This is a genomic window from Cupriavidus sp. MP-37, assembly GCF_020618415.1.
Classification (GTDB): Bacteria; Pseudomonadota; Gammaproteobacteria; order Burkholderiales; family Burkholderiaceae; genus Cupriavidus.
In genome coordinates this window covers 2,383,049-2,439,539 of record NZ_CP085345.1, presented here as the reverse complement: position 1 = coordinate 2,439,539, position 56,491 = coordinate 2,383,049, and the positions used below count along the sequence as shown (strand labels likewise).

General features: G+C 69.4%; 52 protein-coding genes (2 of these 52 cut by a window edge). 28 read left to right on the top strand and 24 right to left on the bottom strand.

The features are described 5' to 3' along the window. From LIN44_RS27300 to LIN44_RS27285, 4 genes are all read right to left on the bottom strand, one after another. Positions 1-27 carry the beginning of an efflux RND transporter permease subunit gene (locus tag LIN44_RS27300; protein ID WP_227315345.1) on the bottom strand. Its footprint begins 3,090 nt before the window's first position, so only the first 27 of its 3,117 coding nucleotides appear in the window; it begins with the start codon at positions 25-27; its stop codon lies off the left edge, out of view. Positions 28-33: 6 nt separating this feature from the next. Further along, entirely contained in the window at positions 34-1,194 is a 1,161-nt protein-coding gene (locus LIN44_RS27295) for an efflux RND transporter periplasmic adaptor subunit (protein WP_227315344.1), read from the bottom strand. A 2-nt stretch (positions 1,195-1,196) separates the two neighbouring features. Continuing rightward, a complete protein-coding gene (locus LIN44_RS27290) occupies positions 1,197-2,645 on the bottom strand; it encodes a TolC family protein (RefSeq protein WP_227315343.1) in 1,449 nt (482 codons plus the stop codon). A gap of 219 nt (positions 2,646-2,864) precedes the next feature. After that, positions 2,865-3,275 carry a cobalt-zinc-cadmium resistance protein gene (locus LIN44_RS27285; protein ID WP_227316442.1) on the bottom strand — a complete coding sequence of 137 codons (411 nt, stop codon included), beginning with the start codon at positions 3,273-3,275 and terminating at the stop codon, positions 2,865-2,867. 308 nt (positions 3,276-3,583) lie between these two features. On the opposite strand from LIN44_RS27285, the gene LIN44_RS27280 reads away from it, so the two are divergent. After that, entirely contained in the window at positions 3,584-3,814 is a 231-nt protein-coding gene (locus LIN44_RS27280; RefSeq protein ID WP_227315342.1) for an antitoxin of toxin-antitoxin stability system, read from the top strand. Then, positions 3,807-4,166: a type II toxin-antitoxin system PemK/MazF family toxin gene (locus LIN44_RS27275; RefSeq protein WP_227315341.1), complete on the top strand. Its 360-nt coding sequence runs from the start codon at positions 3,807-3,809 to the stop codon at positions 4,164-4,166. Before LIN44_RS27280 ends, LIN44_RS27275 begins: the two co-directional genes overlap by 8 nt. A gap of 71 nt (positions 4,167-4,237) precedes the next feature. Here LIN44_RS27275 and LIN44_RS27270 read toward each other — a convergent pair whose 3' ends face one another. The 3 genes from LIN44_RS27270 to LIN44_RS27260 form a co-directional block, all read right to left on the bottom strand. Then, positions 4,238-5,869, bottom strand: coding sequence for a rhodanese-related sulfurtransferase (locus LIN44_RS27270; protein ID WP_227315340.1), 1,632 nt, complete (start codon positions 5,867-5,869; stop codon positions 4,238-4,240). Beyond that, complete coding sequence (locus LIN44_RS27265) at positions 5,866-6,483, bottom strand: cysteine dioxygenase (RefSeq protein ID WP_227315339.1); 618 nt, start codon at positions 6,481-6,483, stop codon at positions 5,866-5,868. The genes LIN44_RS27270 and LIN44_RS27265 overlap by 4 nt, the downstream gene beginning before the upstream one ends. Before the next feature lie 146 nt (positions 6,484-6,629). After that, positions 6,630-7,841 carry an acyl-CoA dehydrogenase family protein gene (locus tag LIN44_RS27260; RefSeq protein ID WP_227315338.1) on the bottom strand — a complete coding sequence of 404 codons (1,212 nt, stop codon included), beginning with the start codon at positions 7,839-7,841 and terminating at the stop codon, positions 6,630-6,632. 191 nt (positions 7,842-8,032) lie between these two features. Here LIN44_RS27260 and LIN44_RS27255 point away from each other — a divergent pair, with 191 nt between their 5' ends. From LIN44_RS27255 to LIN44_RS27220, 8 genes are all read left to right on the top strand, one after another. Then, complete coding sequence (locus tag LIN44_RS27255) at positions 8,033-9,130, top strand: LLM class flavin-dependent oxidoreductase (RefSeq protein ID WP_227315337.1); 1,098 nt, start codon at positions 8,033-8,035, stop codon at positions 9,128-9,130. 40 nt (positions 9,131-9,170) lie between these two features. After that, a complete protein-coding gene (locus tag LIN44_RS27250) occupies positions 9,171-10,187 on the top strand; it encodes an ABC transporter substrate-binding protein (RefSeq protein ID WP_227315336.1) in 1,017 nt (338 codons plus the stop codon). Positions 10,188-10,191: 4 nt separating this feature from the next. Beyond that, on the top strand, positions 10,192-11,250 hold the full coding sequence (locus LIN44_RS27245; protein ID WP_227315335.1) for an ABC transporter permease: 1,059 nt from the start codon (positions 10,192-10,194) through the stop codon (positions 11,248-11,250). Next, on the top strand, positions 11,244-12,065 hold the full coding sequence (locus LIN44_RS27240) for an ABC transporter ATP-binding protein (RefSeq protein ID WP_227315334.1): 822 nt from the start codon (positions 11,244-11,246) through the stop codon (positions 12,063-12,065). The genes LIN44_RS27245 and LIN44_RS27240 overlap by 7 nt, the downstream gene beginning before the upstream one ends. Before the next feature lie 40 nt (positions 12,066-12,105). Continuing rightward, positions 12,106-13,275 (top strand): cytochrome c, encoded by a 1,170-nt coding sequence (locus tag LIN44_RS27235; protein WP_227316441.1) that lies wholly within the window; start codon positions 12,106-12,108, stop codon positions 13,273-13,275. A 399-nt stretch (positions 13,276-13,674) separates the two neighbouring features. Next, positions 13,675-15,441 carry a sulfoacetaldehyde acetyltransferase gene (gene xsc / locus LIN44_RS27230; protein WP_227316440.1) on the top strand — a complete coding sequence of 589 codons (1,767 nt, stop codon included), beginning with the start codon at positions 13,675-13,677 and terminating at the stop codon, positions 15,439-15,441. A 227-nt stretch (positions 15,442-15,668) separates the two neighbouring features. After that, entirely contained in the window at positions 15,669-16,703 is a 1,035-nt protein-coding gene (gene pta, locus LIN44_RS27225; RefSeq protein WP_227315333.1) for a phosphate acetyltransferase, read from the top strand. Further along, the gene (locus LIN44_RS27220; protein ID WP_227315332.1) at positions 16,700-17,470 is read left to right on the top strand and encodes a sulfite exporter TauE/SafE family protein; all 771 of its coding nucleotides are present in this window, start codon (positions 16,700-16,702) and stop codon (positions 17,468-17,470) included. Before pta ends, LIN44_RS27220 begins: the two co-directional genes overlap by 4 nt. A 34-nt stretch (positions 17,471-17,504) precedes the next feature. On the opposite strand, the gene LIN44_RS27215 is transcribed toward LIN44_RS27220, so the two are convergent. The 12 genes from LIN44_RS27215 to LIN44_RS27160 all read right to left on the bottom strand — a co-directional run bounded on the left by LIN44_RS27215 (position 17,505) and on the right by LIN44_RS27160 (position 29,591). Beyond that, complete coding sequence (locus LIN44_RS27215; RefSeq protein ID WP_227315331.1) at positions 17,505-18,404, bottom strand: nucleotidyl transferase AbiEii/AbiGii toxin family protein; 900 nt, start codon at positions 18,402-18,404, stop codon at positions 17,505-17,507. Then, on the bottom strand, positions 18,388-19,302 hold the full coding sequence (locus LIN44_RS27210; protein WP_227315330.1) for a type IV toxin-antitoxin system AbiEi family antitoxin: 915 nt from the start codon (positions 19,300-19,302) through the stop codon (positions 18,388-18,390). Before LIN44_RS27210 ends, LIN44_RS27215 begins: the two co-directional genes overlap by 17 nt. 410 nt (positions 19,303-19,712) lie before the next feature. Continuing rightward, the gene (locus LIN44_RS27205) at positions 19,713-21,017 is read right to left on the bottom strand and encodes an MFS transporter (RefSeq protein WP_227315329.1); all 1,305 of its coding nucleotides are present in this window, start codon (positions 21,015-21,017) and stop codon (positions 19,713-19,715) included. A gap of 63 nt (positions 21,018-21,080) precedes the next feature. Continuing rightward, positions 21,081-22,553 carry an amidase gene (locus LIN44_RS27200; protein ID WP_227315328.1) on the bottom strand — a complete coding sequence of 491 codons (1,473 nt, stop codon included), beginning with the start codon at positions 22,551-22,553 and terminating at the stop codon, positions 21,081-21,083. Positions 22,554-22,808: 255 nt separating this feature from the next. Then, positions 22,809-22,985: a hypothetical protein gene (locus tag LIN44_RS27195; RefSeq protein ID WP_227315327.1), complete on the bottom strand. Its 177-nt coding sequence runs from the start codon at positions 22,983-22,985 to the stop codon at positions 22,809-22,811. 165 nt (positions 22,986-23,150) lie between these two features. Then, positions 23,151-23,861 carry a GntR family transcriptional regulator gene (locus tag LIN44_RS27190; protein WP_227315326.1) on the bottom strand — a complete coding sequence of 237 codons (711 nt, stop codon included), beginning with the start codon at positions 23,859-23,861 and terminating at the stop codon, positions 23,151-23,153. 71 nt (positions 23,862-23,932) lie between these two features. Continuing rightward, positions 23,933-24,934 (bottom strand): 2Fe-2S iron-sulfur cluster-binding protein, encoded by a 1,002-nt coding sequence (locus tag LIN44_RS27185; protein ID WP_227315325.1) that lies wholly within the window; start codon positions 24,932-24,934, stop codon positions 23,933-23,935. Positions 24,935-24,955: 21 nt separating this feature from the next. Continuing rightward, positions 24,956-25,435, bottom strand: a complete 480-nt coding sequence (locus LIN44_RS27180) for a heme-binding protein (protein WP_227315324.1) — start codon at positions 25,433-25,435, stop codon at positions 24,956-24,958. Between the two features lie 27 nt (positions 25,436-25,462). Further along, complete coding sequence (locus LIN44_RS27175) at positions 25,463-26,908, bottom strand: aldehyde dehydrogenase family protein (RefSeq protein ID WP_227315323.1); 1,446 nt, start codon at positions 26,906-26,908, stop codon at positions 25,463-25,465. A 25-nt stretch (positions 26,909-26,933) separates the two neighbouring features. After that, the gene (locus LIN44_RS27170; RefSeq protein WP_227315322.1) at positions 26,934-27,665 is read right to left on the bottom strand and encodes a TenA family transcriptional regulator; all 732 of its coding nucleotides are present in this window, start codon (positions 27,663-27,665) and stop codon (positions 26,934-26,936) included. 177 nt (positions 27,666-27,842) lie between these two features. Continuing rightward, positions 27,843-28,775, bottom strand: a complete 933-nt coding sequence (locus tag LIN44_RS27165; RefSeq protein WP_227315321.1) for an ornithine cyclodeaminase family protein — start codon at positions 28,773-28,775, stop codon at positions 27,843-27,845. A gap of 60 nt (positions 28,776-28,835) precedes the next feature. After that, on the bottom strand, positions 28,836-29,591 hold the full coding sequence (locus LIN44_RS27160) for a sulfite exporter TauE/SafE family protein (protein ID WP_227315320.1): 756 nt from the start codon (positions 29,589-29,591) through the stop codon (positions 28,836-28,838). 270 nt (positions 29,592-29,861) lie between these two features. Between LIN44_RS27160 and LIN44_RS27155 the strand changes: the two genes are divergently transcribed. From LIN44_RS27155 to LIN44_RS27140, 4 genes are all read left to right on the top strand, one after another. Then, on the top strand, positions 29,862-31,400 hold the full coding sequence (locus LIN44_RS27155; RefSeq protein WP_227315319.1) for a hypothetical protein: 1,539 nt from the start codon (positions 29,862-29,864) through the stop codon (positions 31,398-31,400). Between the two features lie 61 nt (positions 31,401-31,461). Next, positions 31,462-31,797, top strand: a complete 336-nt coding sequence (locus LIN44_RS27150; RefSeq protein WP_227315318.1) for a 2Fe-2S iron-sulfur cluster-binding protein — start codon at positions 31,462-31,464, stop codon at positions 31,795-31,797. Between the two features lies 1 nt (position 31,798). After that, complete coding sequence (locus LIN44_RS27145; protein ID WP_227315317.1) at positions 31,799-32,116, top strand: ferredoxin; 318 nt, start codon at positions 31,799-31,801, stop codon at positions 32,114-32,116. A gap of 32 nt (positions 32,117-32,148) precedes the next feature. Further along, on the top strand, positions 32,149-32,478 hold the full coding sequence (locus LIN44_RS27140) for a 2Fe-2S iron-sulfur cluster-binding protein (protein ID WP_227315316.1): 330 nt from the start codon (positions 32,149-32,151) through the stop codon (positions 32,476-32,478). 41 nt (positions 32,479-32,519) lie between these two features. Here LIN44_RS27140 and LIN44_RS27135 read toward each other — a convergent pair whose 3' ends face one another. From LIN44_RS27135 to LIN44_RS27125, 3 genes are all read right to left on the bottom strand, one after another. Further along, on the bottom strand, positions 32,520-34,241 hold the full coding sequence (locus tag LIN44_RS27135; RefSeq protein ID WP_227315315.1) for a cobalt chelatase: 1,722 nt from the start codon (positions 34,239-34,241) through the stop codon (positions 32,520-32,522). Then, positions 34,238-35,194, bottom strand: coding sequence for an AAA family ATPase (locus tag LIN44_RS27130; RefSeq protein ID WP_227316439.1), 957 nt, complete (start codon positions 35,192-35,194; stop codon positions 34,238-34,240). The genes LIN44_RS27135 and LIN44_RS27130 overlap by 4 nt, the downstream gene beginning before the upstream one ends. Before the next feature lie 109 nt (positions 35,195-35,303). Continuing rightward, complete coding sequence (locus tag LIN44_RS27125; protein WP_370641706.1) at positions 35,304-36,152, bottom strand: IclR family transcriptional regulator; 849 nt, start codon at positions 36,150-36,152, stop codon at positions 35,304-35,306. A gap of 335 nt (positions 36,153-36,487) precedes the next feature. Between LIN44_RS27125 and LIN44_RS27120 the strand changes: the two genes are divergently transcribed. From LIN44_RS27120 to pdeM, 8 genes are all read left to right on the top strand, one after another. Further along, positions 36,488-37,924: an amino acid permease gene (locus tag LIN44_RS27120; RefSeq protein ID WP_227315313.1), complete on the top strand. Its 1,437-nt coding sequence runs from the start codon at positions 36,488-36,490 to the stop codon at positions 37,922-37,924. 118 nt (positions 37,925-38,042) lie between these two features. Beyond that, the gene (locus LIN44_RS27115; protein ID WP_227315312.1) at positions 38,043-39,605 is read left to right on the top strand and encodes a PLP-dependent aminotransferase family protein; all 1,563 of its coding nucleotides are present in this window, start codon (positions 38,043-38,045) and stop codon (positions 39,603-39,605) included. Between the two features lie 140 nt (positions 39,606-39,745). Next, positions 39,746-40,147 carry a nuclear transport factor 2 family protein gene (locus LIN44_RS27110; protein WP_018008487.1) on the top strand — a complete coding sequence of 134 codons (402 nt, stop codon included), beginning with the start codon at positions 39,746-39,748 and terminating at the stop codon, positions 40,145-40,147. Between the two features lie 16 nt (positions 40,148-40,163). Continuing rightward, a complete protein-coding gene (locus LIN44_RS27105) occupies positions 40,164-41,609 on the top strand; it encodes an FAD-binding oxidoreductase (protein ID WP_227315311.1) in 1,446 nt (481 codons plus the stop codon). A 247-nt stretch (positions 41,610-41,856) separates the two neighbouring features. Then, positions 41,857-42,963: a ligase-associated DNA damage response exonuclease gene (locus LIN44_RS27100; protein WP_227315310.1), complete on the top strand. Its 1,107-nt coding sequence runs from the start codon at positions 41,857-41,859 to the stop codon at positions 42,961-42,963. Then, the gene (locus LIN44_RS27095) at positions 42,960-44,633 is read left to right on the top strand and encodes an ATP-dependent DNA ligase (protein WP_227315309.1); all 1,674 of its coding nucleotides are present in this window, start codon (positions 42,960-42,962) and stop codon (positions 44,631-44,633) included. The genes LIN44_RS27100 and LIN44_RS27095 overlap by 4 nt, the downstream gene beginning before the upstream one ends. Further along, on the top strand, positions 44,630-47,344 hold the full coding sequence (locus tag LIN44_RS27090; protein WP_227315308.1) for a ligase-associated DNA damage response DEXH box helicase: 2,715 nt from the start codon (positions 44,630-44,632) through the stop codon (positions 47,342-47,344). Before LIN44_RS27095 ends, LIN44_RS27090 begins: the two co-directional genes overlap by 4 nt. After that, positions 47,341-48,048 carry a ligase-associated DNA damage response endonuclease PdeM gene (gene pdeM / locus LIN44_RS27085; RefSeq protein WP_227315307.1) on the top strand — a complete coding sequence of 236 codons (708 nt, stop codon included), beginning with the start codon at positions 47,341-47,343 and terminating at the stop codon, positions 48,046-48,048. Before LIN44_RS27090 ends, pdeM begins: the two co-directional genes overlap by 4 nt. Here pdeM and LIN44_RS27080 read toward each other — a convergent pair. Then, positions 48,033-48,806: an SDR family NAD(P)-dependent oxidoreductase gene (locus LIN44_RS27080; RefSeq protein WP_227315306.1), complete on the bottom strand. Its 774-nt coding sequence runs from the start codon at positions 48,804-48,806 to the stop codon at positions 48,033-48,035. The genes pdeM and LIN44_RS27080 overlap by 16 nt on opposite strands. Positions 48,807-49,301: 495 nt before the next feature. After that, the gene (locus LIN44_RS27075; protein ID WP_227315305.1) at positions 49,302-50,165 is read right to left on the bottom strand and encodes a helix-turn-helix transcriptional regulator; all 864 of its coding nucleotides are present in this window, start codon (positions 50,163-50,165) and stop codon (positions 49,302-49,304) included. A gap of 580 nt (positions 50,166-50,745) precedes the next feature. Between LIN44_RS27075 and LIN44_RS27070 the strand changes: the two genes are divergently transcribed. The 6 genes from LIN44_RS27070 to LIN44_RS27045 form a co-directional block, all read left to right on the top strand. Further along, a complete protein-coding gene (locus LIN44_RS27070) occupies positions 50,746-51,213 on the top strand; it encodes a (2Fe-2S)-binding protein (RefSeq protein WP_370641705.1) in 468 nt (155 codons plus the stop codon). Then, positions 51,210-52,187, top strand: coding sequence for a xanthine dehydrogenase family protein subunit M (locus LIN44_RS27065; RefSeq protein WP_227315303.1), 978 nt, complete (start codon positions 51,210-51,212; stop codon positions 52,185-52,187). Before LIN44_RS27070 ends, LIN44_RS27065 begins: the two co-directional genes overlap by 4 nt. After that, on the top strand, positions 52,184-54,295 hold the full coding sequence (locus LIN44_RS27060) for a xanthine dehydrogenase family protein molybdopterin-binding subunit (protein ID WP_227315302.1): 2,112 nt from the start codon (positions 52,184-52,186) through the stop codon (positions 54,293-54,295). The genes LIN44_RS27065 and LIN44_RS27060 overlap by 4 nt, the downstream gene beginning before the upstream one ends. Positions 54,296-54,363: 68 nt before the next feature. Beyond that, positions 54,364-55,293 carry a LysR family transcriptional regulator gene (locus tag LIN44_RS27055; RefSeq protein ID WP_227315301.1) on the top strand — a complete coding sequence of 310 codons (930 nt, stop codon included), beginning with the start codon at positions 54,364-54,366 and terminating at the stop codon, positions 55,291-55,293. A 230-nt stretch (positions 55,294-55,523) separates the two neighbouring features. Then, the gene (locus LIN44_RS27050) at positions 55,524-55,877 is read left to right on the top strand and encodes a Zn-ribbon domain-containing OB-fold protein (protein ID WP_227315300.1); all 354 of its coding nucleotides are present in this window, start codon (positions 55,524-55,526) and stop codon (positions 55,875-55,877) included. 30 nt (positions 55,878-55,907) lie between these two features. Further along, positions 55,908-56,491: the 5' portion of a thiolase family protein gene (locus LIN44_RS27045; protein ID WP_227315299.1), read on the top strand. Its footprint extends 562 nt past the window's final position; only the first 584 of its 1,146 coding nucleotides appear in the window; the start codon lies at positions 55,908-55,910; its stop codon lies beyond the right edge, outside the window.

Sequence of the window (56,491 nt, the reverse complement as noted above, 5' to 3'; positions counted from 1 at the left end):
GGCGGCTTCGACTAAGGATTTCATCATGGCCGGTTACCCTTGTTCGAGGCGCTTGCGCTCGTTGTCCAGGTGGAAGGCGCCCTCGACCACGATGCGGTCGCCGGCCTTCACGCCGTTCTGGACCACGCGCATGCCATCGCTCTCGGCGCCCAGCTTGACGCGGGTCAGGCGGTACTTGTTGCCGGGCATCTCGACATAGACCAGCTCGTCATTGCCGTCGCGCACCACTGCCGCCGCCGGCACCACCAGCTGGTCGACCGGCTTGCCGGCAATCAGCATGCTCGCCAGCATGGCGGGCTTGAGCCGGCCCTCGCGGTTTTCCAGCTCGGTGCGGACCAGCACCGTGCGCGATTGCGGGTTGACCGTGCGGCCCACGTAGATCAGCTTGCCGGTAATGATCTGGCGCCCGGCGCCGTTGGCGAGCGACGGTACCTCGATCTCCACGCTCTGGCCTTCGGCCACCTGCGCGGCCTGCTGCTCGGGAACTTCCGCCACCACCCATACGCGCGACAGGTCGGCCACGGTGTAGAGCGCGTCGGCGGGCTGCACCACCTGGCCCTGCGCCACGTTGCGCTCGACCACGGTGCCGCTGATGCTGGAATACACCGGCGAGTGCGAATTGATGCTGCCGCTCTTGGCCAGCTGCGCGATCGAGCTCGCCGACATGCCCAGCACGCGCAACTGGTCGCGGTAGGCGCGCATCTCGGCCGAAGCGATCGCCAGTTCGCTCTCGCGGCGCTGCAGTTCGCCGCGGCCGATCACGTCGGCGGCAAACAGCTGCCGTGCGCGCTCGGCGTTGCGGCCTTGCAGCTCGGTCTGGGCCTCGCTCTTCAGGAACGCCATCTGCGCCGCGCCCAGCTCGCTGCTGTGCAGGCGCGCCAGCACCTGGCCGGCCTTCACTTCCTGGCCCAGCGTGGCGTAGAGGTCGGTCACGCGGCCGGTCACGCTGGCGCCGATGCGCGACACGCGCTGTTCGTCGAAATCGATGCGGCCGGCCACGCGCAGCATCTCGCTGAACGGGGACGTGGCCACGGGCGCCACCTTCAGGGCCTTCTGCAGGTTGCCCTCGGGCTGGATCACGCCGGGCGGCAGCTTGGGCGCCTCGGCGACCGGCTCAGGTTTGTCGGAGCAGGCCGCCAGGCTGAACGTCAGGACGGCGGCGGCCGTCAGCGAAAGCAGGAAATTGGGACGCATGGTTATTTCTGTTCGATGTTGGACGTCGGCTGCAGGCCCGGCGCGGCAGTGGCGCCCGGGGCGGTCGACATAAGCTTTTCGATCTGGATCGCGGCCAGCTGCAGGTCATACTGCGCGGCGATCAGCTCATTGCGCGCGCCACGCAGCACGCGCTGGGCATCGAGGTAGTCCAGGATGCCGCGCTCGCCGAAGCGGTAGGCGGCCTCGGCCACACCCAGCGCCGACTCGGCCTCGCGCACGATGCCGGACTCCAGCGCGGTCACCTGGGCCTGGTTGATCTCGTACTGGCGGTAGGCCGCTTCCAGTTCCTGCGTCAGCTCGAACTCGCGCATCTCCAGCGCGCTGCGCGCCTGCGTGGCCTGCGCCGTGGCTTCGCCCACCGGGCCGCTGCGGCGGTCCCACAGCGGGATGGTCAGGATCAGGCCGATCTGCGAGACGTTGTTGTCAGGCTGGCGGTCGGTGCTGGCGCGCAGCGCCACTTCCGGCCAGCGCAACGACTTCTGGTAATCGACGCCCAGCTGCGCGCGCTCCAGCTCCATGCGGCGCTGGATCAGCTCGGCGTTGCCGGCGGTCATGGTGTCGCGCAGCACCGGCAGCGGCGGCACGTCGGGCGACTGGCCCAGCGTGCCCGCCAGCGAAAACTGGCCCGGCATGGCGCCGCCCACCTGCTGGCGCAGCGCCGCCTTGGCCTGGTTCACGCGCAGCTCGGCGGTCTGCTGGCTCTTCTGCGAGGCCAGCAATTCGGTCTCGGCCTTGATCAGCTCGTAGCGCGGGGCCTCGCCCACTTCCACGCGCAGGCGTGCGCGCGAGTGGATCTGCCGCATCATCGCCAGGTCTTCCTCGGCCGCGTGCAGTTCGCTCTCGCGGCGCAGCACGTCGTAGTAGGCGGTCTTCACGCGCGCGGCCAGGTCGGCGCGGAAGCCCTGCCGCACCGCCTGCGACGATTCCAGCCCGCGCGTCGCCATGGCCTCGCGCAGGCTGCGCTGGTGCGGGTAATCGAACTTCTGCACCACTGCATAGCTGGGCGCATTGCCGCTGGCCACGCCCGGCTGCTTGCCGGACATGCGGCCGTACATCACCTCGACCTGCGGGTTCGGATAGGCGCGGGCACTGCTGATGGCGGCGCTGGCCGCATCGACATTGGCCTCGGCCGCGGCCACGCCCTTGTTGGTGGACTGGGCCAGTTCGAGCAGCTGGGGCAGCGAGTAGGCGGGTCCGGCGGCGGCGGCGCCGGCGGCAGCGGTCTTCGGTACGGCGGCGGCCGCCAGGATGGCGGCGCCCGGCAGCGGCGCGGCAGCCGGCTTGGACAGCGGTGCGCGGGCCGCGGGCGCGGCACCGGCCAGGTCTGTCGCCTTCGCGGAGGTTCCGCCTTGGGCGCCGGCCTGGGCCGGGGCCGCGGCAAGCGCCATCAGCGAAAGCGACGCGATCAGGGTCAGCTTGGTTGTTGTCATGAGTCGGGAAAGCAAGCGATACGTCTGCCTCTCGCCACGCTGCCGCCCGCCCCGGGGTGCAGCCGTCACGGGGACGCGATCACGGCAGGACGCACAACGGCGGCGGCATGCCCGGCGCGGTCAGGCGGCAGGCAGGCTGGCGAGTTCAGGCAAAGGGGCGCGGCCCGCGGCTGGACGGCTGCATGCGGCAGCGCGCGCAGTGCGGGCGCAGGAAAGCGGTCAGGCGAGGACTATCGGCGGCCGGAAAAAAGCCGAAGGCGGCGGATCGGCGCGGCCTGGCGGGTGCTGGGCCACGTCGCCGCTAGGCAGCAGGAACTTCACTGGCGGCAAGGCAAAAAGCGCGCTGGATTCTTCGATCTCGTCGAGCAGGTCGAGCGGATCGAGCAGGTCGGCCGACCAGATATTGCAGTACCCGGGGGGCGGGTCGTCGCAGATATCGTCGTCGTGCAGGCCATCGTCGCCGGGCACCACGATGCGGCCCAGATCGTCGACGGGCTGTGCCGACGCCAGGTCGACCAGGTCCACTGCCGCCTGCTGCGGCCCCTGCAACGCCGCGCGCGCGTCCGCCGCTGCTCCAAAGGAGAGCAGCGACAGGCACATGGCAGTCAGCAGCAGGAGCAACAGTCGCATTGGGTCGGGGGCGTTGACGGCAGCGCCGGAGGCCAGGGTGTTCTTGGTCACCGGGATGCTGCAGGACAGCATTGTAACTGAACGATTACGATTGACAGGGAATCGTTACGTTCGTTCCCTTGCTGTAGAGAGATCGCGCGCCTTTCAGGTCTTTCAGACTTCTCCCCTCCCCCGCATTGGGCGCCTTCCGTAGGCTTCATTTACGCCTTCGGCCCGCGCATGAAAACCCGTCGTCTACGACTTTGTAATACGAAAACGAGTGACAAATGAGCGCTATACTTGCGTATTACCCGTTGTCGGAGCCACACATGCAAGGCACGACCCTGTCATTCCGCGCAGGCGAAGAACTGGCCGAGCAGACCCGCGCGCTGGCGCTGGCGGCAGGCCAGAAGACCTCGGACTACATCCGCGACGCCGTCCGCGAGAAAAACGAGCGCGAGCTGGCCAACCGCATCGCCATGCTGTCGCGCAAGCTCTCGACGAAGCACCTGGCTGCCAACGAAGAGATGGACGGCGCCGCCGGAGACGGCCTTGATTGAACTGAAGCGGGGACAGGTCTGGGAGGTCGATCTCAACCCCCAGACCCACCGGGAAGAGCCGGCCAAGCGCAACCGGCCGGCGCTGGTGCTGCAGACCGACCTGCTCAATGATGCGGGGCACCCGACCACCATCGTCGTGCCCGGGACATCACAGGTCGAAATCGAGGATTGCTTCCCACTGCGCGTAGCGCTGGGCAAGCTGCCGGGCCTGGCCTATGAAACGGACCTGCTGATCGACCAGGTACGCGCGGTCTCGAATCGTCGCTTCATGGGCGGCCGCCCCGTGGCGGCGTTGTCAGCCAATCACCTGCGCAAGGTGGAAGCGGCCATGCGCCTGCTGCTGCGGCTCTAGGCCTTGCAGCGATGCAGGGCGTCCGGCGTCGCTGCATGATATGCAGCGTCACTGCATATCATGCAGCCGCCCTACACCACCCTGAACCCATGCGTCCCGTCGCGCTCCAGCTGCGCGATCAGGCCGAATTCCCAATCCAGGTAGCCCTGCATCGCCTCGCGCGGGTTGTCGGTGCCTTCATAGGGGCGGCGATAGCGGTCGGTGCGGTCCGAGGCCAGGCGCGTCTCGCCGTGCTCCAGCGGCAGGCCGGCGTCGATCCAGGCCTGGGTGCCGCCGTCCAGCACGAACACTTCCGCATCGGTCAGGCGCCGCAGGTCGGCGGCGGCAAAGCGCGCCAGCAGGCTGGTGCCGCAGGTGAGCACGTAGCGCCGCGGCCGCGGGATGCGGGTCAGCGCGTCGGCGAGCTGGGCGCGAATGACAAAGTACGCGCCCGGGATATGGCGCCTGACGTAGTTGGCGCTGGTGGTGAAGTCGAGCACGGCGGTGCTGCCGTCGCTGGCCTCCAGCCACGCGGCCAGCTGCGCCGCGCCAACGCCGGCTGCGGGCGCCGGCGTCGGCACCGGCGCGGCGACCGGGCCGGTCTCGCTGCGTGCGGACGCGGCCACCGGTTCCACCACCCAGACCTCCCAGCCCATCTGCGCCAGCCAGGATCCCGTCATGCCGGCCCGCACGTCATCGTCGTCCGCCAGCACGATGCGCGCGCCGCGCACCGGCGCGCTGTGGTCGGTTTCCTGCACCAGCTGCCCGCCCGGTGCGTTGACGAAACCCGGCAGGTGGCCGTCGGCGAATTCCTCGGGCGTGCGCACATCGAAGCGGTACACGGTGCGGCCGGGGGACTGCAGCGTGTCGAGCTGCGCCAGCGCAATGCGCCGCACGCCGGCGCGGTCGGCGATCTCGCGCGCGCCGCGGCGGGCGCTGTCGCGGTTGGCGTCGCTGACCACGGCCGGAGCGCGGCGGCTGGCGCCGTGGTCCAGTTGCTGGCCGGCCAGGGTCCAGCCGATGGTGCCGTTACGCAGCGCCGCCACCGGGTTCGGGATCCCCGCGTTCACCAGCGACTGCGTGCCGATGATGCTGCGCGTGCGGCCCGCGCAATTGACGATCACCCGCGTGCGCGGATCGGGGGCGAGCTCGCGCACGCGCAGCACCAGCTCGGCGCCCGGCACGCTGGTGGCGGTGGGAATGCTCATGGTCTGGTACTCGTCGAAGCGGCGCGCGTCGACGATCACCACATCGGCCCGGCTGTCGATCAAGGCCTGCACTTCCTCGGCCGCCAGCGACGGCGTATGGCGCGCGGCTTCCACCACTTCGCCGAACGACTTGCTCGGCACGTTGACGTCGCGGAACACCTCGCCACCGCCATCGATCCACGCGCGCAGCCCGCCTTCGAGCCGATGCACGCGGGTGTAGCCCAGGCCTTGCAGCACCGCCGCCGCGCGCGGCGCCAGGTCAGCGCCGGCATGCTCGCCGTAGACCACGATCAGCGTATCGCGGCGCGGGATGCGTGCCCACGCGTCCAGTTCCAGCCGGGACAGCGGGAAATTGGCCGCCCACAGCGGATGCTCCTGGGCGAAGGGATCTTCCTCGCGCACGTCGATCAGCGCGATCTCGTCGCGGTTGCGCAAGGCGTTGCGCACGGCTTCGGGAGAAACCGTGGGAAAGGCCGGCGTGGTTGGCGCGGCCGGCGTAGCGGAAACGTTGGTCATGACTGTGCAAGTTCGCGGGAACGGTCCCACGGGTTGGGCAGGGTCTGGTTGGAATAGCCGGAGACAAAGGGCTTGCGGGTGCCGTCCTCGGCGTAGACCGAGCGGCGCACCGCGCCGATATTGCCGCCGTAGACATGGATGCTGACCGAGACGCGGTCGTCGTAGGCGTTGTTGACGCGATGGATATCGCCGACGGCCGGCGACACGGCTTCGACTTGGCCGGGCAGCAGGCGCACGCTCGGGCCGCTGGCAACCGGTCGTCCGGCGCTGTCGAGTACAAACGGCTGCGCATCTTCCGCGCCGCGCAGCATGCCGATCAGGCCCCATACGGTGTGGTCGTGGATCGGCGTGCGCTGGCCCGGCCCCCAGACGAAGCTGACGATGGAAAAACGCTCGGCGGAATCGCAATGCAGCAGGTGCTGCTGGTAGTACTCGGGGTGAGGCCGGGCACAGGCTTCGGGCAGCCAGTCGTCGCGCGCGACCAGCGTTGCCAGCAAGGCTGCGCCTTCGCGCAGGATGCGGGGTTCGTCGGGATGCTGCTCGAGCAGCGCGGCCACGCCGGTGATGAAATCGCGCAGCGGCGCCAGCGCGTGGGGATTGAGGGAACTGCCCATGGGAACGCTCCGGAGTGTCTCGATGTGGTTGCCGGCTGCCGGGCCGGCCGTGCGGCCCTCTGCGGGGCGCTGGTCCCGCAAACATAGCACGGCAGGCGCGGCAGCGCTTACACGCCCCGCTTGCAGGCCGCGCTTACAGGCCCCGCTTAAAGGCGCAACTGCGCGCGCCCCGCGGCGAGCAGGATCGAATCGTTCTGCGGCGTATGGATGCGGCTGCACAGCACGTCGCGATAGTGGCGCTCGAGCGGGTGGTTGCGGCTCAGGCCGTGGTTGCCCGACAGCTGCAGCGCCAGCTCCGCCGCGCGGATGGCGTTGCCGGTCACGGTGAACTTCAGCAGGCCGCTGTCGGTGCTTGCCGGCGGAGCGCCCGCATCGGTGCGCGCCGCGGCGTCGTCGAGCAACACCTGGTTGACGCGCAGCAGCGCGGCGATTTCGCCGACGGCCTCCTGCACGCGCGGCAGCGTGGCCAGCGGCGCGCCCAGGCTGCCGGGCGCGCGCTCGCGCACGAAGTCGTCGAGCCAGGCCGACGCGGCGCGCGCCACCGCGTCATAGAGGCTGCCCAGCAACACCACCATCCAGGCCTGCTGGTCGGCGTTGGCATCGAGGTCCGCCTGGCTGGCGCCGGCCGGCGCCCACGCCGACGGCGCACGGATATCGACGGCGTGGTCCGGCGGAATCCAGACATTGTCGAGCACGGTCTCGTGGCTGCCCGAGGCGCGCAGGCCAAGGTGGTTCCAGTTCTCGACGATGCGCACGCCGGCGATGCCCGCCGCGGGCCCGGGTACCAGGAACATGCCCACGCGCGGCTGCGCTTCATCGGTGCGCGCCCACACCGCAAGCCAGCGCAAGGCCGGGATGCCGGTGCTGTACAGCTTGCGGCCGCTGACGCGCCAGCCGTCGGCCACGCGCGTCGCCACCGTGGCCGGCAGGCCGCCGCGCGCGGGCGAGCCCAGCTGCGGCTCCACGCGCAGCGAATTGATCAGCGCGCCCTCCTGTACCGCACTGGCAAAGACCTGTTCGCGCAGCGCCGCCGGCCAGTGCGAGTCGGCGCGGCTGATGGCGCGGTGCTGCAGGTAGGTCATGGTCAGCACCAGCGCGGTCGCGGCGTCGCCGCCGGCCAGCGCGGCCACGATGCGGCGCGCCTGCGCCAGCCCCGCACCGCCGCCGCCGTGCGCGCGCGGCACCACCTGCGCGATCAGGCCATGGGCGTGCAGCTGCGCAAAGTTGTCGTGCGGGAAGCTGGCCGCGGCATCGTGCGCGCCGGCATCGGCGGCAAAGCGCGCGGACAGCGTCGCCAGCACCTCGCCAAGGCGTGCATCGCTGCCGGGCAGCCGGCGCAGGGCAGACGTCAGGGACATGGAACAGGACTCCGGAAAAGATTAGCGCGCGGTGCGCATCGAATGCCGCCTAGCGTAGCGCCGCCGCTGCCCGGCGAAAACGATGCTTATTGAATATGGAGCGTCGTTTTTATTCGTTAGCGAAGCCGCGCCGCTGTCGTACTTTCTGCCTCAGCCCAATGCAACCCGACACCGACTTCAGGAGCACGCACATGAGCGTCGATTTCATCGGCATGATCCAGAGCCAGAAGCAGTCCGAGATCCATCCCCCGTCAGGGCCGGTGATCGATCGCGACTACGTGCGCGCGTTCGCCCAGGCGCACGAACAGGCCGGCTTCGACCGCATCCTGGTTCCGCACCACTCCGCCGGTCCGTCGGCGACGCTGACCATTGCCTATGCCGCCAGCGTGACCGAGCGCATTCATTTCATGCTGGCGCACCGCCCCGGCTTTACCGCGCCGACGCTGGCCGCGCGCCAGATCGCCACGCTCGACCAGTTCAGCGGCGGCCGCCTGGGCGTGCATTTCATCTCCGGCGGCTCCGACAGCGAGCAGCAGCGCGACGGCGACTTCCTCGACCACGACCAGCGCTATGCGCGCACCGACGAATACCTGCACATCCTGCGCCGCATCTGGACCGAGGCCACGCCGTTCGACCACGCAGGCGAGTTCTACCGCTTTACCCAGGGCTTTTCCGAGGTCAAGCCCGCGCAGCAGCCGCATGTGCCGATCTATTTCGGCGGCGCGTCGGCGGCCGCGCTGGCGGTTGCCGGCAAGCATGCCGACGTCTACGCGCTATGGGGCGAGTCGCTCGACCAGGTGCGCGAGCTGACCGCCCGCGTGCGCGCCGAAGCCGCGCGGCACGGCCGCACGGTGCGCTTCTCGGTATCGTTCCGCCCGATCCTGGCCGACACCGAAGACAAGGCCTGGGCCCGCGCCGACCGCATCCTCGAACGCACGCGCGCGTTGCGCGTGCAGGCCGGCTACAGCCGCGGCGGCCCACAGCAGAGCGAAGGGGCGCGCCGGCTGCTGGCGGCGGCCGAACAGGGCGACCGTGTCGACCAGCGACTGTGGACCGCGATCGCGCGCGAGACCGGCGGACGCTCCAACTCCACCGCGCTGGTCGGCACGCCCGAGCAGGTCGCGCAGGCACTGCTGGCCTACTACGAGCTGGGCGTCACCACCTTCCTGATCCGCGGCTTCGACCCGCTGGAAGACGCCATCGACTACGGCCGCGAGCTGATCCCGCGCGTGCGCGCACTGGTGGCGCAGCACGACGCCACGGCAGCCACGCAGCGCCAGGCCGCCTGAGCGCAAGCACCCCATCACCCCACGAAGACGGGAATCCCACATGAGCCAGAACCATAGCAACCCTGCCGACCCGCGCCGACGCCGCGCGCTCAGGCTTGCCGGCGCCGCGGCGGTGGCCGCGCCCGCGCTGATCCTGGGCCGGCAGGCCTGGTCGGCGCCGCGCAAGCTGACCTTCGCCTGGAACCAGAATTCCTTTTGCCTGACGCCGGTGGTGGTGGCGCAGGAAAAGGGCTTCTTCGAGAAGAACGGCCTGCAGGTCGACCTGATCAACTACAGCGGTTCGACCGACCAGTTGCTGGAGTCGATCGCCACCGGCAAGGCCGATGCCGCGGTGGGCATGATCCATCGCTGGCTCAAGCCGCTCGAAGCCGGCTTCGACGTCAAGATCATCGGCAGCTCGCACGGCGGCTGCGTGCGGCTGGTGGGGGCGAAGGCCGCGGGCGTCACCACGCTGCAGCAGCTCAAGGGCAAGACCGTCGGCGTCAGCGACCTGGCGGCGCCGGGCAAGCATTTCTTCACCATCCTGCTGGCCAAGCACGGCATCGACCCCGACAAGGACGTCAGCTGGCGCCAGTACCCCGCCGATCTGCTGGGCGTGGCGGTCGACAAGGGCGAGATCCAGGCCATCGCCGACGGCGACCCCAATCTCTACCTGCTGGAAAAGCGCACCCACGGCGCCTACGTGGAACTGGCCACCAACCTCAGCGGCGAGTACGCGCGCAAGGTCTGCTGCGTGGTCGGCGCGCGCGGCGAACTGGTGCGCAACGACCGCCCCGCGGCGACGTCGCTGGCGCGCGCCATCGTGCAGGCCACCGACTATGTCAACGAGAATCCCAACGAGGCCGCGAAGGTATTCGCCAGGTACTCGCCCAAGATCAACCCGGAAGACCTGCGCAAGCTCTATGCCACGCTGACCTATACCCACCACCCGACCGGCGTCGACCTGCGCGACGAGATCGCGTTCTATGCCGATGATTTCCGCCGCATCGGCGTGCTGAAAAAGTCCACCGATGCCAAACGCCTGGCGCAGCACGTCTACGCCAATGTGCTGGGGTAATGCCATGACGACAAGCCAAAGCGCACTCGACCCGGGCCTGCGCCCCCACCCTTCCGCGGCGCCCTTGCCGCACGCGCCCGCCGCGACACGCAACGCCGCTCCGGTCTGGGCCACCGGCATCCTCGCCGCGCTGGCATGGGCCGCGTTCGGCGCCCTGACGTGGCAATGGCCCAACCAGGCAGCCGGCTTCAGCGACTGGGCCTATACCGCGGAGCTGGGCATCGCGGCACTGGCGGGCGCGGCCTTGCTGGCCCTGGTGGCGCTGGCCGGCCCACGGGCCCGTCCGGCGCAACGCCCGCTGGCCGCGTTGCGGGCCGCCGGCCCGTGGCTGGTGGCGCTGCCCGTCGCGCTGTCGGCCTGGGAAATCCTGACCGCCAAGACCGCCATCCTGCCCACGCCCTTCTTCGCGCCGCCGCAGGCGCTGATCGAGGTGTACGCAGACGACTGGCAACGGCTGGGCGAGAGTGCGCTGAACACACTGAAACTGCTCGGGCTGGGCGTCGCGTATGGCGGACTGGCGGGCTTTCTGGTTGGCGTGTCGATCGGCTGGTCGCGCCGCATCGGCTACTGGGTGCATCCGGTGCTGCGCGTGCTGGGGCCGCTGCCGTCGACCGCCCTGCTGCCGCTGACCTTCTACTTCTTCCCGTCCAGCTATGCCGCGGCGGTGTTCCTGATTGCGCTGGCCACGGCGTTCCCGGTCGCGGTGCTGACCTGGTCGGGCGTGGCCGGCGTCAACAAGAGCTATTACGACGTCGCGCGCACGCTCGGCGCCTCGGGCTGGTTCCTGGTGCTGCGCGCAGCGATCCCGGCCGCGCTGCCGCAGGTGTTCGTCGGCCTGTTCATGGGGCTGGGCGCCTCGTTCTCGGTGCTGGTCACCGCGGAAATGATGGGCGTGAAGTCGGGCCTGGGCTGGTATCTGACCTGGGCCCAGGGCTGGGCCTCGTACGTCAACATGTATGCGGCGCTGATCGTGATGGCGCTGCTGTTCTCGGGCGTGATCACGCTGCTGTTCGCGGCGCGCGACCGCGTGCTGTCGTGGCAGAAGGGGACGGTGAAATGGTGAGCGTGGTCGAACGGCAGGACAACCACGCCGACACCGCCCCCGGCGGCACTACGGCGCGGGCCGGCGCCCGCATCGATATCCGCCAGGTCAGCCACTGGTTCGGCAACGGCGCCGACCGGCTGCAGGTACTCGACGACGTCGACCTTGCCGTCGCGCCGGGCGAATTCGTCGCCCTGCTCGGACCCAGCGGCTGCGGCAAGTCCACGCTGCTGCGCCTGGTCGCGGGCCTGGACCAGCCCGCGTCGGGCGAGATCTGGCAGGATGGCACGCCAATTACCGAGCCCGATCCCTCGCGCATCGTGGTGTTCCAGGATCCCACGCTGTACCCGTGGCGCCGTGTCTGGGACAACGTTGCGCTCGGGCTGCAGGCGCAGGGCATCCTCGTGCGGCAGCGCCATCGCGTGGACGACGCCTTGCGCCGGGTGGGGCTGGAACCGTTCGCGCGCGCCTTCCCGCACCAGCTGTCCGGCGGCATGGCGCAGCGCGTGGCGCTGGCGCGCGCGCTGGTCAACGATCCGCGCCTGCTGGTGCTGGACGAGCCGCTGGGCAAGCTGGATTCGCTGACGCGGCTGGCGATGCAGAGCGACCTGGTGGAGCTGTGGCAGCGCTCGCGCTTCTCGGCGCTGCTGGTTACGCATGACGTGGAAGAGGCACTGTTCCTGGCGCAGCGCGTGATTGTGTTCAGCCAGCGCCCGGCGCGCATCGCGGCCGAGATCCGCGTCGACCTGCCCTATCCGCGCCATCGCGGTGACGCGCGCCTGACCGCGTTGCGCCATGAAGCGCTGCGCCAGCTGGGGCTCGACGCCAGCTGGTGAAGACACGCATGACGCCGTACTTTACCGTGCGGGCCGCCCGATGAGCGCCCCGCCGCCGCAGGCATGGCTGAACGCCCTGCTGGCGCTGATCGAGGCGCTGCAGCGCGGCCTGCTGTGGCTCTGGCACGCGCTGGGCCTGACCGGCGACAGCCACGGCCAGCCCGCCTGGCCGTGGGCGAGGCGCGTGGCGGGCGAAACCCTGCTGATCGACCTGGGCCTGGCACGCCAGGTCGGCCTGACCCTGTGCGCCCTGGCCGTTGCCGGGCTGGCCATGGCGTCGGCGCTGGCCTGGCGCCGCCGCCGCGGCGTGCTGCTCGCTGCCGGCGCGCTGGCGCTGGCGGCGGCCCCGTGGCCCAGCACCTCGCTGCTGTTCGTGCCGGCCGCGCCTACCAGCTTCCACGCCAGCCCGGCGCGCTTTTCCGTCGACACCATTGCCCTCGGCGCGCGCGTCTACGCGCAGCACTGCGCCGGCTGCCACGGCACGGACGGGCGCGGCGAAGGGCCGCTCGCCGCCAGCCTGGCGCAGTGGCCGCCCACGCTGGCCAGCCCGCTGCTGGCGCGCCGCGCCGACGGCGAGCTGTTCTGGCACGTGCTGGCCGGCATGCGCGACCGGCAGGGACGGCCCACCATGCCCGCCTTCGGCGGCCAGCTCGGTGACCGTGAAGCCTGGGCCGTGATCGATTACATGAAGGCACTGTCGGCCGGCAGCAGCAGCGCGGGCAATTGGCCGGTACCGCTGCAGCTGCCGGAGATGGCGGTCCGCTGTGGCGACGCCGCGCCAGTGGCCCTGTCGGCATGGCGCGGCGGGCAGCGCGTGCGGCTGGTGGCGGTCGACAGCGCCACCGCGCTGCCATTCGACGATCCCCGCTTCCTGACCGTGCTGGTCACGCCAGACGGCCGCCCGCCGGCGCAGGTGCCGATCTTCCGCGCCGGCTGCACCGCGGCCTCCACGCAGGCCTGGCAGGCGGTCGCAGCCATCTCTGGCCAAGCCCTCGCGCAGCTGGCCGGCACCCAACTGCTGGCCGACCGTGCCGGCTGGCTGCGCGCCCGCGGCACGCCGGGACAGCCATGGTCCGACGCAGACCTGGTCTGCGTCTCGGCGCCGGCAGCCGACGCGCAGCGTGCGCCCGTGGCCGACGGGCTGACGGCGCTGCTGCTGCGCATGGATGCCGAGCCCGTGCGCTTCATCAAGGGCGGCTTCATTCACTGAGCCGCCGGCACCAGGACGCACCGATCCGCGTGCGGTCCGCCTGAACGACATCCCGATTTTTTGACCGCCGCCGCTGGGCATCTTGCCTGCCGGTGGCTTTCGGGCATTCATCTCCCGGTTTCCATCGTCTTGGAAATGCGGTACAAGGCACTCGAATAGGCTGTTTGTCTCAATTTTTCATCAATTTCATTCCGTAAACCAAAACTTTCTATTGACCAACGGAAATCTTCCGCCTACATTTCCCCCAACAAGCAATTTTCCGGAACGCCTTGTTCCACTTTATAACACCCTCATCAGGAGACAAACGCCATGCGCGACCTCGAAACCACCTCGAATCCCGCCGTTTCCGGTGGCTCGGCCGCCGCGAAGGACAGCCAGGTGCCGGCTGGCCCGCAGACCATGACCCCGTCCGAAGCCTTCGTCGAAACGCTGGCCGCCAACGGCGTGACCGACATGTTCGGCATCATGGGCTCGGCCTTCATGGACGCGATGGACATCTTTGCGCCCGCCGGCATCCGCCTGATCCCGGTGGTGCACGAGCAAGGCGCCGGCCACATGGCTGACGGCTACGCCCGCGTGTCGGGCCGCCACGGCGTGGTGATCGGCCAGAACGGCCCCGGCATCTCCAACTGCGTGACCTCCATCGCCGCCGCCTACTGGGCCCACAGCCCGGTGGTGATCGTCACCCCCGAAGCCGGCACCATGGGCATCGGCCTGGGCGGCTTCCAGGAGGCCAACCAGCTGCCGATGTTCCAGGAGTTCACCAAGTACCAGGGCCACGTCACCAACCCGGCGCGCATGGCCGAGTTCACCGCGCGCTGCTTCGACCGCGCCAAGGCCGAAATGGGCCCGACCCAGCTGAACATCCCGCGCGACCACTTCTACGGCAAGATCACCGCCGAGATTCCGAAGCCGCAGCACCTCGACCGCGGCCCCGGCGGCGAGCAAAGCCTGAATGAAGCGGCGGAGCTGCTGGCCAATGCCAAGTTCCCGGTGATCATCTCCGGCGGCGGCGTGGTGATGGCCGATGCCGTCGAAGAATGCAAGGCGCTGGCCGAGCGCCTGGGCGCGCCGGTGGTCAACAGCTACCTGCACAACGACTCGTTCCCGGCCAGCCACCCGCTGTGGTGCGGCCCGCTGGGCTACCAGGGCTCGAAGGCGGCAATGAAGCTGATCTCGCGCGCCGACGTGGTGGTGGCGCTGGGCTCGCGCCTGGGGCCGTTCGGCACGCTGCCGCAGCACGGCATGGACTACTGGCCCAAGAACGCCAAGATCATCCAGATCGACGCCGACCACAAGATGCTGGGCCTGGTGAAGAAGATCTCGGTCGGCATCTGCGGCGACGCCAAGGCTGCCGCGATCGCGCTGACGCAGCGCCTGGCCGGCCGCACGCTGGCCTGCGATGCCACCCGCGACGGCCGCGCCACCGAGATCGCCAACGAGAAGGCAGCGTGGGAAAAGGAACTGGACGAGTGGACGCACGAGCGCGACCCGTACAGCCTCGACATGATCGAAGAGCAGAAGAACGAGCGCACGCCCACCGGCGGCCACTACCTGCATCCGCGCCAGGTGCTGCGCGAGCTGGAAAAGGCCATGCCGGCGGACGTGATGGTGTCGACCGACATCGGCAACATCAACTCGGTCGCCAACAGCTACCTGCGCTTCGAGAAGCCGCGCAGCTTCTTCGCGGCGATGAGCTGGGGCAACTGCGGCTACGCCTTCCCCACCATCATCGGCGCCAAGGTCGCGGCGCCGCACCGCCCGGCGGTGTCGTACGCCGGTGACGGCGCCTGGGGCATGAGCCTGATGGAAACCATGACCTGCGTGCGCCACAACATCCCGGTGACCGCGGTGGTGTTCCACAACCGCCAGTGGGGCGCGGAGAAGAAGAACCAGGTGGACTTCTACAACCGCCGCTTCGTCGCGGGCGAGCTCGACAACCAGAGCTTCGCCGGCATCGCCAAGGCGATGGGCGCGGAAGGCATCGTGGTGGACCGCCTGGAAGACGTGGGCCCGGCACTGAAGCGCGCCATCGACCTGCAGATGAACCACGGCAAGACCACCATCATCGAGATCATGTGCACCCGCGAACTGGGCGACCCGTTCCGCCGCGATGCGCTGGCCAAGCCGGTGCGTTACCTGGACAAGTACAAGGACTACGTCTGAGTCCGAGCTTGCGCTTGCACAGGCGCCCCGCTTGCGATTGGTGTGCTCCCTCTCCCGCGTGCGGGAGAGGGTTGGGGTGAGGGCCGGGATCCCCACGAAGTTCCGACTGGTGGTGTGCCACCGCCTGCCCTCACCCCCTGCCCCTCTCCCGCACGCGGGAGAGGGGAGCACACCGCAAGCATGACAAGGGCTCCGGCCCTTTTTTGCGTTCTACACATCCAACCACCATGAAACCCATCCTCCGCATCATCGACCGCGCTCGCGCCGCGCCCCGCCGCATCGTGCTGTGCGAGGCCGACGACCCGCGCATCCTGCTGGCCGCGCAGCGCGCCACGCAGGAGGGCATCGCGCGTATCGTGCTGGTGGGCGAGCCGCGCCAGATCAACGCCGCCGCGGCCATCCACGGCATTGCGCTGGACGGCATGACGCTGGTCGATCCCGCCACCTCGGCGCTGACGCCCTCGTTCGCGCAGCAGCTTTTCGCGCTGCGCCAGAAAAAGGGCATGACGCTCGATGAAGCCAGGCGCGCCGTGCTGGATCCTCTGTGCTTCGCCAACCTGATGGTGCGCCTGGGCCATGCCGACGGTTCGGTCGCGGGCGCCGCCCACACCACCGCCGACGTGGTGCGCAACGCGATCCAGCTGATCGGTCTGGCGCCCGGCTTCCGGCTGGTGTCGAGCTTCTTCCTGATGATGCTGTGCGAGCCGTTCCACACGCTCAAGGGCGGGCTGATCTTCTCGGACTGCGGACTGGTGGTCGATCCCGACGCCGAAGCCCTCGCCGACATCGCCATGGCCGCCGCCGACAGCGCGCGCGCCCTGCTGAACGACGAGCCGCGCGTGGCGATGCTGTCGTTCTCGACCAGCGGCAGCGCGCACCATGCCGCCGTCGACAAGGTCGTGGCCGCGACCGAGCGCGTGCGCGCGCAGCGCCCGGGACTGGCCATCGACGGCGACGTGCAGCTCGATGCCGCCATCGTCGCCGAGATCGCCGCGCGCAAGGTGGCGCATTCGCAGGTGAACGGCCACGCCAACGTGCTGGTGTTCCCCAGCCTGGAGGCCGGCAATATCGGCTACAAGCTGGCCGAGCGCGTCGGCGGCGCCAAGGCCATCGGCCCGATGCTGCAGGGCCTGAACAAGCCGGCCAACGATCTCTCGCGCGGCTGCAGCGCCGACGACGTGTTCCATGTCATCGCCGTCACCGTGATCCAGGCGCAAGCCACCGCGGCGCAGGCACCCAAGGGCGAGCAGGCGGCGGCATGAAGGCAGAACTGTTGTTGCCGCTGCTGGGCCTGCAGGCCCTGCTCGGTGCCGGCACCTATTTCCAGACGGTGACCGGCTTTGGCCTCGGCATGATCGTGATGGGCGCCACCAGCGGCTTGGGGCTGGCGCCCGTCGCCACCGTGGCCGCCGTGGTCAGCCTGGTGACGCTGGCCAACAGCGCCTGCGCGCTGCCCGGCAAGTTCCAGCATATCGACTGGCGCGCCGTGGGCGCGGCGGCGATCGGCATCCTGCCTTCGGTGCTGGTCGGCGTGCTGGTGCTGGAATACCTGAGCAGCACCGCCGCCACGCTGCTGCAGCTGCTGCTGGGCGCGGTCATCCTGTACGGCGGCCTGAGCGCCGCCTTCAAACCCGAACCGCTGCCGCAACGTTCCGGCGACGGCAGCTTCTTCATGAGCGGTGTCTTCGGCGGCCTGCTGAGCGGCATGTTCGGCGTCTCCGGGCCGCCGCTGATCTTCCAGTTCTACCGGCAGCCGATGAAGCCGGTGGAAATCCGCTGCGCACTGATCCTGGTGTTCACCGTGACCTCGTCCGTGCGCACCCTGTTCTCGGCCTGGCAAGGGCAACTCGATGCCGCGATCTGGCTGCAGGCCGCGGTCGGGGTGCCGGTGGTAGTGATCGCCACGCTGCTGGGACGCCGCTTTCCGCCGCCGTTCTCGCCCACCACGACGCGGCGTGTCGCGTTCGGGGTGCTGATCGGGATCGGGGTCAGTTTGATGCTGCCGGCGATTTCGGTGTGGGTGCGCTGAGGAAAGCCGTCCTTGCCTCAGGCGGCGGCGCCGCTCAGGACAGCTTGGATCCCAGCATTGCCAAGAATTCCGCCCGGAACGCTTGCATGCGCGGATAGACCCGCTTCGGGTCCATGCTGTCGCCGAGCACTGGCTGGCGCTCGCCAAACGCCATGTGCTCGAGCAGCCGACTAAAGACCTTGTCGTCGCCAAGTACGGCAACCAGTTGCCTCGTCACTGCGGTGTCGCCGCGCGCCAGTGCAGCGGCATCGCGCGCGAGCAGCGCTGCTGCGGCGATGTCGAGGTCAAAGCCATATTGCTCCAGCAGGGCAGCTTCCTGCTGGTATAGCCGGTCCTGATTGCCGGCTGATTCATAGCTGCATAACAAGGTCAACAGGTCCGTGGCGTCGCGTCTGTCGTCGCGATGACGGTCGTGCCACGCCAGCAGCTTGAGCATCGCCAGCCCGGGCAGCGAGGCGAACGCGACAATCAGTCCGTCGTCGACCACGATGCGGATCGCCGCATCGAAGGCCTGGCGAAAGCCTGCGACGTTCATCACGGTATCCATGGCCGGCGGCCACGCGATGCTCGCAGCTGGCCTTTCGATGGCCCCGAACGGAATGATATCGAGCACCATCACACGTTCGCCACCGAGGTGATAGGTCAGTTTGTGCGCGTTCTTGTCGACCGTTTGAAATCGGCCGGTAGCGACCAGTTGCCGACGCAGCGCTTCGTGCTCGGCCCAGTCGGCAATGCAGATTCCGATGTCGATATCGTACGTGCGCCGCGCCGGCGGATTGCCGAAGACATTCTCGAGGATCACTTGCCTGGCCGTCGCACCACCAACGAAGTAGGAGATGCCAAGCTGTCGCGCGACCGCGTCCAGGTCGCCCAGCAAGGCCCTGCTTTCGGCGTCGATCGGCCGCGCCGCCGGAATTTCATGGAGGATGGGCAAGGTACTGTTCTCTTATTTGTCGCGCCGCCTCGACATTGCGCGATTCTCCGGTATCGAGCAAATCGGCATACACGAGCACCGGATGCGCAACACCAGGCATCGCGACCGCAGTCGCCGTAAACGCCCCTGGCCAGAAGCGCTGCACGATCTCCACTTCGCCGCCAGGGTCTGCCTTCAGCCTCGCGTCGAGGATAAGTTCGCGAGGCGTCGCCGAACTGGCGTACAGCGTGATGCGCTCGGCCCGCAGATTATGCGCAAGCTTCTCTGCGGCCGCCTCGCCTCCAAGGACGGCGTCGTATCGGTGATGGTCGATGCCCCGCCACCAATCAGGCCGCATGGCGCTAAATCGCTTGCTCGCCAGTTTCGGCCGGAGCCGCAGCGGATAAAGCGTCGCCCATTCGTCGACGACACGCTCCCAGTCAATGAAGCGGCGCTTGCCGTCATCCCCTACCCCTACCAGGCCGCGTTCGAGCAGGTCGTCCAGTGCAAGATTGACCGTGCTCAGGGCAACGCCGGCCGCGTTGGCGATGGACCGGTACGGAGCGCTCAGCAACCCAGGGTTCGCGATCAGTGCAAACAGGACTTCCAGCTGCTTGGGGCTTGCGGTCCGTGCGCGTCGCTGCGGCACGCCGCCAGCCGGCGCGCGCCGACCCACCACGTATAACAATGCATTGGGCAAGCGCAGCGAAACGTTGCCCGCGGTATCGATAAAGGCGATGTCATGGCTGCGCAGGCGCTCGGCCATGTCGGGTGACACGTATGACGTGACGAGCAGCACCTTCTGTCCAAGTCGACGCTGCATTTCCACGATCGGGAACACGGCGGAGAAACGATCCACCGCACGGCGCACCGTCACAGGCAAGGTGCAGATACCTCCGTCACCCAGATCGAAACGCATTGAGCCGTCCGGCTGCAAGTCGGAACGCGTTGATGCCGGCACGGCGTCCGCGCCCAGGGCAGTCGCAGAACGGAAGGCGCTGGCGGCAGCATGAAGCAGGATTTGCTTGTCTGCGGGCGTTGTATGCATCACATGTGATGTTCGAATTTTCGCCATTGTACGCGTAACGCGTACATTGCACGAACATCATACAACACCTGCCGGTTGCGTACGTTATTCAGCGCTGTACGCGCAGCTCATACCTGGCCGCGGGTCCGATGCTGTCCGGACGCCGCTTTCCGCCGCCGTTCTCGCCCACCACGACGCGGCGTGTCGCGTTCGGGGTGCTGATCGGGATCGGGGTCTGTTTGATGCTGCCGGCGATTTCGGCATGGGTGCGCTGACGGCACCGACAGCACCTGCCAGCAGCTTCAGGCCACCGTCCCCGCCGGCCGCGCCAGCGGCGTGGGGTCTTCCTTGCCGCCACTGCCGCCGGCCTGTTCCAGGTCCATGCCGGTGGTTTCGGGCAGCAGCGCCGCGGCGACCACGACCATCGCATAGCCAACCCCAGCGACAATGGCGATCGCAACCGGCAGCGAGGTGTGCCCGGAACTGAGCCACCCGACCGACAGCGGGAACAGCGAGCCGATCACGCGGCCTGCGTTGTACGAGACGCCATAACCCGTGGCGCGGACATCGTTGGGATAGGACTCGGCGATGGTCGCGCCGATGCCGGCAAACACGCCCTGCATCAGCACGCCCAGCGGGAAGCCGAGGAACAGCATGGACGTGTTGGACACCGGGATCACCATGTAGACCAGCGCGGCGATGAAGGCTCCCGCGGCAAATACGATGTACGTGAGCCGCCGGCCCCAGCGATCGGTGGCATAGGCGCCCGCCACGTAGCCGGCCAGTGAGCCGATGATCGTGACCGCCAGGTAGGAGCTGGTGCCGAACACCGACAGGCCGCGCTCGGTCTTGAGGAAGGTGGGCAGCCACGTGGCAATGGCGTAATACGCCCCCAGCATGCCGCCGGACAGCAGGCTGCACAGCAGCGTCTTGGCCAGCAGCGGCCCGCGGAACAGCCGGCCCAGCCCGGCCAGCGCCGAGCCATGGTGGCCGGCGGCGCGGCTCTTCAGGAAGATCTCGGGCTCCTCCAGGTTGCGGCGCAGGTAGATCACCACCAGCGCCGGCAGGATGCCGAGGAAGAAGCAGACGCGCCATGCCGTCTCCGCCGGCAGCACGCTGAACGTGATCGCATACACGATCGCCGCCGCGCCCCAGCCGAAGGAATAGCTGCTCGCGGTAAAGCCCGAGTATTTGCCGCGGTGGGCCGGGTTGCGGATCATCTCGGTCACCAGCACCATGCACAGCGACGACTCGCCGCCGAACCCGAGGCCCTGGATCATGCGGAAAACCATCAGTTGCTCCGGCGACTGCGCCAGCCCGCACAGGAAGCACGCGCCCGCGAATACGATGATGGTCCAGCGCAGCACGCGCACGCGGCCGTAGCGGTCGGCCAGGATGCCGGCCCCGATCGCCCCGACCAGCGACGACACCAGCGTCCAGGTGACGATCGCCCCCGCCGTCGACTTGCTCATGCCCCACTGCCCCAGCAGCGTGGAGATGAGGAAGGAATAGATCATGAAGTCGAACACGTCGACGGCATGCCCCAGGAACGCGCCATAGAATCCCTTGCGCTCCATGCGCGACAAATCACGGAACCAATCGAACATGATCCCCTCCCCAGTGGTGTGTGATGTGTTGTGGTCGGTTGTGGTCAGTGGTGGTGCCGCCGACTAGGCGGTCAGCTTCGGCGGCCGGTAGGCATAGCCTGCTTCCTCCAGCAGGCTGGCAAAACGCAAGGCGGTGAGATCCTGGTAGCGGCCGGCGACGATCTGCACGCCGACCGGCAGTCCGCCGGCACCGGGGCCGATCGGCGCCACCGCAGAGGGCAGGCCGCACAGCCCGGAATGGCCGGCCCAGAACAACTGCGTGGTCATCGGCTGCGGCCGGCCGTTGACGGTGAGCGTGCGCTGCCATGGCTCGCCTGCCTCGTCGAGCGCGAACGCCGTGGTGGTGGCGGCCGGGCATAGCAGCACGTCGTAGCGGCTGAAGAAGCGGCGCCATGCGGCGGCAAAGCGTTCACGCGTGACCTGCAGGCGCAGCCAGTCGCGGTGGCTCAGCGTCGCGCCGGTGTACTGCAGGGTCGCGTAGTCGTGGTCGCCCGCGTCGGCGTTGGCGCTGCGGGCCTGCGCATCGGCGAAGGCAGCGTCATCCATGTGCACCGAGGTGGTGGCGCGCAGCAGCGTTACGTAGGCATGCCATAGCTCGCCGGCGTCGAAGTCGGGCCGGGCGTGCCAGCCGACGTGGGCACCCTGCCCCGCCAGCCAGTGGCCCAGCTGCTCGATCTGCGCGGCGACCTCACTGTCTGCTTGCGCCTGGGCATGGGTGGGCAGCACCGCGATGCGGAAGTCGGCGAGCCGGCGGTGCGGGCATTCGGGCCACTGCAAGCGGTATGGCAGCGCGTCGTCGCCGGCCGGGCCCGCGATGGTGCGCAATACCAGTTCCAGGTCGCGCGCGCTGCGCGCCAGCGGGCCGGCGACGTTGATGTCCTGCTCGCCGAAGCGCGCGGCACCGCTGCCGTGGCCGGCCAGCGGCACCAGCCCGTGGCTGGGCTTGAGCGAGAAGATGCCGCAGTAGTGCGCCGGATTGCGCAGCGAGGAACCGATGTCGGAACCCACATCGAAGAACGACACGCCGGCGCAGACCGCCGCGGCGCTGCCGCCGGACGAGCCGCCCGGCGTGCGCGTCGGATCGTGCGGATTGCGGGTGGTGCCGTAGATCGCGTTGTAGCTCTGCCAGTCGCGCAGGCCGAGCGGAACATTGGTCTTGCCGAGCAGGATCGCGCCGGCGTCGCGCAGCCGCTGCACCACCACCGCGTCGCGCGCGGCCACGTGCCCGCGCAGCGCCGGATTGCCGCAGGTGGTGGGCCAGCCGGCGACGTCGAACGACTCCTTGACCGAAAACGGCACGCCGTCGAGCGCGCCGCGCGCCTGGCCGGCACGGCGGCGCCGGTCGCTGTCGCGCGCCGCCGCGCGGGCCGCGCCGAAATCCGACAGCACCAGCGCATTGATGATGCCGTGCCATTGCCTCTGCGCCGCCTCGCAGGCATCCACCAGTTCCTCCGACGACACCGTGCCGCCGGCAAGCCGCTGCGCCACTTCCCATAGCGGCGGAAAGCCGCCAGTCGTCCAGTCCGGCAGGTTCACATCGGCTCCTTGTCGTTATCCGCGCCGTTCGGCGCGGTGGGGGCGTATGAGGGGCTCGGGCGTACCGCAAATGCGTTGGTATACTATATTCCGTATCGTGCGCAGTGCAAGGACAATGCGCGCGCGGACGCACCGTCAACGGCGTGCGGGGGGCTTTGTGATCAGGGGACGATGGCTCGCAGGACGCGTGCCAGGAACGGAGGAGGGACAGTCAGGCGGCGCGGCGGAGCGCCGCCGCGCTTTATTCAGCCAGGTTCAGCAGTGGCTGCGGCGCGGCGTTCGGCCGCCCAGAGCAAGGAAAAAGCGGCCGATATCCCGCAGCCGCAGCGGTACCAGCGGCGTGGCATGGCGCACCGCGTCGCGTGCGGCGAAGTGGCCGAGCAGTTGCTGCCCGACGGGTTGGGAAAGATAGCGTTGTTCGGACGACTGCATGGCAAATCTCATGACCTTGAATGACTACAGTATACACTAGATTGGTGCAGTGCGTCATATCAGGGCACGCTATGCCCCGCAGGCGGGCATCCATGCATCGGGATCCGGGACACTGCCGGACGTCAGGACTACGACGGGATAGCCGAGAGAAACCAGCCGCCGGGTTCAGGCCGCCTGCACCGCGCTGCCCTGCCCGCCCACCGGAAGGTCGGCTGCCTTGGCGGCGCTGTAGACATGGCGCGCGGCCAGCAACGCCGCGAGGTCGGCGTCGCCGGCGATCACGGCCTGCAGGATCTGGGCGTGCTCGTCCCAGTTCTGGCGCGCGCGCACCACGTTGGCGGGGCCGAACAGCACCGCGGTGCGCTCGCGCAGCGAACGCATCATTTCCTGCAGCACGCTGTTGGCCGCGATGGTGCCGAGCACCTCGTGGAAGCGCGTATTGAGCGCCAGCAGCTCGTCCGCGCGGCCCTGCGCGGCGGCCTCCATGCCCTGCCGCAACACGTTTTCCAGCTCCGCCACCAGCGCCGGGTCGCGCCGCTGCGCGGCGAGCTTGGCGTTGAGGCCTTCCAGCGTGGCGCGCACCTCGACCATCTCGCGCGCGATCACCGGCGACAGGCTGGCCACGGTCGCGCCGCGGCGCGGCTCGATCAGCACCAGCCCTTCGCTGGCGAGCGCGCGCAGCGCCTCGCGCACCGGGATGCGCGACACGCCCAGTTCCGCCGAAAGCTTGTTCTCCACCAGCCGCTCGCCCGGGGCGTATTTGCCGTTCAGGATGCCTTCGCGCAGCTTGTCGGTGACAAGGGCGAACAGCGGCGAGTGGCTGGCACCGAGGCTCAGCGGCTCGGCGGGCGCGGCAGGAGACGGAGTAAGGGACATGGGTTGGCAGAGGCGTAAGCGGAGAGGCTGGCGTCATTGTATACCAGCCATTTATGCCATACCGCCATGTCTTAACAAGGGTGCTGGAACGTGAAGCTGTCGGCGTAGAGGTGGTCGGGACTGGCCCCATGCGCGGTAAAGGCGGCGCGCGCGTCACGGATCATGTCGGGCGAGCCGCACAGGTAGATGGCGTATTCGCTCAGGTCACCCAGATCGGCCAGCGCCGCGTCATGCACATAGCCGCGCCGGCCCTGCCAGTCAGCGCCGGCGCGCGACAGCACCGGCGCGTAGCGGAAGTCGCAGAGCCGTTCGCCCCAGGCCGGGATCTCGCCATGCAGGTACAGGTCCTGCGCCTGCCGCATGCCCCAGTACAACGACACCGGCGGGCAGTCGGGATCATCCATCAGCGATTCCAGGATCGCCTTGATCGGCGCCAGTCCGGTGCCGGTGGCCACCATCAGCAGCGGCCGGTAGTCGCGTGCGCGGTAGAAGAAGCTGCCCAGCGGCAGCTCGACCTCGATGGCGTCGCCGGCGCGCATGCGCGGCAGGATGCCATCGGTAAAGGCGCCGCCGGGAATGCGCCGCACGTGCAGGTCGATGCGCCCGTCGCGCGGCACCGAAGCCATCGAGAAGCTGCGCGCGAGCCCGTCGCCGCTCAGCAGCTTCAGGTATTGCCCGGGCCGGTAGTCCAGCGAAACCGCGCCCGGCACCTCCAGCTCGACGTGCATGACATCGGCCGACAGCGGCCGCAATGCCCGCACCAGCGCGCGATGGCGCGCCGGTTCGGCGCAGGCCTCGTCGTCGCGCGCCGTGCTGATGACCAGGTCGGCCTGTGGCTGCGCCTGGCACGCCAGCGCGAAACCGGCCGCGGCCTCGTCCGGGGCCAGGCCGAACGGTTCCTCGTCGTAGCGCACCTGTCCGTCGAGCAGGCAGATGCGGCAGGTGCCGCAGCCGCCCAGCTGGCAGTCGTGGCGCAAGGCAATGCCGGCACGCTGTGCGGCCTGCAGCAGCGTCTCGCCGCGCTCGACAAAGAAGACCTCTTCCGTTTCGGCGACCTGGATTCGGTACGACATGGGACCTCCCGGCAAGCGTGCTTACTTCTTGATGTCGGCCTGTACCAGCACCTTCAGGTCCTGCGGCGCCAGCAGTTCGGCCAGGGCCTGCAAGGCGGCCAGGCCGGCCTGCGTGTCCTGCTCGCCGTTGCCGCCGGACAGGCCGATGCCGCCGATGACCTCGTCGTTAACGACGATCGGGAAGCCGCCGACAAACGCGGCGAACTTGCCCTCGAAGCTCCACTGGATGCCGAAGGCCTCGTTGCCCGGCAGTGCCGGCCCGTTCGGCGGCGTGGTGAACAAATGCGTCGAGCGCTTGTGGCCCGCGGCGGTAAACGCCTTGTTCCACGCGATCTGCGGTCCGGTGATGCGGGCGCCGTCCATGCGCTCCAGCGCGAGCGGGTAGCCGCCCTCGTCGACCACGCAGATCGACTCGAGCACGCCGATTTCTTGCGAGCGCCGGATCGCCGCGGCAACCATGTGGCGCGCCTCGCGCAGTTCCAGCTTGATGGCTTTCTTCATTGGTATGGCTCCTTGCGACGGCCGGGCTCAGACGCCCCGGTAGACCGTCTTGACCTGCGTATAGAACTCCAGCCCGGTGCGGCCCGATTCGCGGAAGGTCGATGTGCTCGACCGCTTCAGCCCGCCGAACGGTGCGTTCACCAGGTTGCCGGTGGTGGTACGGTTGATCTTGACCGTGCCCGCCTCGATGTCGTTGGCGAAGTCGTGGATGTAGCGCGGGTTGCGGGTGACGATGGCCGCGGCCAGGCCGTACTCGGTATCGTTGGCCCTGGCGATGGCGTCGGCATAGTCCGTGAAGCCGAGGATGGCGATCACCGGGCCGAAGATCTCCTCGCACGCGATCCGCATCTGCGGCGTCACGTCGGTAAATACCGTCGGCGCGACGTAGTAGCCCTTGTCGTAATCGCCGCCGGCCAGGCGCGTACCGCCGCACAGCAGCGTCGCCTCGGCCTTGCCGATGTCGAGGTAGCGCAGCACCGTTTCCAGCTGCTTATGCGAGGCGAGCGGCCCAAGATCCATGCCCGGCGTCATGCCGCCGCCGACCTTGAGCGTGGCAACCTTCGCGAGCAGGCGTTCGGTGTATGCCGCTTTGACGGATTGGGCGACCAGCACGCGGCTGGTGCCGGTGCACGCCTGCCCCGACAGCGAGAAGCCGCCCTTGATGGTCAGGTCGACCGCGCGGTCCAGGTCGGCATCCTCCATCACGATCAGCGGGTTCTTGCCGCCCAGTTCCATTTGCGTGCGCGTGGTAAGCGGTACCGCCCGGTGGATCTGCTCCCCCGCGCGCGACGAACCGGTGAACGAAATCGCCCGCACCGCCGGCGCCTCGGTGATGGCGGCGCCGATCTCGACGGCGCTGCCGGTGATGAAGTTGAGCACGCCCTTGGGCAGCCCGGCCTGCACCAGCGCCTCGGCCAGCCGGTACCCCGAAAGCGGCGCCTCGGACGACGGCTTGAACACCACCGTGTTGCCCGTGACCAGCGCCGGTGCGATCTTGCGCGCGGGGATCGATATCGGGAAATTCCACGGCGCAATCACCGTCACCACGCCAAGCGGCTCGCGCTGGCTGTAGACCAGCTGGTCAGGGTCGTCGTTGGGATACACCTCGCCGGTGAAGGTCTGCCCTTCCACGGCATAGAAGCGCAGCGTCTGGGCGGAGCGCAGCACTTCATCGCGCGCCAGCGCCAGGGCCTTGCCTTCCTCGCGGGTCAGCTCGGCGGCGATGCTGTCGGCATTCGCTTCCAGGTGGTCGGCGGCGCGGTTGAGCATGGCGGCGCGCTTGCCGACCGGCGTCTTCTTCCAGCCGGCAAAGGCCGCCGTCGCGGCCGCGACGGCCGCCTGCGCGTCGACCGCGGACGAGGCCTGGAAGCGGCCCACGATGTCGGCGGTGTCGGCCGGGTTGACGTTGTCGAAGGTCCGGCCCGACTGGCAGGCCGTCCATTCGCCGTCGATATGGTTGAGGAACACAGTCATCGTCGATCCCGTTGCGTGGCGCCGCTCAGGCCGCCATCTCCAGATCCGGCAGCGGCAACTCGTTTTCGACGTAGTCGTGATAGAGCGCGGTGGTGTACAGCAGCCGCATCTGCGCGCCGATCTCGCAGATCTTCAGGCAGCGCTGCTGCAGCTCCGGCGTATTGGCGTGCTCGAGCACGATCTGGTAGCCGCGCTCGCCGTGGATCTCGTCCGAGACGATATGCAGGTCGAAGAACTCGACCTCTTCGTCGGTGAACTGGTACTTGTCGCGCAGCGTCGGCGTCTGCTTGCGGTAGATCGACGGCACCTGCGATTCCAGGCCCACCACCAGGCCGGCCACGGCGACGATCGGGTCCTCGCGCATCGCCACGGCGTAGCACCAGCTCTGCAGGCCGCGCGTGGTGGGCGACATATTGTCCGGGTCGATCACGCGCTCGCGCGTGGTGCCGCAGGCTTCGGCAAAACGGATCAGCAGGTCGGTGTGGCGGTCGCCGCCGATCTCTTCCTCATACATGTTGGCCAGCAGGAAGTCCTTGGCCTCGGTGTAGCGGTCCGGCGTGCGCGCATAGATGTAGCCCAGGTAGTCGGCGAACGGCCCGACGTAGTGGTAGTGGTTTTCGGCCCAGCGCGCGAGATGAGCGCGGGTCAGCTTGCCGCTGGCCCAGGCCACGCTGAACGGCGCCTGGTTGGCACTCTTGCCCTTGATCGCTTGTTCAAGGGCGGCACGGAAATCTTCACGGTTCATCAGTTCGGCCATAACGGGACTCCTGGTGGTCGGTGTGGGGCGATGCGATGGGTTGGAATGCCGGAATCCAGTTCGATTCGGAATGGGTCTCGGCATGTTTGTATACTATATACAGCCAAACGGCGACGACAAGGGCTCTGTTGACTCGTCACGTCAGTGTTTACCCGGGAAAGCTTCAGGCGGCGGAGGTCAGCCGGCGCGGCGCTCGGCCTCGCCCGCGATACGCGACCACGCGTATCCCGCCAGCGCGACGTCTTCAAGGCCGACGCCGACCGACTTGTAGATCACGATGTCGTCGTCGCGCTGCCGCGGCGACACCTTGCCGAGCACGACGTCGGCCAGTTCGACGATCTTTTCCGGCGGCAGCGCGCCGGGATCGGCCAGCACGATATCGCCCGCCTCGCGGGTCGATTGCGGCCGCCACTCGACCACCACCGCGGCGGCGCGGCGCAGCGCGGTGTCGTCCAGTTCGCGCGTGTGCGGCAGGCTGGAGCCAATGGCGGCGACAAAGGCGCCTGGCCGGATTGCCGCACCCGAGAACAGCGGCGTGGTCGCGCGCGAGGCGGTGACGATGAGGTCGGCCTCGGCCACCGCGGCATCGGGCTCGGCCAGCGCCACCGGGATGCCGCACTGCGCCGACAGCCGTGCCGGCATGCCGGCATCGGCATGCGGATCGGACACCAGGATGCGCTCGAGCCCGAGGGTGGCGCTGAGCTGGCGCGCGTGCTGTGCGCCCTGCGTGCCGGCACCGAACAAGGCCAGCGTGCGCGCGCCGGCGCGGGCCAGCCGCTGCGCCGCCAGCGTGGTGCAGGCCGCGGTGCGCAGCCGCGTGATCGCGCCGGCGTCGAGCGAAGCCAGCGGACGGCCGTCGTCGCTCGAGAAAATCAGGATGACGAAGGAAAACTGTCCATTGATGGTGGTGTAGACCTTGGCGCCGGCCACGCCCTGCTGCGGGATGACTGCCCCCAGCGTGGACAGCTTGACGCCGCCCGCCTCGGTGCGGATGCGCGCCTGCATCGCGGCATCGCCGCGCCCGAAGCTGGAAAACGCGGACGCCATGACCTGCAGGGCCGCTTCGGGGGTGACGTGGGCATCGATCATGGCGTCTGTGATGTGCTGCATGGCAACTCCGCTGGTTGGGTTGGATCTGGAAAGCCGGGAACTCAGGCAGGCGGCGCCGCCTCAGGCAAAGGCCGCGCGGCCTAGCACGCCCAGCGCGCCGGCCGCGCACAGGCCCAGCAGCAAGCGCCGCACGGTGTCGGCGGAAACGCGCCCCCGCAGCCGGTTCGACAGCGCAAACCCGGCCAGCAGGAACGGCGCGAGCGCCAGCGCCAATAACAGCTCTGGCATGCCGAAGCGCCCGGCCAGCGTCAGCATGGCCAGCGACAGCACGGCGCCGCCCGACAAGATGCAGCCCATGGTCGCGCGCATCGGCGCGGGCGCCATGTGCTGCATGACCAGCGCGAACGGCGGCGCGCCGGCCGAGGTGATGGTTCCCATAAAGCCGGACAGCGTGCCGGCAATCACCACGTTGCGGGGATCCGGCAACAGGCGCCAGCCGAGCAGGCTCAGCGCCACCGCGGCCAGGATCGACAGCGAAAACAGCACCGCCAGCGGGCCCGGCGCCAGCCAGGCGATGGTCAGCACCGCCGCCGCGCCGCCAAGTGCCCGCCCGACCAGGGCAAAGCCGGCGACAGGCCAGACGATGGCTTCGCGCTCGCGCAACGCGCCCATCAACGACAGGCAGCAACCCATCGCCAGCAGCGGCCCCGGCACCAGCTCGGGGAAAAAGATCGCGCCGAGCGGCGCGCACAGCATCGCAAAGCCGATCCCGCCCACGCCTTGCAGGCACGCGCCGGTCAGGATGAGCACGCCCATCCACAGGTAGTCCGGAGCAGAAACGCCTGGAGGCAGCAAGGTCAGCAAGGTGGAGGGCATGGCGTCGATAGTTGTCAGTATACCGTCTACATATCGATGTAATTGCCGGCAACTCACATGAGCAGACGGATGCACCATCACATGGCACGCGACAACCAAGAATCCCAATAAATGTGCGGCTTTCAGGGATACTGCACCTGATCCGGCATCCGCGTAAGTCCCGATCAGAAATCGCTTGGCGAGCAGCATATCTGGAATATAGTATACCGCCACGGACCAACGCAGTCCGAAGGAACCTGCCCCCAACCCCTCCGCCCCCAGGGAGTCCCCATGTCACAACAAGTCGTGATCGGTGCCGCGCACTGGATCTATCTGTCAGGGGTAGCAGTCATCGTGCTGACGATGATCCTGCGCGCCAATGTCGTCGTCCCGTCGATCGTCGGCACCGCCCTGGTCGTGTTTGCGCTGACCGGCAGCCCGGTGTCGGCGCTGGCGGGAGTGTTCTCGGCGAGCCTGGTCGCCGCGCGGGAGCTGTTCAACATCTTCCTGGTGATCGCCTTCATGACGGCGCTGCTCAACGCGCTCAAGACGCTGCGCTCGGACATCCGCATGGTCGAGCCCTTCCGCGTGGTGATGAAGAACGGGCATTCGGCGTTCTTTATCCTGGCGGGCATCACCTACCTGATCTCGCTGTTCTTCTGGCCGACGCCGGCGGTGCCGCTGGTATCGGCCATCCTGCTGCCGGCCGCGATCGCCGCCGGGCTGCCGCCGCTGGCGGGCGCGATGGCGATTGCCATCGCCGGGCAAGGCATGGCGCTGTCGTCGGACTACGTCATCGGCGTCGCGCCCGGCATCAGCGCCAAGGCCGCCGGCGCGGCCGTCAGCGCGGCGGTGGTGGCCGACCGCGCGCTGGCGCTGTCGCTGATCACCGGCGGCATCGCGCTGTGCCTGGCCTACCTGTCGATGCGCAAGCACATCGTGCCGGCCTGCGGCACGCTGCTCGACCGCTGGCAGGCGCGCGCCGGCGGCAGCGCCGAAGCCATCGATGGCGGCATCACCTTCGACAAGGCCGAGATCGCGAAGGGCACCGCCCACGCCGAACCGCTCGCCACCGACAGCAATATCGAAGCCAGCCTGTCGATGGTGGCGCGGCGGCGGGTGAAGTGGTCCAAGTGCTTTGCCATCGTGACACCGCTGGCCTTCCTCGCCGTGGTCGCGGTGATGGTGCTGCCCAAGCTCGGCGCCGGCGTGCACGACCTGAAGGGCGGCGAGGCCGCCGCGCTGGTGGGCGGGGTTGCCGCGGTGCTGATGATGCTGGCGACGCTGGCCGCGGAAGGCCCGCGCCGCATGCTGGATGTGTGCCCGGAGCACATCACCGACGGCTTCGTCTTTGCCTTCAAGGCCATGGGTTCGGTGCTGCCGATCGCGGGCTTCTTCTTCGTCGGCGCCGGCGAGACCGCGGCGCATATCCTCGGCCTGCCGCCGGGCAAGGCGCCCAGCCTGCTGTTCGAGCTGATCCAGGCCTACCAGCACCTGATCCCCGACAACCACATGCTGGTCGCCTTCGGCGTGCTGCTGGTCGGCATGATCACCGGCATCGACGGTTCCGGCTTTGCCGGCCTGCCGCTGACCGGCACGCTGGCCGGCGCACTGGGACCGGTGGTCGGCTTCGACCCCGCGACACTGGCGGCGGTCGGCCAGATGGGCGCGGTCTGGACCGGCGGCGGCACGCTGGTGGCGTGGTCGTCGCTGATCGCGGTGGCCGGCTTTGCGCGCGTGCCGGTGCTGGAAGCGGTGCGCGCGCTGCTGATCCCGGTGCTGATCGGGCTGGGCTGCTCCACCGTGGCGGCGATGGTGTTGTGGTCGTAGGTGGACGCAGCACCGCGACGGTTTTTCCCTGACCTTTTTCGTGACCTTGCCCAGACCAACGATGCCAAAAGTCATCCTGCACAAGTTCGGCCAGACCTTTACCGACGAGGTCGGTCCCCGCACCAACCTGGTGGTCCGCGCCGGCATCCGCCAGTTCCCCTACCCCAACCTGCGCTACGAATGCGGCATGGGCAAATGCTCGAAGTGCGCGTGCCGCGTAATCGCCGGCGCCGAGCACCTGCCCCCGCCCAACTGGAAGGAAAAGAAGCAGCTCGGCGAACGGCTCGAACAAGGCTACCGGCTGGCGTGCCAGTTGTGGATCGAGCATGACATCGAACTGGCGCAGGACGATGTGCCGGCACCGGCCGCGCTGGCCGGGGCCAGCGCGGGAGCCTGACATGTTCGTGCTGCTGACCAGCCGCCCCGGCCAGTTCCGCACCGAACCCACCGACGGCATGACCGCCGTCGAGGCTTACGACTACGTCTTCTACGGCAAGCGCACCGCACGCTTCGTCATTGCCGAACTGGCCGCCGATACCAAGGTCCGGGTGCGCGAGGAAACGCCGCCCGGCATCGTCAACCTGGTCTCGACCCGTTTCCTCGACAAGTACGCCACGCTCGAAGCCGCCCGCGACGCGCTGCGCCAGCTGGCCAGCTTCGGCAGCATGGAGATCGCCCTCGTGCCCGCACCGCTCGCCGCGGACGAGCGCTCCTGAAGCTCAACACCTGACGCCAGGCCTTTATCGCCATGATCCAGATCACCTTCCTCACCAACCACGGCAAGACCGTCAGTGCCCCGGCCAACAGCAACCTGCTGCGCGTATCGCTGCGCGAACAGGGCGGCATCCCGTTCAAATGCGGCGGCGGCCTGTGCGGCACCTGCAAGTGCCGCATCGAGCAAGGCCGCGAGCATACCGATGCGGTCAAGCCGAAGGAAAGGAAATTGCTGACGGAAGCGGAACTGGCCGATGGCTTCCGGCTGGCATGCCAGACCTTCATGGCCGGCGATGTCGCGGTCTCGTGGCAACCGAAGACCATGGCCGCGCGTCCCCAGCCCGCCGCCGCCAGCGGCGACTAAGCGGGCGCTGCGCGCGACGACCGCGCCCGATGGCGCCGCCGCTAGCGCCGCCTCGCCCCCACCAGCCCCGCCACCTCGTCCAGCATCGCCATATCCACCGGCTGCGACAGGTCCAGCGCGAGCGTATGCCGGTAATACGGGCTCAGGTCCAGCCCGACCCCCAGCCCCAGCACCTCCACATCGCGCAGCGCTTCGTGCCGCGCCACCACGGCCTTGAGGTGGTTGTCAAGGTAGCAGGCGTCGTTGGCCTGCCCCGTCGCGGTATCCATCGGGCTGCCGTCGGACACCACCACCAGGATGCGGCGCGCCTTGCCGCTGGCATGCAGGCGCGCGCAGGCCCATTCGACCGCCTCGCCGTCGACGCCTTCGCGGAACAGGTCGGCCTTCAGCAACGCCGTGATGTCGGTGCGCGCGCGGCGCCAGCTGCGCTGCGCGTCCTTGAACACCATGTGGCAGGTTTCGTTGAGCCGGCCCGGATGCTGCGGGCGGCCGCGCGCGAGCCAGTCGCTGCGCGCGCGTCCGCCGTTCCATGCGTTGGTGGTAAAGCCCAGCACCTCGGTGGCGACGCCGGCCTGGTCCAGCGCGCGGGTGAGCAGGTCGACCAGCAGGGTCAGCGGCTCGGCCTGCGCCTTCATCGAGCCGGAGCAGTCGATCAGGAAGCCGACCACGCAGTCGGCATGGGCCTTGTGCGCTTCCTGTCGGAACAGCCGGCGCTCGGCGGGCGAACTGACCAGCTGCGCCAGGCGGCGGCCGTCGATGCGGCCGCTTTCCTCGCCGAACGACCAGCCGTCCACGCGCGGCTGCGACAGCGCGGCGCGCAACCGGCGCGCCAGCCGGGCGATGTTCACGCCCCCGCGCGCAATGCGTGCGTCCAGCCGCGTGCGGTACTCGTCCAGCAAGGCGCGGCGCACCAGCGTGGCGGCGCGCACTTCGCGGTCGTAGCGGGTGGTGTAGATGCGGTAGCCATCGGTGGCGTCGGCGAGCACGCGGCTGTGGCCGCTGTCGGCCAGGGCGAAGTCCTCGGCGGGCGCTTCGTCGAAGTCGAGCCACAGCGCAAAGCCGGCGCGCGCGGCGGAGGCGGCGTTGTCGTCGTCTTCACCGGCGCCGGGCGCTTCGGTGCGGATCATCTGCGCCACCGCGCGCGCCAGCGCCAGGGCATGCGTTGCGTAGGCAGCCTGGTCGTGGCGGCTCGCACGCAGCCCCGCCAGCTGGGTGCCCAGCATCGGCACGATGGCGGCGCGCGTGGCCTCGATCAGGTCCTCGGTGTCTTCCAGCACCGGCTCGCCGGTCAGGCGCGACCATGCCACCTGCGCCACGGTATAGAGCAGGATGCCGAGATGGCCCTCGGTCAGTCCCGAGCGATGGAACGCGCGCGACCACGCCAGGAAGCGGTGGCGCAGGTTAGCCGCGACGCCGGCCATGCCGCGCGGCAGCCGGGTCTCGCAGCGCAGCTGCTCGAGCAGCTCGAACACCAGGCGCTCGACCGGGTCGGCGGGACAGAGGCTGCGGTGCAGCGCCGCGTCGGAATGCGCCTGGCGCAGCGCGGCGCCATCGGCGGCGCCGCGCAGGCAGGTGGCGGTGTCGGTGTCCGGGTCGGTGCGCAGGTGCGGCGCATGCTGCGGCACCGGGCGCAGCGCGCGCCAGAGCTGGCCGTCGCGGAAATGCAGCGCGGCATCGCCGGTCAACGCGCGCACCGCGGCGCCGGACAGCTCGTCCTGCCGCTGGCGCCGGCGCAGCTGGCGGGCGAGCGCCGCGGCATTCATCGCGCCGGCTCCGTCGCGGCGCTGACGCCGGCGGCCTCGCCCGGCAGGTGGCCGAAGCAGCGCTGGTAGTACTCCGCCACCACCGGCCGCTCGGCCTCGTCGCACTTGTTCAGGAAGGTCAGCCGGAACGCGAGCGCGGGATCGCGGAAGATCTGGCAGTTCTCGGCCCAGCTGATCACGGTGCGCGGCGACATCAGCGCCGACACATCGCCGGCGGCAAAGCCGCGCCGGGTCAGCCCGGCCAGCGCCACCATGGCATCGACCAGCGCGCGCCCGTCCGCGTGATCCAGCTCGGGCACGCGTGCCAGCACGATGCCCGCCTCTTCGTCGTGCGGCAGGTAGTCCAGCGTCGCCACCACGTTCCAGCGATCGATCTGCGCGTGGTTGAGCAGCTGCGTGCCGTGATAGAGCCCGTTGACGTTGCCGAGGCCCACGGTGTTGGAGGTGGCAAAGAGACGGAAGGACGGATGGGGGCGGATCACGCGGTTCTGGTCCAGCAGCGTGAACGTGCCGTCGCGCTCCAGGATGCGCTGGATCACGAACATCACGTCGGGCCGGCCCGCGTCGTATTCGTCGAAGATCAGCGCCACCGGGCGCTGCAGCGCCCAGGGCACGATGCCTTCCTGGAACTCGGTGACCTGGCGGCCGTCGCGCACCACGATGGCATCCTTGCCGACCAGGTCGAGCCGGCTGATGTGGCCGTCCAGGTTGACGCGCACGCAGGGCCAGTTCAGCCGCGCGGCCACCTGCTCGATATGGGTCGACTTGCCGCTGCCGTGCAGGCCCTGCACCATCACGCGCCGGTCGCGCATGAAGCCGGACAGGATCGCCAGCGTCACCTCGGGCTGGAAGCGGTAGGCCGGGTCGATCTCCGGCACGTGGTCGTCGCGCTGGCTGAAGGCCGGCACCATCAGGCCCGAATCGATGCCAAACACGCTGCGCACCGGAATCATCCGGTCCGGCTTGCCAAACTGCTCTTGCGTCACCTCATGCTCCTTGTTGCTTGCCGCGTTGCCATCGGCACGGCGGCAAGCGGAGCGGTTCCGCGTAACGCCGTGCGTGCTATTCGTCCTCTTCCGCGGCGTCCGTGGCCTCGGCGCCGCCCTGCCAGCCGCCCGCGCTGTCGGCCTCGATCGCCGCCAGCGCCGCCGCCGCGCGCTGCAGCGCGGGCAGCAGCTGCACCGCCTTGTCGCGCGACACCCGCATCACCGGGGCCTGCAGCGCCAGCCCCAGGTTGGACTTGCCGCCATCGGCCGCCGGCACCAGCACGCCGATGCAGACCAGTCCCGGCAGGAACTCTTCATCGTCCATGGCGTAGCCGTCGCGCTTGACGCGCTCCAGCTCCGACTCCAGCTGCGCATGGTCGGTCAGCGTGTTCTGCGTGTAGCGTTCCAGCTCCACGTTGGCCAGCAGCCGCTGCCGCTGCGCCGGCGCCAGCTGCGCCAGGAACAGCTTGCCGGTGGCCGAGCAGTGCGCCGGCACGCGCGAACCCGGATGCAGGTAGAAGCGCAGCGGCGCCGCGGTCTCGACGCGATCCAGGTACAGCACCTCGCCGCCGGAGAACGCGGTCAGGTTGCAGCTCTCGCCCACCTCTTCCACCAGCCGGCGCAGCACCATGTGGCGCGCGCCATGCGAGGTGCTGTTGAGCAACAGGTTCTCCGCCAGCCGGCGCAGCCGCAGGCCGGTGCCGTATTGCCGCCCGTCGCCGTTGCGCTGGATCAGTCCTGCCGCCTCCAGCTGCTGCAGCATGCGATGCAGCGTGGGCTTGGGCAGGCCGGTCTCTTCCACCAGCGCCTGCAGGTTGAAGGACTGGTCCTTCTCCGCGATGACCTCGAGCAGGCCGAACAAGCGCAGCGCCGGCGTGTCTCCGTCCGGCCTGGCTTCACTTTTGGCGAGGCGCATATCGTTCATGCCTGGCTCCATCATAGGTAAGTTTCATTTTCAGAGTCAAATCATATCAATTATCGAAACTTCTGGTTGACCTTCCCGCCCGAACGGCCTACATTCCGGTTAAACAATAATTTTTTGGAACTTCTGGTTCCATTTTTTAAGCGAACACCGGAGACAAGTCGACATGTACGGATAAGCCATCCTCTCCCGGGGGATTGCAAACACTGAACGACCACGGCCCAGGCTGGCATTTACTGCCCTGCCGCCTATACCGAAGAGAAGCCGTGGCGCCTGCCTTAAACGCTGGACTGCTTGCAACGCAGGACCGACAGCAAGCGCAGCACAGGAGACACAACATGATCCAACAATCACCGTCCGGCAACGGACTATCCCACGGCCTCAAGCAACGCCACATGACCATGATCGCGCTCGGCGGCGTGATCGGCGCGGGGCTCTTTGTCGGCAGCGGCGTCGTCATCAAATCGGCCGGCCCGGCCGCGGTCGTTTCCTTCCTGATTACCGGCCTGCTGGTGGTGCTGGTGATGCGCATGCTGGGCGAGATGGCCTGCGCCATGCCCGGCGGCGGCGGTTTCTACGAGTATGCACGCGAAGCCTGGCGCGATCGGCCCGCGGTCGGCAACCTGGCCGGCTTCCTGACCGGCTGGATGTACTGGTACTTCTGGGTCATCGTGGTGGCGCTGGAAGCGGTGGCGGGCGCGGACCTGGTGCGCTACTGGCTGCCGGACGTGCCCAACTGGATCATCAGCCTGGTGCTGCTGGTGATGCTGACCCTGACCAACCTGGTATCGGTCAAGTCATTCGGCGAGTTCGAATTCTGGTTCGCCTCGATCAAGGTGGCGGCGATCATGGTGTTCCTGTTCGTCGCCGGCGTCTATGTGCTGGGCCTGGCCCCCGGGTCGCACGGCATGGAAGTGGCCAACCTGACCGCCAACGGCGGCTTCATGCCCAACGGCATCGTGCCGGTGCTGACCGGCGCGGTGGCGGCCACCGGCTTCTACTTCGGCGCCGAGATCGTCACCATCGCCGCCGCCGAGACCGCCGAACCGCAGAAGGCCGTGGCCAAGGCCACCAGCTCGGTGATCACGCGCGTGCTGGTGTTCTATGTCGGCTCGATCCTGCTGGTGGTGTGCCTGGTGCCGTGGAACTCTACCAGCATCGCCACCCCGTACGTCAGCGCGCTGAACGTGATGGGCGTGCCGGCGGCCGCGCAGATCATGAACGCGATCGTGCTGACCGCGGTGCTGTCGGCGCTCAACTCGGGCCTGTACGCGTCGTCGCGCATGCTGTTTGCGCTGACCCGCCGCGGCGACGCGCCGCAATCGCTGGCCCGCGTCAGCCGCAACGGCGTGCCGGTGCGCGCGATCCTGGTGGCGACGCTGTTCGGCTACGGCGCGGTGGTGATGTCCTATGTCTCGCCCGATACGGTGTTCGCCTTCCTGGTGAACTCGTACGGCACGGTGGCGATCTTCGTCTACATCCTGATCGCGATCTCGCAGCTGCGCCTGCGTTCGCGGCTGGAGCGCGAGGCGCCGGGCCAGCTGCGCGTGCGCATGTGGTGCTATCCGTATCTCACCTATGTGGCGATCCTCGGCATGCTCGGCATCGTGGTGGCGATGGCCTTCATTCCCGACCAGCGCACGCCCCTGGCGCTGGGTGTGGTGAGCCTGGCGATCCTGCTGCTGGCCTACGCGGCGCGCCAGCTGTTTCGGCGTGGCGTGGAGCCTGTAGTGCCGCTGGCGGAACTGCCGCGCCGCGACCTGCACGAGTATTGAAGCGCGCAAGCGCGCATGACCGGCGTCGAGATGCCAGAAGCCACTGAACCATGACTGACGGGGCGCGCCGGTGCGGTATGCTGGCGCGCTTCGCCGTTCAGGAAACGCCCCCTGCCCCATGAGCCTGAAGTCTCCCACCACCCTCTGGTCGCAACTGTTCCAGCAGCATGTGCATTCGGGCCTGAGCCTGCAGGGCAAGATCCGGCAGATGCTGGTCTCGGCCATCCTCGACGAGCAGCTGCCGCAAGGCGAGCCGCTGCCCAGCAGCCGCGAGCTGTCGGCGCAGCTGCGGGTGGCGCGCAACACCGTGGTGCTGGCCTACCAGCAGCTGGTCGACGAAGGCTACCTGGTCGCGCGCGAGCGCAGCGGCTACTTCGTCAACCCCGAAATCCTCGGCACCCGCGTCAGCGGCGTCGCCTCGCTGCGCGGCGAGCCGGTGCCGGCGCGCGCGGGCGAGCCCGACTGGGAGCGGCGCTTCGTGTTCCGCCCCACGCAGCAGCGCAATATCGTCAAGCGCGCCAACTGGCGCGACTATCCCTACCCCTTTATCTACGGCCAGTACGACCCGGCGCTGTTCCCCACCGCGGACTGGCGCGAATGCTGCCTGAAGGCGCTGAGCGTGCTCGACATCCACGACTGGGCCCAGGACATGATCCTGCGCGACGACGAGTCGCTGGTGCAGCAGATCCGCACCCGCGTGCTGCCGCGCCGCGGGGTCTGGGCCGGCACCGACGAGATCGTGATCACCGTGGGCGCGCAGCAGGCGCTGTACCTGCTGGCCGACCTGCTGGTCAGCCCCGACACGCCGGTGGGCATCGAGGACCCCGGCTATCCGGACGCGCGCAATATCTTCGGCTCGCACACGTCGAACCTGGTGCCGCTGCCGGTCGATGACCACGGCCTGACGCTGTCCGACGCGCAGCGCGCCTGCGACTACGTCTACGTGACCCCCGGCCACCAGTGCCCGACCACCGTCACCATGCCGCTGGCGCGCCGCCAGGCGCTGCTGCGGCAGGCCGAGGAAGCGGATTTCGTGCTGATCGAGGACGACTACGAGGCCGAGAGCCGCTTCGAGGGCGATCCCACGCCCACGCTCAAGAGCCTGGACCGCAGCAACCGCGTGATCTACGTCGGCAGCCTGTCCAAGAGCCTGGCGCCGGGGCTGCGCATCGGCTATATCGTCGGCCCCGCCGCGCTGATCGCGGAACTGCGCGGCGCGCGCCGGCTGATGCTGCGGCATCCGTCGGCGTATATCCAGCGCGCGTTCTCGCTGTTCCTGTCGCTGGGCCACTATGACGCGCACCTGCGCCGGCTGGCCGCCGCGCACCGCGAACGCGCCGAAGCGGTGCTGGCGGCGCTGGCCACGCATATGCCAGATTTCCACGCGGTGCCGATCGCCGGCGGCGCCTCGTGCTGGATCGAAGGGCCGTCGTGGCTCGATGCCGATGCGCTGGCACGGCTGGCGGAGCTGCAGGGCGTGCTGATCGAGCCCGGCAGCGTCTTCTTCATGGCCGAGCCCGCGCCGCGCAACGGCTTCCGGCTGGGCTACTCGTCGATCTCGCTGGACCGCATCGAGCCCGGCATCCGCGTGCTGGCCGGCGTCGTGCGTGAACTGCAGGCCACCGCCGGCAGCGCAGCGGCCCCCGCCGCCGTCACTTCCCGGGCCCGCCCCGCTGCCTGAGCGGGGCCGCGGCCGCGCCTGCGCCACTGGCCCAAGCGATAGTCCCGAACTGGCGCTACAGCGCCGCGGCCGGTTTCCCTATGCTCGAGTCATGGCCGGTTCCGCACGGACCGGCACACAACACTCACGGAGACCAAGCCATGTCCAAGGACAACACCGCCGCCGGCATCGAACTGCTGCAAGCCTTCAACGACGCCTGGAACCGCCACGATATCGACGCGCTGATGGCCTGCATGGCCGACGACTGCGTGTTCCACGGCGTGGCCGGCCCCGACCTGCTGGGCCGCAGCTTTGTCGGCCGCGAAGCCGTGCGCGAAGGCTTCCAGCTGGCCTGGCAGACCTTCCCCGATGCGCAGTGGGTCGATGGCGACCATTTCGTGGTGGGCGACCGCGGCGTCAGCGAATCGACCTTCCGCGGCACCCGCGCCGACGGCGCCCGCATCGAGGCGCGCATGGTCGACGTGTTCACCTTCCGCGGCGGCAAGATCGCGGTGAAGAACGCCTACCGCAAGGACCGCCCGCCGGTGGTGGCCGCAGCCTGAAGCGAGGAGACGCGCCATGCAAGCCGTAGCTCCCCGCAGCAGCCTCCTGGCCGGCGAGCAGTCGACCGCCCCGACCCGGCCGTACGACCCCGCCTACGACCCGCTGCACACGCCCACGCCCGGCCACGGCCGGGAGTACGCCCCGACCTACTGGATCGGCACCGCGGGCGAGCCGCCCGCCGACGACGGCCCGATCACGCACGATATCGACGTCGACGTGGCCATCATCGGCTCGGGCTTTACCGGCCTGACCTGCGCCATCTTCCTGGCGCAGGAATACGGCATCAAGGCCACCGTGCTCGAAGCCAACCGCGTCAGCTGGGGCTGCAGCACGCGCAACGGCGGCCAGGCGCAATGCGCGTCGGGCCGGCTCAAGCGCTCGCAGTGGATCCAGCGCTACGGGCTCGATACCGCGCTGCGCCTGCATGAAGAAGTCTGCGACGGCATGGAGACCTTCAAGGGGCTGATCAAAAACATCGACTGCGATCCGCAGCCGGGCGGCCACCTGTATATCGCGCACCGCGACAAGGTCATGCCCGGGCTGGAGAAGGAAGCGAAGATCCTGCGCGAGGTCTTCAACTACGACGCGCGCATCCTCGACGCCGCCACCGTGCGGCGCGAATACGTCGACGACAAGGAAGCCGCCGGCGCCATGCATGAACCCGAGGGCATCGGCATCCATGCCGGCAAGCTCGCCTTCGGCTACCTGCGCCGCGCGCGCGAGCTGGGCGCCAAGGTACATCCGTCCAGCCCCGTGACCGGCTGGGAAACCCGCAACGGCGTGCATTACCTGCGCACCCCCGGCGGCATCGTGCGCGCCCGCGCCGTGGGCGTGGCCACCGGCGGCTATACCTCGCAGTCGCTGCACCGCGAACTGAAGAACCGGCTGTTCCCGATCCTGTCGAACTCCATCGTCACGCGCCCGCTCACCGCCGATGAACTGGCCGCGTGCAACTTCCGCACCACCCAGGTCATCACCGACACCCGCATCCTGCGCCACTACTACCGGCTGATGCCCGACGGCCGCCTGCAGATCGGCAGCCGCAGCGCCATCACCGGCAACGACGCGCCGCAGGACCAGTACAAGCAGAAGCTGATCGCCGACATGCACCGCAAATTCCCCGCGCTGCAGGGCATCCAGATCGACTACTCCTGGTGGGGCTGGGTCGACGTCAGCCACGACATGATGCCGCGCATCACCCAGCCCGACCCGGCGCAGTCGATCTACTACGCCATGGGCTACGGCGGCAACGGCGTGATGTATTCCGCCCAGGCCGGCAAGCGCCTGGCGGCGCTGATCGCCGGCAAGTCGTCGGCGCTGCCGGAACTGCCGATCTTCCGCTCGCCGCTGCCGTTCCCGAACGTGCGCGAGATGGTGGAATCGCAGATGTTCGCGCCGTTCCGCCGGATGGGGCAGCGGGTGCTGTACCACTGGTATCACTGGAAGGATGATGTGTTTTAAGGGTGGCGCGGTACTGCTTTCCGGCCATGCTTGAGCTCACCAACGCCCGCCTGTGTTCCCCCTCTCCCGCAGGCGGGAGAGGGGAGCAAACCCGCAGCCTGCTCAATCCGCTTGTCGGACCCTCACCGACACCCGAACCAGCCCTCACCGCCTCCACGTCCTGCGCAGCGCCGCAGTATGATGCCCAGGTCTCCCTCCGCGGGAGCATCGCGGCCATGCCCCGGCCGCAGTGCATCAGGAGGCACGCTTGGACCCGATCCGGCCGCTCCCATCCGAACCCGCCCGCCCCGGCGACCTGATCGTCGCCCGGCCGGAAGGCCTCTATTGCCCGTCCGGCGACTTCTACATCGATCCGTGGCGCCCGGTCGAACGCGCCGTCATCACCCACGCCCATTCCGATCACGCGCGCTTCGGGCATGCGCACTACCTGTGCGCCGCGCCCGGCCGCGGCGTGCTGCTGGCGCGGCTGCCCGGGATCCACCTGAACACGCTGCGCTACGGCGAACGCATCACGCACCATGGCGTCACGCTGAGCCTGCATCCGGCCGGACACGTGCTCGGTTCCGCGCAGGTAAGGCTGGAGCACGGCGGGCAAGTCTGGGTGGCCTCGGGCGACTACAAGCTGGAAGCCGACGGCACTTGCGACCCGTTCGAGCCGGTGCGCTGCGACACCTTCATCACCGAAAGCACGTTCGGCCTGCCGGTCTACCGCTGGCCGCCGCAGGCAACGCTGATGGCCGAGATCTTCGACTGGTGGCAGGCCAATGCCCGCGCCGGGCGCGCCAGCGTCGTCTACGCCTATACCTTCGGCAAGGCCCAGCGCATCCTGCACGGCGTGCTGCGGCATGCCGGCGCCGATGGCATGCCGGGGCCGGTGATCGTGCACGGCGCGCTGACGCAGCTCAACGCCGCCTACGCCGAGGCCGGCGTGGCGCTGCCGCCGATGGCGCTGGTCTCCGAGCTGCCCGCGCGCAGCCCGCTGCTGCGCCAGGCGCTGGTGGTGGCGCCGCCGTCGGCGCAGCGTTCGCCGTGGCTGCGGCGTTTCGGCGATGCCTCGGACGCCTTCGCCAGCGGCTGGATGCAGCTGCGCGGCACGCGCCGCCGGCGCGGCGTCGACCGCGGCTTTGCGCTGTCCGACCATGCCGACTGGCCGGGGCTGCTGCAGGCAGTCGGCGCCACCGGCGCGGGCCGCATCATCGTGACCCACGGCAACGTGCCGGTGATGGTGCGCTATCTGAACGAACGCGGCTGGCAGGCACAGGCCTTCGACACCGAATACGGCGACGACGACGAAGCCGCGCGTCCGGACGCGCCGGCGTCCGCCGATGCGGGCGAGGAACAGGGCGCGACATGAAGGCCTTCGCCGACCTCTACGCCGCGCTGGACGGCACCACGTCGACCAAGGCCCGGCTGGCCGCGCTGGTCGATTACCTGCGTGCCGCGCCGCCCGGGGATGCCGCCTGGGCCGTCTATTTCCTGGCGGGCGGCAAGCCGCGCCAGATCGTGCCGGTGTCGCTGCTGCGCGACCTTGCGCGGCAGGCCGCGGACCTGCCCGACTGGCTGTTCGAAGAGAGCTACCAGGCCGTCGGCGATCTCGCCGAAACCATCGCGCTGCTGCTGCCGGACCCGCAGGACGCCGACCACGCCGGCCTGGCCGAATGGGTCGAGCAGCGCCTGCTGCCGCTGCGCGGTCTGGCGCCGGAAACGCTGCTGCCGCGCCTCGACGCGCTGTGGCGCCCGCTCGACGCGCACGGCCGGCTGGTGCTGTTCAAGCTGATCACCGGCGCCTTCCGCGTGGGCGTGTCGCGCCTGCTGGTCACGCGCGCGCTGGGCGAGGTGGCCGGCATCGATCCCAAGCGCGTGGCCGAGCGCATGGTCGGCTACACCGACCTGTCGGCGCGGCCCGACGCGGCGCGCTTCCTGGCCCTGCTGGCGCCCGAGGACGAAGACGACCGCGCCCTGCGCGCCGGCGGCCAGCCGTATCCGTTCTTCCTGGCCCACCCGCTGCAGGCACCGGTAGAACAATTCGACACCGTGCTGGGCGCACCCGGCGCGTGGCTGGTCGAGTGGAAATGGGACGGCATCCGCGCGCAGCTGGTGCGGCGCGGCGGCCAGACCTGGCTGTGGTCGCGCGGCGAGGAACTGATCACCGAGCGCTTCCCGGAACTGCAGCAGGCCGCCGCGCCGCTGCCGGACGGTACCGTGCTCGATGGCGAGATCGTGATCTGGCAGCAGGGCCGCGTGCAGCCGTTCGCGCTGCTGCAGCAGCGCATCGGCCGCAAGACGCTGAGCGCGAGGCTGCTGCGCGACGCGCCGGCGATCCTGATGGCCTATGACGTGCTCGAGTGGCAGGGCGAGGACTGGCGTACCCGCCCGCAGGCCGAGCGCCGCGCGCGGCTGGAACAGGTGGTCGCCGCGCACGTCCACCCGGCCCTGGAACTGAGCCCGCTGGTGGCAGCCGACGACTGGCCGCACTATGCCCGCCTGCGCGACGCCTCGCGCGAACTCGGGGTCGAGGGCTTCATGCTGAAGGCGGCCGGCGCGGCCTACGGCGCGGGCCGCACCAAGGACGTCGGGGTCTGGTGGAAGTGGAAGATCGACCCGTACTCGGTCGATGCCGTGCTGGTCTACGCGCAGCGCGGGCACGGCCGCCGTGCCAGCCTCTATACCGATTTCACCTTTGCGGTCTGGAACGCGCCTGCGGGTACGCCAGGCCGCGCGCTGGTGCCGTTCGCCAAGGCGTATTCGGGCCTGACCGACGCCGAGATGCGCGCGGTCGACGCCATCATCCGCCGCACCACGGTGGAGAAGTTCGGCCCCGTGCGCAGCGTGGAACCGACCCAGGTATTCGAGCTGGGCTTCGAAGGCATTGCCCGCAGCGGCCGCCACAAGAGCGGCATCGCGGTGCGCTTTCCGCGCATGCTGCGCTGGCGCACCGACAAGCCGATCGACGAGGCCGACACGCTGGCCACGCTCGAAGCCATGCTGCCGGCTGCGGGCACGCCGCGGGAGGATGCGGCATGACCCCGCCGCGCGCTGCGCGCGTGCCGGCGGCTGCCGCCGTCGATCCGGCCACGCCCCCCACGCCCGCCCCGCATCCGCTGACCGTGGCCCAGGGCATGCAGGCGCTGTTCGACGCGCGCGGCTGGCAGCCCTTCGCCTTCCAGCGCGAAGCCTGGACCGCGATCGCGCGCGGCCAGAGCGGACTGCTGCATGCCACCACCGGCACCGGCAAGACTTATGCGGCGTGGCTCGGCGCGTTGATGGCATTTGCCACACCGCGCGCGGCCCCTGCGCACGACAAGCCGGCGCCGCCGCTGACCGTGCTGTGGCTGACGCCGATGCGGGCGCTGGCGGCCGACACCACGCGCGCGCTGCAGGCGCCGCTGGCCGAGCTCGAGCTCGACTGGACCGTCGCCCTGCGCACCGGCGACACCGGCAGCGCCGAGCGCGCCGCGCAACAGCGGCGCTTGCCGACCGCACTGGTGACCACCCCCGAAAGCCTGACGCTGATGCTGACGCGCGCCGATGCGCACGAGACCCTGCGGCGCGTGCGCATGGTGGTGGTCGACGAATGGCATGAACTGCTCGGCAACAAGCGCGGCGTGCAGGTGCAGCTGGCGCTGGCACGGCTGCGCCAATGGCAGCCCGCGCTGATGGTGTGGGGGCTGTCGGCCACGCTCGGCAACCTGGCGCACGCGGCCGAGGTGCTGCTGAGCGGCGTCCCCGGCGAGCGCCGCGTGCTGGTGCACGGCCATACCCCGAAACAGCTGGTGATCGACACCCTGCTGCCCGACAATGCCAGCCGCTTCCCGTTTGCCGGCCACCTGGGCCTGTCGATGCTGCCGCACGTGGTGGAAGAACTGGCGCACGGCGGCACCACGCTGGTGTTCCTCAATACCCGCTCGCAGGCCGAGCTGTGGTACCAGGCGCTGCTGGATGCGCGGCCGGAATGGGCGGGCGAGATCGCCCTGCACCACGGCTCGCTCGACCGCGCGGTGCGCGAATGGGTCGAGCTGAACCTGAAGAACGGCGCGCTGCGGGCGGTGGTCTGCACCTCCAGCCTGGATCTTGGCGTCGACTTCCTGCCGGTGGAGCGCGTGCTGCAGGTGGGCTCGCCCAAGGGCGTGGCGCGCCTGCTGCAGCGCGCCGGGCGCTCCGGCCATGCACCTGGACGTGCCTCGCGCGTGACGGTGGTGCCCACGCACAGCCTGGAACTGGTCGAAGCCGTGGCCGCGCGGCACGCGGTGCAGGCCGGGCGGATCGAGGCGCGCGAGTCGCCCGACAAGCCGCTCGACGTGCTGGTGCAGCACCTGGTGACGGTGGCGCTGGGCGGCGGCTTCCGGGCGGAAGCGCTGCTGGCCGAGGTGCGCTCAGCGTGGGCCTACCGCGGCCTGACCGACGACGAATGGCAGTGGTGCCTGGATTTCGTGCGCCAGGGCGGCGCCACGCTGTCGGCCTACCCGGATTTCCGCCGCGCCGTGCCCGACGACGACGGCGTCTGGCGCGTGCCGGACGCGGGGCTGGCACGGCGCCACCGCATGAGCGTGGGCACCATCGTCAGCGACGCCACCATGCAGGTGCGCTACTGGAGCCGCGCGGGCACCGGCGGCGCCTCGCTGGGCTCGGTGGAAGAGGGCTTTATCGCGCGGCTCGCGCCCGGCGACTGCTTCCTGTTCGGCGGCCGGCTGCTGGAGCTGGTACGCGTGCAGGAGATGACCGCCTTCGTGCGCCGCGCCAGCGGAAGGCGCCCGGTGGTGCCGCGCTGGAACGGCGGCAAGATGCCGATGTCGACCGAGTTGGCCGAGGCCGTGATCGACACGCTCGCCGCCGCGGCGGCGGGGCAGCTGGATCCGCGCAGCACGCCCGAGCTGCCGCTGATCCAGCCGCTGGTGGACCTGCAGGCGCAGTGGTCGGCCCTGCCCTCGCGCCATACCCTGCTGGCCGAGTCGCTGCACTCGCGCGAGGGCTGGCACCTGTTCCTCTATCCGTTCGCCGGGCGCTCGGTCCATCTCGGCCTCGGCAGCCTGTTGGCATGGCGGCTGGGGCAGCAGGTGCCGGCCACGTTCTCGGTGGCGGTCAATGACTACGGACTGGAACTGCTGGCCTCGGCTCCGGTGGACTGGGCCCGCTGGCTACCGCAGGTGTTGGCCGACGAGCGCCGGCGCGACCTTGCCGCCGACGTGCTGGGCAGCCTGAACGCTGGCGAACTGTCGTTGCGGCGCTTTCGCGAGATTGCCCGCGTCGCCGGGCTGATCTTCCAGGGCTACCCCGGCGCGCCCAAGAGCGCGCGCCAGCTGCAGGCGTCGTCCAGCCTGTTCTATGAGGTCTTCCGCAAGCACGATCCCGGCAACCTGCTGCTGGGCCAGGCCGAACGCGAAGTGCTGATGCAGGAGCTGGACGCGCACCGGCTCGCCGCGACGCTGGAGCGGCTGTCCGCGCTGAAGCTGGACCTGCACGCGCTGAAGCGGCCCACGCCGCTGTCGTTCCCGCTGGTGGTGGAGTTCCTGCGCGAGAAGCTCAGCACCGAGAAACTGGCCGACCGCATCGCGCGAATGCTGGCCGACCTGGAGCTGGCGGCCGGGCCGGAGCCCGGCGAAGCCGCGGGCATGCCGGCCGAGGCAGTGGCCGAGGCCGCGCGCTTTGGCATGGCCGACCATGCCGGCCCGCCCGGCCGCAGCGCGCGCCGCCCGCGGCGCCAACGCAAGCCGTCGAGGCCGTTGCCGCTGCTATGAACGTCGATGCCCGCACCTTGCAGGACGGCGGCGCGCTAGCCGTGTCCGCAGCCGGCGAAACCCTGTGGCTGCTGCCCGAGCATGCGCTGTGGTGGCCGGCGGCCGGCATGCTGATGGTGGCGGACGTCCACTTCGGCAAGGCCGCGGCCTTCCGCGCGCTGGGGCAGCCGGTGCCGCACGGCACCACCGGCGACAACCTGGCGCTGCTGACCCGGCTGGTGCGGCAGCTGCCGGTCGATGAACTGGTGTTCCTGGGCGACTTCCTGCACGCGCGCGCGTCGCGCACGCCATCGGTGCTGCAGGCGCTGTACGACTGGCGCCACGCATTGCCTGCAGCTCTACGCTGCACGCTGGTACGCGGCAACCATGACGCGCGCGCCGGCGACCCGCCCGCGTCAATGGAGATCGCCGTCGTGTCCGAGCCCGCGGTGGCGGGCCCGTTCGCGCTCTGCCATATGCCTGGCACCTCGCCGCTGGGCTATGTGCTGGCGGGCCATCTGCACCCGGCCTGCCGCCTGCGCGGCAGCGGCGCCGACAGCCTGCGCCTGCCCTGCTTCCTGTTCGGGCCGCGCGGTGCCATCCTGCCGGCGTTCGGCGCCTTCACCGGCCATGCCACGGTGCGGCCGCAGGCCGACGAGCGCGCCTATGTGGTCGGCGGCGGCAGGGTCTGGCCGGTGGGCCCGGCGCGTCAGAACAGCGTATAGCCGCCGTCGATGACGAAGGTATCGCCGGTGTGGTAGGCCGAGACCGGGCTCATCAGGTAGACCGCGATGCCGGCGAAGTCGCTGCCCTCGCCCCAGCGGCGCATCGGCACGCGCTTGTGCACCATCTCCTGGAAGGCATCGTTGCCTTGCGCCGCGCTGGTCATCTCGGTCTTGATCCAGCCCGGCAGGATCGAATGCGCGCGGATGCCCTTGCGCGCGTATTCGACGGCAAGCCCCCGCATCATCGAAATCACGCCGCCCTTGGTGGCGGCGTAGTGTTCGGCGCGCGGCGCCCCTTCGATGGCGGCGACCGACGCCGTGCTGCACAGCACGCCGCCCTCGCCCTGCGCCAGCATTTGCCGCACCGCCGCGCGCAGCGTGAAGAACGCCCCGTCCAGGTTGACGCGCAGGATCCGGCGCCAGGCTTCGGTCTCGAGCTGGTCAAACGGTGCCTTGCTGCCGCTGCCGACGCCGGCGTTGGCAAAGCAGCCATCGATGCGGCCGAGCGCCGCCACCGTGCGCGCCATCGCGGCATCGACCGCCTGCTCGTCGCCCACATCGCAAAGCTCGGTATGTACCTTGCGCCCATGCCCGGCAAGCCGGTCCGCGGCGGCGGCGTTCTTGTCCGCGTTGGTGCCCCAGATCGCGATATCGGCACCGGCGGCGGCCAGCCCTTCGGCCATGCCCAGGCCGATCCCGCCATTACCGCCGGTCACCAGTGCCACCTTGCCGGTCAGGTCGAACGGATGCTTGCTCATGTCTGTCTCCTCGGATGGTTTGTCGCTGTCTTGGCCAGACATTGTCGGCATGACAGGCGCAAAAGCTCGTCGTCGGATCAGATGAAATTGCTCGGCGGGAAGGAAACAGAGAAGCGGGCGTGGCGTTGCCACGCCGCACTGCAGCAAGTGCTTTGCGCCGGCTCGCTGCGCGAGGGGGGTCAGCGCAAGCCGAAGAAGCTGAGTACCGCAAGGATGATGACGACGGCCCCAACAAGCCAGACGATGTTCATGACAGCTCTCCTTGTCCGAAAGATCCCGGCGCGGCCGCAAACCGAACCGTCGCCTCGTGGCGGGTGGATGGTCGACCCGGTCACATGACTTTCGGGCCAGCGATATACCCATCGCCGCAAGGAGCTCCCGCAACATTCGTGCCTTCGGATGCCAGTGCCTTGGGCGGCGTATCGGTGGCCGCTCCTCGCCTCGGCACCGGCTGTACCCGGCACGAATCCACGGATTACAAAGACAGCCAGGGTCTTAATTACAAACGCATGACATGGAACCCTGCGGCATGGGCGCAAGCTGTGGCGATGCCTCGGCGAGCGGCGTGGCGCCACGCCTGAGCAACTCGCCCGGCGTATAGCCGAAATGCCGCTTGAAGCGCCGTCCGAAGTGGGACTGGTCGGCAAACCCCACCAGCGTGGCCACCAGCGCCAGCGGATAGTCCCCCGAGCGGATCATTTCGCGGGCGCGCAACAGGCGCACGCGCTCGACATACGCCATCGGCGTCTCGCCCACGCTGCGCTTGAACATGCGCGCGAAATGAAAGCGGCTGACGTTGGCCAGATCCGCCAGGGCTTGCAGCGTCACCACTTCCGGAGTCCCGTGGATATAGTCCAGGACCCGGCCGAGGGCATGCGCCTGCAGCCCGCCGGTCATCGGCGCTGCCCCCGGGTCGCCGACATTGAAACGATGCACGAGATGCGCGGACAGCGCGCAGGACAGGGATTCGGCAATCAGCAACTGCGCCGGATGCGCGACTGTCTGGAGTTCGCGCGCCAGCGTGAAGATCAGAGTCTCGGCAAAGGTGTCACGCACACCGAAGCAATTGCGCAGCCGCTGCGCGGCGCGCGGCAGGCGGATGGTGGCGTCGGCGGCTTCGGCCAGCAAGGTTTGCGGAACCCTCGCAATGGCGATCGAGCCCGGCCGGTCCCAGCTCCAGCAAGACTCGACCTGCCGCGGATGCAGGCTGAGGTTGCCGGGAAAGACGTTGCTGCGATGCACCTGGCCCAGCCGCCGCTGCTCGAGCTTGGCGTGTCCGGCAAGCCGCATCGCCAGCATGTCATGGTCCAGCTCCGGCGACGACACCGATCCGCCCGAGCGCCAGTGATGGATTTGCACGGTGATGCCAGCCCACGGCCGCCCGCTGCTGCTGACATCGGGACGAACCGGCAGCTCCGCCTCGATAACGCCATGTCTGGTCGACGATCGCATAGGCACCTACCCGCAAGGCCCGGGATAGCAACGGAAATAGCAGCGGAAATAGCAGCGTCGCGGCCAGGGCCAAGTGCCCGCGCGCATGGAAGCATAAGAAGTTATCGGCGCGAAGTAAACCGGCCCGCACACGCGGACACGGCCATGCCCGCTCACCGCGCGGCGGCGCAAGAATCGTCCACCGCAGCGCAACGGCGTTCTATTTCGGCGCGGTCCGTGGCGGTAGCGTGTCGACGACGGCTCCCCGGTCCGTCGCCACGTACCCTTCGCACGCAGCGGCGCCAAGGCGCGCCGGCCCGCGGCAACTTGCCGAATGCGCCCGCGCCTGCCGCGGCGGCGTAGCGAACCGGGTGCAAGCCTGCAGAGCCCTCCGTCCCCAACCGCTCAGATTCGCTGAGCCCTGCAAAGAGGAATGTCAACCATGTCAACTCCTGTTCGTCCCAATGCCAGCCAGGCACAGTCCGGCGATGCCGGCGGCTTGCCCCGCATGCCGCTGCGCATCACCATCAACGGCACGCCACATCGGCTCGACATCGATCCACGCGAATCCCTGCTGGACGTCCTGCGCGAGCGCCTGGACCTGACGGGTACGAAGAAGGGCTGCAACCAGGGCGCATGCGGCGCCTGCACGGTGCTGGTGGACGGGCGCCGGATCAACAGTTGCCTGACCCTGGCCGCCTTGTGCGACGACGCGCAGGTGCGAACGATCGAAGGCCTGTCGGCGCCCGACGGCACGTTGCACCCGCTGCAGGCCGCGTTCATCGCACACGACGGCTTCCAGTGCGGGTTCTGCACTGCGGGACAGATCATGTCCGGTATCGCTTGCCTTGACGAAGGCCATGCAGGCTGCGCCGACGAGGTGCGCTTCTGGATGAGCGGCAATATCTGCCGTTGCGGGGCGTATGCGGGAATCGTTGCCGCGATTGCCGAACTCGGCGAAAGGAAGCTGCCATGATGCCCTTCACCCTGCAAAAGGCCGGCTCGGAAGCCGAAGCGCTGGCCGCGGCCGCTGCCGGCGCGCGTTTCGTCGCCGGCGGCACCACGCTGGTGGACCTGATGCGCGAGCACGTCGAACAACCCCAGCGGCTGGTGGACATCAACGCGCTGCCGCTGAACCACATCCGCGCGGAAGGCGACGCGCTGGTCATCGGCGCGCTTGCGCGCATGGCCGACGTGGCCGCGCATGCAGACGTACGACGGCTCCACCCGGTCATCGCCGAATCACTGATCGAAGGCGCCTCGCCGCAACTGCGCAACATGGCCAGCATTGGCGGCAACCTGCTCCAGCGCGTGCGCTGTCCATACTTCCGCATGCTTGACGCGGCCTGCAACAAGCGCGCCCCGGCCAGTGGCTGCGCGGCCGTCGATGGCCTGCACGCCGGCCACGCCATCCTGGGCACGAGCGCGCATTGCAGCGCCACGCACCCTTCCGACCTTGCGGTCGCGCTGGTGGCACTGGACGCGGTGGTCCATGTGCGGGGCCCGAACGGCTCGCGCGCCTTTCCCGTGGAAGACCTGTACCGGCTTCCCGGAACCACGCCGCATCTGGAGCACACCCTTGCGCCCGGCGAACTTATCGTCGAGGTCAGGGTGCCCGCGCTGGCTTATGCACGCTCGGCGCGCTACCTGAAGGTGCGCGACCGGGCCTCATATGAGTTTGCGCTGGTATCGGCCGCGGCGGCCCTCGACGTCAGTGACGGCGTGGTCCGCGCCGCCCGTCTTGCCTGCGGCGGCGTCGGCACGCGGCCATGGCGCATGCGCGCGGCAGAGCTGGCGCTGCAGGGCAAGCCGCCGACGCGCGCGAGCTTCGCGGCGGCGGCCTTGACCACCGTGGCCGACGCCACGGCGCTGCCCGGCAACCGGTACAAGGTGGCGCTGCTGCAACGCACGGTGGTACGGGCCCTCGAACTGGCAGGAGAATGCGAATGAACACCAACCATATCGGCCAGCCGCACGCCCGCGTCGATGGCCGCGCCAAAGTGACCGGCGGCGCGCGCTATGCCGCCGACTTCAACCAGCCCGGACAGGCCTACGCGGTGATCGTCGGGGCATCGATCGGACTGGGGCGCCTGGTGGCGCTCGACACCACGGCCGCGCAGCGCGTTCACGGCGTGCTGGCGGTCCTGACCCACGAGAACATGCCAACACTGGCCTACGCGCCGCACAAGGGCTTTATCGACCCGCAGCATGGCGAGCGCCTGCACGTGCTGCAGGACGATCGCGTGCGCTTCTACGGCCAGCCGGTTGCCGTGGTCGTGGCACAGACCCTGGACCAGGCCGAACACGCAGCCAGCCTGCTGCAGATCCGCTATACCGCCGAAACACCGGTGTGCGATCCGCTCGACCCGCGCGCCGAAGCCGTGGTGCCCGAGGCCGGACGCGAGCCGGGTCCACACGCGGCGGACCGGGTCCGCGGCGACCCCGACGCCGCGCTCGCCGCCGCGCCGGTCAGCATCGACGCGCACTACGATGCCGCCCGCGAGAACCACGTGCCGATCGAACCGAACGCGACGGTTGCCGCCTGGGAAGGCGAACAGCTGACGCTGTGGAGCAAGAGCCAGTTCGTGGTCAACGAGCAGGCCGAGATTGCAGCGGTCCTGGGCATCCCGGCCGCCAACATCCGTGTCATCTGTCCGTTCATCGGCGGCGCGTTCGGCACCAGCCTGCGCACCTGGCCCCACGTCACGCTCGCGGCCGTGGCCGCGCGCGTGGTCGGCAGGCCGGTCAAGCTTGCGCTGTCGCGGCGGCAGACCTTTCATCTGGCGGGGCATCGGCCGCGCACGACCCAGCGCGTGGCGCTGTCGTCGACGCGCGACGGACGGCTGACCGCCATCGTCCATGAAGGCACTGGGGAGACCAGCCGGTACGAGCAGTTCGCCGAGGCGCTGACTTCGGTCACGCCCTTCCTCTATAGCTGCCCCAACGTGCGCACCCGCTACCGGCTGGTGCCGCTGGACATCAGCACCCCCACCTATATGCGCGGGCCGGGCGAGGCCACCGGCATCTTTGCGCTGGAATGCGCGATGGACGAGCTGGCGCACGCGCTCGGGATGGATCCGCTCGAGCTGCGCCGGCGCAATGAGCCCGGGCTCGACGAAGGGATGCAGCTGCCGTTCTCGAGCCGCTCCATGCTGGCCTGCTACGAACGCGGCGCCGATGCGTTCGGCTGGTCGCGCCGCACGCTCGCGCCCGGCTCCATGCGCGACGGCCGCCTGCGCATCGGCTGGGGCATGGCATGCGCCAGCTACCCGGTGTTCCATGGCCAGGCCAGCGCGCGGGTGCGGCTGCTTGCCGACGGCACGGCCGAAGTCGAGGCCGCCGCCAGCGACATGGGGCCGGGCACCTATACCTCGATCACGCAGATCGCCGCGCAAACGCTGGCGCTGCCGCTGGAGCGCGTGCGCTTCAGCCTGGGCAACTCTGACTTCCCGCCCACCCCGCCGCATGGGGGCTCGATGACGCTGGCATCGGTGGGCTCGGCGGTGCGCGCCGCCTGCATCGCGGCGCTGGACCAGCGCCGCGACGCAGGACACGGCGGCGGCATCATCGAGGCCAGCGCCACCGCAGGGCCGGATGCGGCGGTGCGCGGCCGGTTCTCCATGCACGCCTTCGGCGCGGTGTTTGTCGAAGTCGCGATCGACCCCGACGTGGGCACCATCCGGATCCGGCGCGTGGTCGGCGCCTATGGCGCGGGCCGCATCGTCAATCCGCGACTGGCCGCCAGCCAGTGCACCGGCGGCATGGTCGGCGGCATCGGCATGGCGCTGATGGAGCGAACCGCGCTGGATCCGCGCGACGGCCGCCCGGTGAATGCGCACATGGCGGACTACCTGGTGCCCGTCAACCTGGATATCCAGGGGCTCGAGGCGCATTTCGTCGACGAGGTCGATCCCCATGTCAATGCGCTGGGCGTCAAGGGACTCGGTGAAATCGCGCTGGTGGGGGTGGCGCCCGCCGTGGCCAACGCCGTGTTCCATGCCACCGGAAAGCGCGTGCGGGAACTGCCGATCCGCATCGAGCACCTGGTGGAACACTAACGCCGCGCCGCCGGCGTGGCCAGGACTGGCGCTATGATGGCCGCATTCCCAACCATTGGTTGCCAGTCATGGACAAGACCCGGGTCCTCACCCTCTTCCTCGGCGTGGTGCGCGCCGGCAGCTTCCGGCGCGCCGCGGTCGAGGCCGGGGTCACGCCGCAGGCAGCGAGCAAGGCGGTGCGCACGCTCGAGGCCCATCTGGGCGTGCGCCTGCTGCACCGGACCACGCGCAAGTTGAGCCTGACCGAGGAAGGCGCGCGCCTGTTCGAACTGACCGCCCCCGGCATGCGCCAGCTCGACGAGGCGCTCGAGCAGGTCCGAGCCAGCCGCGGCGACGACGACGGCCTGATCCGCCTGACCGCACCGCCGTCGCTAGGCAGCCGCGTGCTGGTGCCGCTGCTCAAGGGCTTCCGCGAACAGCATCCCGGCATCGCCTTCGACGTGGTGCTGAGCGACCACTTCACCGACCTGGTCGAAGCCAGGATCGACGTCGGCTTCCGCGTCGGCACCAGCCCCGGCCAGAACCTGGTGGCACGGCGCCTGTGCGATCTGCCGCTGGTGATCTGCGCCGCGCCGGGGTACCTGGCGCGGCACGGCGAGCCGGCCACGCCCGACGACCTGATGCGGCACCAGTGCACCGGCTTCCGCCGCCCCGCCACCGGCCGCATGGTGCCGTGGGAGCTGCAGGTGGACGGCAACCTCGTGTACCAGGAATTGCCGGCGGTGGCCAGCTTCAACGATGTGGAAACCGAGGTCGAGGCAGTGCGCGCCGGCATCGGCATCGGCCAGCTGCCCGCCTACATGGTCCATGCCGACCTGGTCAGCGGCCGGCTCAAGGCAATCCTGACCGGATACGGCAGCAGCCAGGTCGGGCTGTACATGTACTACCCGCATCGCAGCCAGATACCGGTGCGGGTGCGGCGCTTCATCGACTTCGTGGTGGCGGCCGCGCGCGGCGCCGAGCATTCGTTATCGCGGCTGGCAGGCGTGGCCGACTGAGCGGTCCGTCACCGGCCGTGCCACGGCGCACGCTGCGGGCGCCGTTATCCCCGCATGCGCTGGCGCCCGGCAGCGGCCCGCGCAGGGCTTGATACCCCTTCCTGTCTCCTTCCCTTTCCCCCCGCGCCGTTCGGTTGACTTTTACTCAATCGAAAGCGCCCGAAATATCGTTTGTCGGGCGGCCCGCCTGCGACAACCATTACACCAGGCACAACCCGCAGGAGACAGCCATGTCAGACCAGCCCTATCCGCTCTGGAGCGCGGAACCCGTCCCCCATCTGCTTGCCTCGCGCGAGCGCGCCACCGGCGCATGGATCTTCCCGGCGCTGCCGGCCGACTCGCCGCTGGCCGACGGCCATGAGGTCGCCGCCATCACCGGCACGGGCACGCTCTACAGCTACACCGTGATCCACCCCGCGCCCAAGACCGGCCAGCCGCCCTACGCGCTCGGCTATGTCGATTTCGTCGGGCCGGTGCGCATCTTCGGCCGCCTGCTGGGCACGGCGCGCCCGCTCATCGGCGCGCGCTACACGCCGCGGCACGACGCCGAACTTGGCTATGTGTTCGAAGCCGTCACGGCCTGAACGATCGAGAAAAGGGAAAAGGTAAGCACCATGCAGGACATCTACATCCATGGCGGCGCGATGACGCCGTTCGGCCGCCATCCGGGCGTGCTGGCACCGGAACTGGCGCAGCAGGCCATCCTGAAGGCGCTGGCCGACGCCGACGTGCCGGCCGGCCGCATCCAGGCGGTCTACTGCGCCAACGTGCTGGGTGGCATGATCCTTGGCCAGCTGATCGTGCGCGACCTCGGGCTCAAGGGCATCCCGGTCTACAACGTCGAGAACGCCTGCGCCAGCGGCGCCACCGGCGTGCACCTGGCGCGGCACGCGCTGCTGGCCGGGCAATACGACACGGTGCTGGTGTTCGGCATCGAGCAGCTCACCGCGCTCGGCGGCGGCACCATCCCGCTGCAGCGCAACGACCACAAGACCGAGCTCTACGCCAGGTCCGGCATGGTGCTGCCCGCGGTCTATGCGATGCGCGGCACGCGCTTCCTGTACGAGCGCGACGCCAGGCCGGCCGACCTGGCCGAGGTTGCGGTCAAGAACCGCCACCACGGTTCGCTCAACCCGTACGCGCAGCAGCGCAACACCACCACGGTGGAAGAAGTGCTGGCCTCGCGCATGATCGCCGA

Coding starts and splice junctions, on each gene's coding strand:
- LIN44_RS27295 (WP_227315344.1), bottom strand. CDS start 1,194: ATGCGTCCCAATTTCCTGCTTTCGCTGACGGCCGCCGCCGTCCTGACG.
- LIN44_RS27290 (WP_227315343.1), bottom strand. CDS start 2,645: ATGACAACAACCAAGCTGACCCTGATCGCGTCGCTTTCGCTGATGGCG.
- LIN44_RS27285 (WP_227316442.1), bottom strand. CDS start 3,275: ATGCGACTGTTGCTCCTGCTGCTGACTGCCATGTGCCTGTCGCTGCTC.
- LIN44_RS27280 (WP_227315342.1), top strand. CDS start 3,584: ATGCAAGGCACGACCCTGTCATTCCGCGCAGGCGAAGAACTGGCCGAG.
- LIN44_RS27270 (WP_227315340.1), bottom strand. CDS start 5,869: ATGACCAACGTTTCCGCTACGCCGGCCGCGCCAACCACGCCGGCCTTT.
- LIN44_RS27265 (WP_227315339.1), bottom strand. CDS start 6,483: ATGGGCAGTTCCCTCAATCCCCACGCGCTGGCGCCGCTGCGCGATTTC.
- LIN44_RS27260 (WP_227315338.1), bottom strand. CDS start 7,841: ATGTCCCTGACGTCTGCCCTGCGCCGGCTGCCCGGCAGCGATGCACGC.
- LIN44_RS27255 (WP_227315337.1), top strand. CDS start 8,033: ATGAGCGTCGATTTCATCGGCATGATCCAGAGCCAGAAGCAGTCCGAG.
- LIN44_RS27250 (WP_227315336.1), top strand. CDS start 9,171: ATGAGCCAGAACCATAGCAACCCTGCCGACCCGCGCCGACGCCGCGCG.
- LIN44_RS27245 (WP_227315335.1), top strand. CDS start 10,192: ATGACGACAAGCCAAAGCGCACTCGACCCGGGCCTGCGCCCCCACCCT.
- LIN44_RS27240 (WP_227315334.1), top strand. CDS start 11,244: ATGGTGAGCGTGGTCGAACGGCAGGACAACCACGCCGACACCGCCCCC.
- LIN44_RS27235 (WP_227316441.1), top strand. CDS start 12,106: ATGAGCGCCCCGCCGCCGCAGGCATGGCTGAACGCCCTGCTGGCGCTG.
- xsc (WP_227316440.1), top strand. CDS start 13,675: ATGACCCCGTCCGAAGCCTTCGTCGAAACGCTGGCCGCCAACGGCGTG.
- pta (WP_227315333.1), top strand. CDS start 15,669: ATGAAACCCATCCTCCGCATCATCGACCGCGCTCGCGCCGCGCCCCGC.
- LIN44_RS27220 (WP_227315332.1), top strand. CDS start 16,700: ATGAAGGCAGAACTGTTGTTGCCGCTGCTGGGCCTGCAGGCCCTGCTC.
- LIN44_RS27210 (WP_227315330.1), bottom strand. CDS start 19,302: ATGCGTTTCGATCTGGGTGACGGAGGTATCTGCACCTTGCCTGTGACG.
- LIN44_RS27205 (WP_227315329.1), bottom strand. CDS start 21,017: ATGTTCGATTGGTTCCGTGATTTGTCGCGCATGGAGCGCAAGGGATTC.
- LIN44_RS27195 (WP_227315327.1), bottom strand. CDS start 22,985: ATGCAGTCGTCCGAACAACGCTATCTTTCCCAACCCGTCGGGCAGCAA.
- LIN44_RS27190 (WP_227315326.1), bottom strand. CDS start 23,861: ATGTCCCTTACTCCGTCTCCTGCCGCGCCCGCCGAGCCGCTGAGCCTC.
- LIN44_RS27185 (WP_227315325.1), bottom strand. CDS start 24,934: ATGTCGTACCGAATCCAGGTCGCCGAAACGGAAGAGGTCTTCTTTGTC.
- LIN44_RS27180 (WP_227315324.1), bottom strand. CDS start 25,435: ATGAAGAAAGCCATCAAGCTGGAACTGCGCGAGGCGCGCCACATGGTT.
- LIN44_RS27175 (WP_227315323.1), bottom strand. CDS start 26,908: ATGACTGTGTTCCTCAACCATATCGACGGCGAATGGACGGCCTGCCAG.
- LIN44_RS27170 (WP_227315322.1), bottom strand. CDS start 27,665: ATGGCCGAACTGATGAACCGTGAAGATTTCCGTGCCGCCCTTGAACAA.
- LIN44_RS27165 (WP_227315321.1), bottom strand. CDS start 28,775: ATGCAGCACATCACAGACGCCATGATCGATGCCCACGTCACCCCCGAA.
- LIN44_RS27160 (WP_227315320.1), bottom strand. CDS start 29,591: ATGCCCTCCACCTTGCTGACCTTGCTGCCTCCAGGCGTTTCTGCTCCG.
- LIN44_RS27155 (WP_227315319.1), top strand. CDS start 29,862: ATGTCACAACAAGTCGTGATCGGTGCCGCGCACTGGATCTATCTGTCA.
- LIN44_RS27150 (WP_227315318.1), top strand. CDS start 31,462: ATGCCAAAAGTCATCCTGCACAAGTTCGGCCAGACCTTTACCGACGAG.
- LIN44_RS27145 (WP_227315317.1), top strand. CDS start 31,799: ATGTTCGTGCTGCTGACCAGCCGCCCCGGCCAGTTCCGCACCGAACCC.
- LIN44_RS27140 (WP_227315316.1), top strand. CDS start 32,149: ATGATCCAGATCACCTTCCTCACCAACCACGGCAAGACCGTCAGTGCC.
- LIN44_RS27135 (WP_227315315.1), bottom strand. CDS start 34,241: ATGAATGCCGCGGCGCTCGCCCGCCAGCTGCGCCGGCGCCAGCGGCAG.
- LIN44_RS27130 (WP_227316439.1), bottom strand. CDS start 35,194: ATGATTCCGGTGCGCAGCGTGTTTGGCATCGATTCGGGCCTGATGGTG.
- LIN44_RS27125 (WP_370641706.1), bottom strand. CDS start 36,152: ATGAACGATATGCGCCTCGCCAAAAGTGAAGCCAGGCCGGACGGAGAC.
- LIN44_RS27120 (WP_227315313.1), top strand. CDS start 36,488: ATGATCCAACAATCACCGTCCGGCAACGGACTATCCCACGGCCTCAAG.
- LIN44_RS27115 (WP_227315312.1), top strand. CDS start 38,043: ATGAGCCTGAAGTCTCCCACCACCCTCTGGTCGCAACTGTTCCAGCAG.
- LIN44_RS27110 (WP_018008487.1), top strand. CDS start 39,746: ATGTCCAAGGACAACACCGCCGCCGGCATCGAACTGCTGCAAGCCTTC.
- LIN44_RS27105 (WP_227315311.1), top strand. CDS start 40,164: ATGCAAGCCGTAGCTCCCCGCAGCAGCCTCCTGGCCGGCGAGCAGTCG.
- LIN44_RS27095 (WP_227315309.1), top strand. CDS start 42,960: ATGAAGGCCTTCGCCGACCTCTACGCCGCGCTGGACGGCACCACGTCG.
- LIN44_RS27090 (WP_227315308.1), top strand. CDS start 44,630: ATGACCCCGCCGCGCGCTGCGCGCGTGCCGGCGGCTGCCGCCGTCGAT.
- pdeM (WP_227315307.1), top strand. CDS start 47,341: ATGAACGTCGATGCCCGCACCTTGCAGGACGGCGGCGCGCTAGCCGTG.
- LIN44_RS27080 (WP_227315306.1), bottom strand. CDS start 48,806: ATGAGCAAGCATCCGTTCGACCTGACCGGCAAGGTGGCACTGGTGACC.
- LIN44_RS27070 (WP_370641705.1), top strand. CDS start 50,746: ATGCCGCTGCGCATCACCATCAACGGCACGCCACATCGGCTCGACATC.
- LIN44_RS27065 (WP_227315303.1), top strand. CDS start 51,210: ATGATGCCCTTCACCCTGCAAAAGGCCGGCTCGGAAGCCGAAGCGCTG.
- LIN44_RS27060 (WP_227315302.1), top strand. CDS start 52,184: ATGAACACCAACCATATCGGCCAGCCGCACGCCCGCGTCGATGGCCGC.
- LIN44_RS27055 (WP_227315301.1), top strand. CDS start 54,364: ATGGACAAGACCCGGGTCCTCACCCTCTTCCTCGGCGTGGTGCGCGCC.
- LIN44_RS27050 (WP_227315300.1), top strand. CDS start 55,524: ATGTCAGACCAGCCCTATCCGCTCTGGAGCGCGGAACCCGTCCCCCAT.